Origin of the sequence: Mesorhizobium yinganensis (assembly GCF_040081985.1) — a bacterium.
GTDB lineage: Bacteria > Pseudomonadota > Alphaproteobacteria > Rhizobiales > Rhizobiaceae > Kumtagia > Kumtagia yinganensis.
This window is the reverse complement of record NZ_JBEBMH010000019.1, coordinates 57,672-115,342: the sequence shown is the minus strand read 5'-3', so window position 1 is coordinate 115,342 and position 57,671 is coordinate 57,672. Positions and strand designations below refer to the sequence as shown.

The window sequence follows — 57,671 nt, the reverse complement described above, 5'->3', positions numbered from 1 at the left end:
CCGCCAGGTGCTGGAACGCGAAATGCCCAGTTGCAGTTCAGCCCGACAAAGGGCTGACCCTGCACTCTCAAGACCAGGTGCGTAGACCTCTGCTTCGCCTGCTCGCAGCGGCGTCTGCGCCGCCAGGCAGCGGGTCTGACGGCCCTCTAGACAATCCCGAGATCGCGCCTCCCCACTTCGGGAGGCGCGATCAGCAGCCCGCGTCCTGTTTCATCAAACGATAGCTTGGTCGGCTCTCTCCTCCCGCCGACGGATGCTCCGCACTCTTGCCTCTACGACGCCGCGAACGGAAGCCGCTCGTGCGGCTTTGAGGATCAGACCATTCCGGTCATGCCGAGGCGCTCGCCCGTTCCGCGGGCTCGGCCCTCGTCTCAAGGCGGGGCACAATCACGGCTTCCACTTTGCCGACATCCGCGATCTCGCCTTGCAGTTGGTCGCCGACCACAACCGGCCCCACGCCAGCAGGCGTTCCAGTGAAGATCACATCGCCAGGGCGCAGGTGGTAGTATTGCGAAAGGTTGGAGACGATCTCCTGAACCGACCAGATCATGTCCGCGATCCTGGCGTTCTGCTTGATGTCGCCGTTGACGTGCAGCACAATTTGCCCAGCTGGGTCGCTGTCCAAATCCTCGGCCGGCTTGATTGGTCCTAGTACCGCCGAGCTCTCGAAGGCTTTTCCAAGCTCCCAAGGCCGTCCTTTGTCGCGGGCCGCCAGTTGAAGATCGCGGCGCGTCATATCGAGGCCCGCGGCGTAGCCGAAGATCGCGCGCGAAGCCTCTTCGGGCGCTACGGGCGACGAGATCGCTTCACCCAAGACGACGACCAATTCCATCTCGTATTCATATCTGCTTGTTCCCAAGGGATAAGGAACCTGAGCACCGCTACGTACCAATGCATCCAACGGCTTCATGAAGAAGAATGGGGCTTCGCGTGTTGGATCTACCCCCATTTCGCGGGCATGCTCGGAGTAGTTCCGGCCAACACAGAAGATCCGGTTTACTGCCACGCTTGCTTCGCGGCCGGCGACGGGTACTGTGACCGCGGCGCTGTTGTCGAACAGGATGTCGTCGTCGACTGCCGCCAACGCGCTGCCATAGCCCGCTTCATTGAGGTGGCGCTTGAGGGCGCCGACGCGGTCGGACCCCCAAAACTTCTCGCCATCGACCACAAAGAACGGGACGCCGAGGACGCCACTTTCATCACACCAGGCGGCGTTACCAGCTAACTCGCTTTCAATAGCAGCAGTGGCCGCCTTCGCGGCGGCGATGTCGCCCTCGGCAACACCCACCTCGCGCGCCAAAGCTTCTACAGTGGCAGCTTCGCTGGTGTTCGCGCCGTGTGACCAATACGCGCGGCTGACACGAATGGTATAGGCCTCGAATAGCTCAGGCCTGTTACGGAGCAGCCACAAACCAAGGTGCGTTGCCGCGGACACGTCGGTCAGCCGCCACTCAGGTGGCGCCCAATCCAGCCCACGCCAGCGGGCACGCCGCTCACAATCCCTGCGATTGTAAGGAAACCGCGGGTTCTGCTGCGTAATCGGCAAACTGGAGGGCCGAGGCACCTCTTTGACGAGGCACCAATCAAGTTCGACGCGGTAAAGTCGCTTCAGCGCGAACAGCTCTTCGACGACCAACGCGCAGAACGGGCTGCGATAGTTGAAGACTATTTTCAGTTTTGGCAGTGACATGTACGCGGATCCTAGAGTCCTGGATTGCTTAGGAATTGAATTTCGCGGTTATTTTCTGGTGGCCGTGATCTTGCTCGTAAGGCTGCTCTCGCATCATACCCAGCACTTCCAGCACGGGCTGATCAGTGATCGAGAACAGGAAGGCATCGCTACCTTTGCAGTGGTGCTCGTGCCACGCCCATGTCGGCACGACGAAGACATCGCCACGCCCCCAGTGGAATTCGATTCCATTGATGACGCAAACGCCTTCACCCCCGATCACGAAATAGACCGTGCTTGAGGTCGACCGATGCGCTTTCGACTTGGTGCCGGCCTTCAGGAGTTGCGCGCGACAAGACAGCGTCGGCAAGGTAGGCCCCGAGTTGATCGGGTTTACGTATTCAAGGATCACCCCATCAAAGAGGCTGGCTTCAGCGTTCCTGGCGTCTTGCAGAGCTTGATGCATCTCAACCCATGGATATCGAAGCGCCGGCTGCGCTTCGGGGTACTTCCCCCAACCGGTTGGCCGATACATGCCCAGCTGCTGGCGTGAAAAATTATCAGGCCGGCTTGGACAGACCTCGCCCTCGCCCGGCTCAAAAACGCTTGCCTGCAAGAGATTCACCAGAGGAAAATCCAGAGCATCCAGCCAGATGATGTCATCCCGCGTCTCATTGGCGTGCTCGTGCCAAGCATGGGCCGGAGTAAGGAGAAGATCGTTCTCCTCCATCATAAGCCGCTCGCCCTGCACCTTTGTGTAGACCGCGCCTCCCTGACTGCGCGCAGCAAACCGAATTGCTCCAGCCATATGGCGATGCGCCGGGGCGCGCTCGCCCGCGCGAACCAATTGAAACGCCGTCGCGATCGAATGGGAGGTACTGTAATAGGGCGTCAGATCAGGATTCACATGCTCCATCGAGCGGCGTTCCGCGCCGCGCTCCGGCGTGATTAGATCCCCCGCACGCATCAAGAGCGGAATGATATCGTCCCAACGCCATAACCACGGCCGATAGCTAACCCTCGGCTCGCGCGCGACGAACTCGGACACATACTTCCACGTCGGCGCCATGTTGGCTCGCGCCAAATCCTCATGCAGTTGGTCCAGCGAATCATTCTTAAGCAAAGAGTTCATCATCCTCTTCCCTGCTATCTTACACAACAACGATAATACGATATTTTATCGTCTGTCAATCTTTTTCTCGATAAAATATCGGCATTGCAGGGATGCCAGTGGCGCTGTCGAACAGCGAATTGCCGAGCTTTTCGTGTGCGTCGGGTAGCCGTCTCAGCCCTATGGATGGTACGGATCCGAGGACACCACCGTCGATAGTGCGGCAGGCGACTGGCCTCTAGCGAGTGTCCTGGTAAGTTTGCCGGAGATCCAACCAAACGATTCCGCCGTGGGTTGCTCGGTGGGGCCTAGTGAATCAACACCCGTGATCGGGCGCTTAACGGTGGAAACTCGAGGCTCTTCAGAGCCTCGAGTTTCGACTTCGTGGGCGGGTTTCAGTCGGCTATCCGATAGCCCGTGTCAGGCAACCGCTTTCTGTGGCGTTCGTAGGGCGGCCGACTCCGAACCACGCCCGACCCGAGGGAAGGCCCAATAGAAAACCATCGGCAAGGTACCAGCTATGATCAAGGACGAAGCGAGCAGTGCGATGGCCATTGTGAAGGAACCAGTGAATTGTCGAATGAGGCCCACCATATAGGGCCCCACCAAACCACCGACTTGACCGCAGGAGTTGAAGATCGCGAGGCCTGCAGCGAGCGCTCCATCCCGGAAGGCTGTTGCGGGCACGGGCTGAGCTACCGTCACAAAGGAGTAGGAACAGGCAAGGCCGATAGACAACAGCGCCCAGCTTGCAACAGGCGTGTTGAGATACAAGGAACACAACGCTGCCGTCCCTGCCAACGTCCCCAGAATGAACAGGTGCCAGCGCCGATCTCCCGTACGGTCTGCAGTTCGACCTACTAATAAGCAGATGGTGACGCCGAGAACATAGGGGGCCGTCGAGAGTAAACTTGTCGCCAACGCCGAGTGACCAACGAAGCGCTCTTTTATGAGCTGAGGCATCCAGAACACCAAGCTCCAGAGACCCAAGTTCAAGAAGAAGAACATAATACCGTATATCCAAACGCGCGGCGAACGAAAGATATCAGAGAACCCATGACGCGTCATATGACTGGAGAGGTCTTGCTTCTGTGCAGTGATCGTATTGACGAGAAACGAGCATTCCTTCTCTGTCAGCCAGCGTGCCTGCGCCGGGTCGCGTGGCAGGAAAATGATGAAGACGATGCCTAGCAGGATCGGCGGAATACCCTCAATCAGGAACATCCACTGCCATCCATGCAAGCCGAGATAGTCAATTGGGATCAAAAGTCCCGCAAGCGGACCTGCAAAGATGCCCGCGCATAGGGCGGCAACAATGGTCCCACTGACAGCCGACGTCCGGTTCTCGGCAGGATACCAATGGGAGAGGAAATAGAGGGCACCGGGAACGTAGCCTGCCTCGGCGGCGCCGAGGATGACTCGGGTTATATAGAACGAGTGCTCGCCCACGACAAAGGCCATGCAGCAAGCGACGATTCCCCAGGTGATCATGATCCGACCGAGCCAGCGCGGAGCACCCATCCGATGCAGGGCATAATTGCTCGGGAGTTCGAACAGAATGTATCCGAGGAAAAACAAACTGGCGCCGGCACCGTACACGGCTGGTGAAAGGCCGAGGTCTTCGCTCATATACGGCGCGGCGAAACCGACGTTAATTCGGTCGAGGTGAGCCAGGAATAACCCAGCCGATATCAACGACAGAATTCGAAAATTCAACTTACGTTTGAGTGCTTGATCCATATATTCCTCCCTCGATCAAGTGCCGCGATTTGGCACAGATGTCGTCGCAACGAGTCGCTGTTCGGCGACCAACCGATGGGCCGCCGAGCAGTCGCATGACCGTCCTCCGGGTCGTGCTAGGCTTGCCTTGCCGTCAGAGCCATGGCGCGGATCGGACTGCCGGTGCCGTTCTGGATCTTCAGTGGCGCCACGATCAGGATGGCGCCGCGCGCCGGCAGCCTGTCGAGATTGCAGAGGCAGGCAAGGCCATATTTGTTGGCCTTATGGATCAAGGTGTGCGCGGGATAGGGCGGTTCCATGCTGCCGCCCTGGCCGGCGTCGGTACTAATTGTCTCCGAACCCCAACCGCAGATTCCTTTGTCAATCAGGTACTGAATGGCCTCGGCAGTTGGTCCGGGCGAGTGCGGGCCGCTTTCGTCAGAATTTAGGAACTCGGCTTCCGAGCCGTTGCGCTTATACCAATCGGTACGCATCAGCACCCAGTCGCCGCGGCTGATTTCGCCGTTCATCTTCTCCCAGGCTTTGATGTGGTCCACAGTGAGCAGGAAGTCGTGATCTGCGGTCGCCTCCCTGGAGCAATCGATGACATTTACGGGTCCGACAAACCTACTAACCGGAATCGTATCGGTCGCGCCGTCGGCATGCTCCTTGCCGGAGATCCAGTGGATCGGAGCATCGAAATGGGTACCGGAATGTTCGCCAACCTTCAGCCAGTTCCAGGCCCACCACGGTCCGTTCTTGTCATAGGCCGAGATCGTATGGATCTCGACCTTGGGTGTGCTCACCGCCAGATCCGGCGGCAGCTTGACCACCGGCGTCTTCGGTCCAAGCACTGCGGTCAAATCGATCACTTCGATTTCACCTCCCACAAGCAGGCTGGCGAACTCGCCAAGAAGTCTCTGCGCGATCATCTTCGTATTCTCTCCCGTTTTGGTATTGTCGATAGGCAATGCGTCGACCTGCGCGCGGCGAAAAATCGCCGGCTTCCTCTACAAAATCGACCTGGCCTTTAATGGCTCGCCAGGATGCGAGCGTCCGAAATTCTAGAACGTAATATTGATGTTCTTGATCTGTGTGAACGCCATCAGTTCATCGATACTTTCTTCTCGACCGATGCCAGATTGCTTATAGCCGCCGTAAGGCGCACCAAGGAAATGCGGCCCTGCGCGGTTGATCCAAACGAAGCCTGCCTCAATTCGAGAGGCCGCCCGATGAGCAGTGGCAAGATCCTTGGTAAAGATCGCTCCCGTCAGCCCGTACTCAACATTGTTGACGTCCGCGAAAAGCTTTTCCTCGTCATGCCATTTCAACATTGACAAGACCGGGCCAAATACTTCCTCCCGGGCGATGCGCATTTCGCTCGTAACGTTAGCGAACACGGTGGGCTCGACATAAAACCCGTTCTGCAGCTCAGGTGTCTGCGGAACGCTGCCGCCGGCCACCAACTCAGCCCCTTCGTTCTTGGCGACGTCGATGTAGCCGAGCACTTTGTCGAGATGAGCTCGAGAGACGAGTGCTCCCATCGTGGTTGCCTGATCGGTGGGAATTCCAGGCCTGTATCTCTTGACCTTCTCAAGGATCCCGGCGAGGACCTGATCGTATACGGAGTCGTGCACAAACACGCGCGAAGTCGAGCCGCAGGACTGCCCACACCACGCAAAGTTCATGCCGCGGACCGCCCCGTCGATCGCCTGCTCAAGGTCGGCGTCTGGGTACACGATCAGTGCGTTCTTGCCACCTAGTTCGAGGATGACTTGCTTGAGTTGGTTCGCCGCCTGTCTTGCGATCGCGCGCCCGGTGGGCACACTGCCGATGAGCGTCACCATGGGAACTTCGGGATGTGAAACCAGCGCTTCGCCCGACGGCGTACCTCCGGTGATTACATTGAGTACTCCGGGCGGAAAGACCCCATCCAGCAATTCCATCATACGGATCGCAGACAAGGGCGCTTGAGGTGGCGCCTTCATGACTACGGTATTGCCAGCGGCAATCGGTGCGGCGAATTTCCCAGCGCAGAACATTAGCGGATGATTGAAAGCGACGATCCGGGCACACACGCCCAGCGGTTCGCGCACCGTCATGTTGGTCACACCACCCCCCATGGGAATGGTTTCACCTTTGATCTCGGTGACCAAGCCTGCGAAGAATTCAATCTGGGCCGCGGCATGCAACGCGTCACCCGCCATTTCGGTTACCGGGTTGCCGCAGTTCTGTGCATCGATCAAAGCCAGTTCCTCGGCATTCTCACGCAAGATTGCCGCAGCCTTCCTAAGCATCGCCGCCCGATCCAGAGGCTTGCTGTAGCGCCAGGTCTCGAATGCCTTCCTGGCCGCTGAAACCGCTGCTTTCACGTCGTCAGCATTGGCATCCGCACAATGTCCAAGGCTTTCACCCGTACCCGGATTGAACGTTTCGCTGTAACCGCCCAGCGGCTTATGCCACGCGCCGCCGTAGTAGAGATCTCGCGTCTTGGGCAAACTCCTATTCAAGCGACCCTCAGTCACCTCCCTCATCTTTTCCTCCATCGCTTATGTTGCAGATCTCTTCGAATTGATATCGAGGAAGAGTTCAGATACGTCTGGCTTACGCGCGATGATTTCCTGCTCATGCAGATGACGGACAAAGGTAGAAATACAATGGCTATTCGCCGCAAGACCGAAAGGCCAGTAATCCATGCCCATCAATCGACGCGTATGCTCAATTTCGTGCACAATGAAAGGAACGGCCACGGAAAGGGCGTTTAGGTCGTATAGCTTCGCGACGGCACGATTCTTTGCCTCTTCGAACGCATCAAATAAACTCTGCGCGGCCCACTGGTGCTGATCATAGATCTCGCGCTTCATAACGATCGTGTGCATGATCGGGAAAATGCCGGTTCTGCGAAAGTAATCCTCCTCGACTTCGCGGCAGTTCTCGAACAGGAATCGGACCGTCCCTTCGTTGCGCTCCATCGCCCTGGGACTGTGCACCGATAGCAGCGCATCAATCTCGCCGTTCTCAAGCATGACCTCCAAACGTGGCTTGTCCTGCTTGGTCCCCGCCACCATGTCGCCAGCCTGATGAACCTGATCGGCATTGGCCGCAGCTTTGACATCGGTCCCGGATACCCACTCGATCTCGTGCGGCATGACACCGTAGTCATCCATCAACGCCCCACGACACCACACGGCACCGCTCATTTGATACCAGCCAATTCCGACTCTCTTCCCCCGCAACTGCTCAGGGCTCCTGATGTCGGAGTCTGTGCGCACGTAGAGTGCGGAATGCCTGAAAACGCGGGATGGAAACACGGGAAGCGCGATCAGATCGTCTCGCCCCTTCGCGCGCATCTGCACATATGCTGACGTGGACATTTCGGAAACGTCCCACCGCAAGTCCTTCATCTGTTCGTAGAAGGTCAACTCCGGAGCCTGCGGCGTATAGTTAAGTTCTATGCCTTCAGCCCGGATATCGCCTGTCCGGAAAGGAAGGGTACGATCGTACTCGCCGCACGCAAAATTTAGTTTCAATGGCATCGACAGCTACCCTCCAAAGACGACACGATCATTTTACCGTTTAAATCAGATACTATCGATAAATTGGCCGATTAGCAAGCGAAGACGACCAATTTTGCGAGAGGTTTTCGCGGGCTGCACCACATGAGTAGGTATAGGCGGCCAACCGCGCGCCCAGCGGACAAGCCGAGCGATATCAAGCATTTGCAGATGTTTGAGCCGGCGGGCTCGGAGCCATGGACAGGCGCCAACAGACCCGCCGGTCAGATTACTGTCGACCGTAATTCATGGCACCGGCGTCGGTGCGTCGGCGGCGACTTGCGGCATGATGACCGGCTTTACTTCCCTAAACTCGCTCATCGCCAACAGCGCGTCGGCTACCTGGTCAAGCGAGTATCTGTTTGAGATCAGTTTGTGGAAATCGAAGTGCTTTTGCCGCGTCGAGACGAATTCGATGGCCTCATAGAAATGCCTGGCACTCGCCATCACCGTGGAAAAAATCTGAACACCTCGAAACAGAAGCCGGGGCGAGATCCGCACATCTCCCTCACCTGAGATTCCAACCTGAACCAGGCGGCCACCAGGCCTGGACATTCGCAGGCCCTCCGCCACCGCGTGCGAATTCGCGCAATTCAGCACAACATCCGCTCCGCGCCCAGATGTGAGATCACGAACCCAGCGAACGCGCTCCTCGGGGTCAGCCACTTCGGTCAGGTCAAGTACGTGATCTGCACCCCACTGTTCGGCAACCTCCAGCCTCGCCGCCGGCGCTCCGATGACCAGCACCTTCTTGGCGCCGCGATCCTTGGCGACCGCCAGTGCATAAAGCCCAAGCGGTCCGCATCCCTGAATCAAAACGGTCTCGTGGCTCGAGATCGACCCAAGCTGTTCGAAGCTATGCATGACGGTCCGCAGCGCGCAGGCGGCAGATGCCGCTATTTCGGGCGCCACGTTATCCGGCACTCGAATGAACTGTGCCCCTGGTGGAAGATAATGGTACTGGCTGCATCCTCCCACCAACCGACTGGGATGGGAATGCCCATAGCTCTTGACCTCGTGGCACAACGACGTTTGCGTCGATACGCGACAGTAGTAGCAGTGACCGCAATGCGCATAGGCTGAAATTATGCGATCGCCGGGCTTAAGCGGTACGTTGAGTACATCGACAATGCCCCCCCCTGTGTCAACAATCGTACCGCATGTCTCATGCCCTGGAATGTAGGGCAGCGTCAGAGGCTGTAGAAACGGCTGGTCGCCGCCGCCCTCAGTGAAATGCCCCATCCAGCGATGGGCATCTGTCCCACACAAGGTCGCAGCATCGACCCTGATCAGGGCCGCCGACGGCTCGATTTCCGGCAGAGGAACGCGCCACAGCTCGGCGGGCGCCTTAAATTTCGTGACGACTGCGGCTAGGCTTTCAGTCATAGGGTGCTCCTAAAGTCGGCCAATTGCGGGTTGCCGGGAAAAGGCATTTCGAATTCGTGGGTTCGTCGTCTCGCGGCACGCGAGCGAAAATCACGAAATGGGTTCCGATGTCGTAGGGCCACCGGCGCCGCTAGCAAGACCCGGTCTGAACAAGCTTAGTCGCAAGGCGGGATAGAGTATGACACTGACGCCAAGTGAGGTGAAGAACTGAATTGTTACAATCTTGTTCAGAACGAAGTGAGCCAAGATCGTAGCAACTACCGTTGTAACCACACCAGCCCAATTGACCAACTCCGTGCTGGGCAAACCACGCCCCCCCACTTTGCCGCTGACGATGAAGTAGTCGACGATCATAATCCCGGCGAACGCGGTCGTAATCACTCCCAGGATCTCGATCCAGGCGTTGAACTGGTCCAATATTCCGAACCCGACCATCAAGAGGCCAATAACGTTGGCGATGACGACCATCACGACCCTGTTCATTCGAAGTCCCACGGCGTCAAAAAGATTGGAAAGCGCAAGCGAGCCACTATAGGTGTTCAGCACTTGTGCCTTGCCCTGCGCCAGAACCATGAGCGCGACGCCGATTCCGCCACCGAACAGCAGGAAGGCAGCGGTCACCCCCTCCGGACTCATCGCCAGTTTCTGTGCCGCGTCCGGAGCCATCTGCATCACGGTCGTGTAGTGCGTCACCAGTTCGCCCATGGCAGCGTACATGAAAACGCCGCCGACAAACACCATGCAAATCTGTGCCGAGAAGTTACCTACCGCGGCAGCAGCACCAATATCGACCGAACTTCTTGCATATCGGCCGAGGTCCGCATCCACCAGTGCTAGAGCGCCGGCAGCACCAATGAACACATTCGTACAGAAAATGAACTTGCCGAGGTCGCTGGTAGCGCCAAGGCTGGCGAGCACATCTGGCGGAAATAGCGCAGGAAAGTCGAAAATGTGGCCGTCCGCGTAGGAGCTCACGACTCTCCAAGTGATGAAAAGCAACAGCCCAACAAAAGCCACCAGCGTGTATGTCGATACCTTAGATACGGCCTCGAATCCGTAGGCCGTCAAGAAAATCCAAGCAGCAGTTAAGATTCCATAGACAACAACCTTGCTGGCTAATGTGTCCTGAAATCCGAGCGCAAACCGAAAGCCCGCGTAAAGCAGCGCATTCTCGAGAGCCAAGAATCCAATAATCATAAAGCCGAATATGAGTGATCCGATCAGGCTCCCGCGCTTACCAAAACCGTGATGTCGCGCCATTACGGTACTGGACAGCCCTGTTTTAAAGGCAATATGCCCACATGCCCAACCGATGGCCGTGCCGATGATCGCCACGAAGACGCCCGCTGCCATCGCAATCTTGAAGCCAGCGGCAAAGGTCGTTAGCGCCCCCAAAAACAGTTGAACCAGCGTGGTCACGATACCCGCCGTATTCCAGGATAACTTTAGCCATCCTTGCCGCAGATGCTGCGGCACCGGCTCGAGCGCATGGTCCTCCATCCTCCCGTCTATTTTCATCTCCTCCCACTCCCTTTCGCCTCAAAGGACGTATCCGTTGACTACAAACGATGACGCCAACATCCCCTCCTGGATGCCTTACCGACAAGGAAGTGCACCGACGCGCGGACACTTCCTATGATTCAGGGCGTTACCGTTTTGAGCTTTGGTTCGGCGCCGACAGAACAGTCGACGCGATTATCGATACGAACCGCTTGTTCTCGGCTGGCGGTTTGTTCACGAACCGACAGCTCGATGAGTTTGATTTTACTCAGAAGCGCCAGGCGCGCTTTCCGTCCAGCGGGCCATCAGCGTGTTCGAAGGAAGCGTCTCGTCGAGGAGCTTTCTTGCTGATTCCGCCCCCACCACCGGGAGATTGCCGCGCTCCAACAGACCGATCTGAACAAGGACCGAGGCTTGGTCCCAGTATATGTGCTCGTTGTATAGCTTGTCTCCACGAAAGCGGACGATCGCAACCAACGGAACTTCGACATACTTGCCCGTTGGCGGGACGCCCGGCAGCATCCAATCGATCTCAATGTCGTGCGTGAAGCAGAGCAGACACTCGTCGACAATACGATCTGCGCCAATGGTGCGCGAAACCGGGATCACCTTGGCGTTCTGCGGGTTCTTCGGGATGAAATGGTTCTTGTAGAATCGGTGAAGGTCGCGATACCCAACACCTCCGGTCAAGGTCGGAATGTGATTGACGTAAGGCTGCGGCACCATCGTTGCCATAGTCGCATCAACATCACGGTCGATGAACTCAAGGTCACTGTGGCGTTGCCAAAGGCTGTCAAGGTCATAGTTCGGACCCATCACCTTGCGGAACAAGGCGATCGAGCGCGAGTGGGCCATCAAGCTCGCGGACTTGTTGAAGCTTGTGCGCTCCGGGGACGCAAAGGCGTGATCGCAATCAGCATAAGAATAGATCTCGATGTCGGGACGATGCGCAAACGCCCTTTGAATGCGCGCTCTAGCTTCCTCCGGCACGAAACGATCAAGTTCGGCGAAGTGGAATACGATCGGACACCGCACTGACTGGGCTTCGGCAAGATGCGTATCGATACCGACACCATAATAACTGACAACGCAATCGATGTCAGTTCGCGCAGCCATCAGATAGGCGAGCCGCCCCCCCAGGCAGAAGCCAAGCGCACCGACTGTGCCCGTGCACTCTGGGCGAACACGCAGCGCCGCGAGTGCGGAAGCCGCGTCCTCAACCCCTCGTTCTACGTCAAAGCGTTGATTAAACTCCATTGCCTTGGCGACATCGGCATCTGTGTAGGACAGATCCACGCCAGCTTCGAGCCTCCAGAACAAATCAGGCACCAGAACGACGTAACCCTCCTCAGCATAATAGTCAGCCACGCTACGCATCGAGGCATTTACGCCAAATATCTCCTGCAACAATACAATTCCCGGCCCAGAACCAGATGCCGGGACTGACAAATACCCCCTGAAGGCGCCGTTCGCGCCGGCCGAAATTTCAATCCACTGTCCCGTCAATTTGGTCCTCCCAGAGCATCGGCAACCACATCACTGTCGCGGCGCCGGTTCAATCATAGATTCATAATTGAATTCTTCATATAAGATTCGACGTATGTCAATGGACGAAGTGCCCCCCTGAGACGGCGCCTAGGGAGAAATTCCGGTGGGCCCGCTGTCCCCTGGGGGAAAAAGGCGGTGTCACTCGAGGACGCGATGGAGCTCTGCGCCGTCGGCACAGTCGAGCCGCATTCGACCGCTGATCGACGACGGCCTTCAGCGTCCCGTCGATCTCTCGCTAAAGTGACACTTGGCTCCTCGACACACAACTCAAACCCATCTCCTTGAGCAGGTCGTCGAAAGGGCGACGTTCGTCAACCATTCGGCTGCAAAGCCAATCGCCTCACAAAGTGGCTTCGTGGCCGAGGCCTCTCGCAGAGAGCCGCAGGTTAACTAGATCGACGGTATCTGCAGCCCTTGCAGGAAGGTCGGCTTGGCGGATATCGCCGATGACCACAGCGCTACACCACTTGACAATCGTGGAAATCAATCGCGTTTCGGTTCACTCGCGGACCTTCAAGGCAACGCTCCGCAGGTCCGTCAAGTAGCGCAAGACATCATAGCTATAAGTATCGCCGGAGCGCGACACTCGATAGTCTGCCTTTGCATAAAGGGGTCGGGTCCATTGAGGTGGTGTAGCTCGGACATGGGACACGATCCATGACATCCATGATGGGGCTGCGGAGCCCATGGTGAATCAGCGTGTCGGCGCATATCTTCATTTCGCGAAGTGACAACTCGGCGACGGAACTGACATGCGACTTCAGATAAGGCAGTCCTGAACGGCAAGGATGATGGCCTCGGGCAGCCGAGTGGCATCCAGTTTTTGGCAAGCGCTGGTGAGAGCTTGACCGACGGCAACTCCGGGGATACCGAGAATCGTTGCTATCTCGGAAGCGTTTTTTCCTGTTGCCGCCCATGCCAGGCATTGGACTTCTCGAGGCGAGAGGTCGGAATGCAGACTTTCTACCATGGCGTCATATCCGCATTCCTCAGCCGATGAGCCCTGGGGAGCGACCTGATTCAACCCCTGCAATGGGGTGATCTGACCCAGGTTGGCCTCTACGGGGATAAAGCGTCCATCCCGTTATCTGGGTATGGACACGAGAAAAAGGCAATAGACACGCGCGCGGGCAGGGCCGGTTGAACTGCCACCATGCTGCGGCTGCCGGCTATCAAGATCCCGGCAGCGGGACGCGGTGGCTGCGCCGAACGGCAACAGTTCCATGCAATGGCGGATGCGCGATATGAAAAGTAACCCGGCTTCAGTCCCCGCCTCATCCCGGTCTTCGCCTCGAACCCATCCTCGATCGCCTGCGCCGACAGACGAGCCTCACGCTTTGCCAAGTGCTCCTTCGCCCAAATCTGGCACCCCACAGCCGGGGACTGTTCAACCGAGACCTCCTCCGTGAGTATCCCGATGAGACGACGAAGCCGATCCAGTTCGTCAAGTTCGGAGGGAACCGCGCGCAGTCCGGCGGTACGCCGATCCTCAACATGCTTGATGCGCGCAACCAGTTCGCGACGATGACGTTCCTCCTTGATCCTCCGCTGCTGTGCTTCCCGCTTAAGCCGCTCTTCAGTCTTCGCTGCCCAAGCAACACAAGGTCAACAGCGATGCCACTCGCCATATTCTCAAGCCGCTACACCTTCGCGTCGTGAAAGCTGCGGCGTGGCGCTGAGCCGCGAAACACATAGAACTGTTCGAACTCAACGGGAGTGACGTGCTCCCTGTTTTGTCCGCGCCTATAAGTTAGCCCTGTTGACGTTGTGGTCCGATCTGGACCGGGTTGCAAATTCGTTCGGGGTGAGCCCGTCGAGGCTCGTGTGCGGGCGGTTCACATTGTAGTCGATCCTCCATTCTTCGATGCTGCCTCGGGCGTGCCGATAGCTGGTGAAGAGCCGCTCGTTGAGGCACTCGTCGCGCAGCCGACCGTTGAAGCTCTCCACGAAGCCGTTCTGCATCGGCTTGCCCGGCGCGATGTAGTGCCACTCGACATGCCGGTCTTCCTGCCACGCGAGGATGGCATTCGAGGTCAGCTCGGTGCCGTTATCCGACACGATCATGCAGGGGTAGCCGCGATGCTCGGCGATGATGTCGAGTTCGCGGGCGACACGTTCGCCCGAGATCGAGTTGTCGACGACGGTGGCCAGGCATTCCCGGCTGAAGTCGTCAATGACGCACAGGATCCGGAAGCGGCGGCCGTCGGTGAGCGTGTCCGAGACGAAGTCGAGGCTCCAGCGCTGGTTGGCATCCTGCGGTATCGCCATCGGTGCTCTCGTGCCGAGCGCACGCTTGCGGCCGCCGCGCTTGCGCACCGTCAGCCGCTCCTCGCGATAGAGCCGGTAGAGCTTCTTCCAGTTCACTGCCACGCCTTCGCGCTTCAGCAGCAGGTGCAGCCGGCGATAGCCGAAGCGTCGGCGCTCGGCCGCCAGTTCCCGCAGCCGCTTTCGCAAACCGGCATCATCTGGTCGCGACGGACCGTAGCGGTAAACCCGCGGTTCCATGCCGACGAGCCCGCAGCCCCGACGCTGCGAATAGCCCTTGTTCTCGATCGCCCAGGTCACGGCGGTCCTCCTCGACCCAGGCGTCAGAAGTTTTTTCCGAGCATCTCGCGCAAGGTCGAGACGTCGAGCATGGCGTCGGCCAGCAAGCGCTTCAGCTTGCCGTTCTCCTCCTCAAGGCTCTTCAGCCGCTTCGCCTCCGATACGTCCATGCCGCCATACTTCGAGCGCCACTTGTAAAACGTCGCGTCACTCACACCGTATTTGCGGCAAAGCTCCGTCGCCGAAAGCCCCGCCTGGTGCTCCTTCAAAATGCCGATGATCTGTTCGTCGGAAAATCTCGATCGCTTCATTGCCTGTCTCCTCATCCGGACAACAGGCTAAGCTCAAAGCGAGGACATTTCAGGGGAGCACGTCAGGAGCTGGCCGGTTGGATGAAAGTCCCAATCGGGAAAGCGGGGCCTGTCAAAGAATACATCGTCCCAAGAATTCCGCTTTTCCGCGCGATCCCTCTTCCGTTTCCAGGCTTCTTCCTTGGCCCGCTCAGTCTTAGTCAGAACGCGCTTCTCCCGCCTGATTGATTCTGCAATCGAGAACCCGGCGGTCTCAGCTTCCAATTTAAACATCGCCAAGCCTCCGCCGGCGACGAGCTCAAAGCCCTGGAGCGAGGCCGCCCGGACAATCCGCGGCAGGGCTACAGCAAGACGGTCGATCGAAGACACCGCCACTTCGCACTTGATAAGCCCGGTACCGTCAGCGGCAACGATCCCTATATCGGATGGCTTTGCCTTTCCGAGCTTCGCGATTGTCCGCTCAACAACCGGGTGCGCTGCGGCAGCTTCGCTGCCATCGCTTTCGGATGCCAGGATACGGGCCTGTTCACGCACACTCGCTAGCGCAGCGGATTCACGGCTGAGGTCCGCATTGGCAATGCCAACGTATTGACAGCCGCCGCGAAAGAAATCAAAAGTAGATGGCAGTTGTTAACTTTACAACCTAGCCGGCGTTCTTCTTGCATTCACTGTACACATGCATCGCGAACGGGCCATTCGAGCGCGCGCTTGGCACGAAGGAGGCATCGGTGAGACGAAGCGCCATGGTCATTATTGATGGCGTTCTGGGGTCCCTCTCGCTGTCTGCGTGCGATGGCACAAGTCTTTTTACTCCACCAGTGCGCGGAGGGCAGAATGCTCCGGTGCCGGCTGTGGCCGACAGCCTGATGACGCTTAGCGCTACAGTCACATACGATGTCTTGTCCAAGCTCGGCGCCACCAAGATCCCCAACACATTTGGTTTCGACGGCAATGGACAGATTTGCGCTCCGATCCCGGGCATTCAGACGCATCAGCAGTGCGCGAATGTTCCCTATTGCGATTTTCGAGGGTGTGGGACGCAACGTCAATGCATCAATCTACCCAGCTCAATTGGAATGTCGAACGTTTGTTCAGGCTATTCTTGGCATGTCGACGTAACGAAACAGGGCCCTCTCGCTGTATCGCAATCGGGTTCCGCGCTCCACGTGTCTCAGGGCGCACACGTATCTGGAAAAGCCGGACTTGGGGGCACTCTAGCGCAGATGCTCTCGCTTAATGGCAAAGGTTTCGCGGTGGACGTCAACCCGGCATTCGATTTGCAAGCGACTTTAGGGCCAGATTGGTGTCCAGTCATTTCGCTGCAAGCCTCAGGAAAATGGGTCAACAACGCGTCGGTGGAGATTATCGGCAAGAATTGCATCGGTCTCGATCTGGGCATTCTTGGCCATCCGCAAGCCTGCGCGGGGCCTGTGAACCTTGGCTTAGCGGACGAACTCAATCGAGAACTCGACAAACACCGCGCAGAGATCCCGAAGGCAGCGCAAACAGCGATCCCTTGCGATACGATAAAGCCGAAGATTGCGAGCCAGTGGCGGCCCTATGCCATAAAGATCGAAAGAGACAAGCTACCCGCAGTCTACCTGAATGTAATTCCCAAATCGGCGGCTTTCTCAGGGGTTGTGCCGGAGCAGCACCGCCTTCGCATTGCTGTCGGTGTGGGCGCGCAGACGGTGCTCGCCGCCAGCCCAGTCGACACCGCAACGATCCCCCTACCGTCGCTCGGCCAAAATAACGCTGAAAGTGGCAATATTCAGATTAATATCCAGGCCGTCGCCTCTTACGATTTGCTAAAACAGCAGTTGGCTCAAGCCATCCGTAATCAACACTTCGAAAAAGATGTACCTGGCGGGAAAGTCGAGGTTCGTGTCACGGATGTGGACGTCTATCCAAGCTCGGATTCCATCGCCTTGGGCTTGGAGGTTGACGCGAGGACGCCCGGCCGTTGGTTCGATACGACCGGTTGGGTCTATTTGTCAGGAAAGCCGGTCGTTGCGAAGAATGGAAAAGCCGTCGCCATTCAGGATATTCGCTTTGCCAGCGTCATCGACAATTCCTTCTGGTCAGTCGCCTCCTCCTTGTTTCAAGATCAGATTCTGAAAGCTCTCAATGAGCACGCAACATTTGACCTGACCAAAGAGATTGACAAGGCGTCAGCAGAAATCACTGAGGGCATTGCCAAAACCAACCTACCTGGCCTGAAACTCGAGGCTGGCACGCCTAACGTGTCGCTCGACGGCATCTATCCGACCGCGGATAACCTCGTCGTGGTGGCCAAACTTTTGATGCCTCTTGCCGCGGAAGTTACGGAGGAACTGTTCAAGTGATTATTAGGTCGCCTCTTCCGTTACCGGACATTGCGAGCCGTCTCCACTTGGCCGTCGAAGGAATATCAAACTAAGCGCTGCCAAGGCCATACAGCCGCCTAGCAGGCTGTTGAAGAAGTATCCCGTTTGGCTTTGAGGATGGCTTCGTCGCCGTTGTGATAGGTGAAGGTGACCTCGATCGAGCCGTCGTCGAGCAATTCGGCAGAACCGTCCCCATTGATTTCGTTCCCCTCGTCGGAGCCGGCCCAGGTGAAGAAGACCATGGACGGGCCGTATCCGAGATCGAGACTGGCCTCCAAGGCGCCAAAGGCGATCTCGCCATGATTGTCGGCGCCGATAGTGATCGCGGCGGGCCCAACGAGGTTGAGATAGCCACGATCCCACAGGTCGGCCTCGACGATCCGCCAGCGGCCGATCAGTTGGCAGCCTGCTGGCGCGGTCATGGCGACACTGCCAACAGCTTCGGCAACCGCACCAGATTGTAGGTGGCAGCGCTGAAGGTGAAGGCCCATCCGACACGGTCACATCCCCTGAACTTGGTCTTCTGCTGCCCGGCGACCGTCTTGATCCAGCCGAACGCCTCTTCGATCCGCTTGCGGATGCGCTGGCTGATGACATAGCCGCTATGTCGCGTCGTGCGCCTGTCGATCGCCGAACGGCGGCCGTTTGTGTTCTGCGCTATGTGCGGCGTTACCTTCATCGAACGCAGCTCGTTGACGAAGTCCTCCGCGTCGTAGGCCTTGTCGCCGCCGAGCGTTATCGCCTGCGGCCGGTCGGCGTGCGGCTCGATCATGTGAAGTGCCGCCACCCGTTCGGCATGCCCGTCGGCCACAGTCAGGCAGGCATCGACCAGCAAGCCATGCCGGTTCTCCATCAGCCCGTGTCCCATGAAGCACAGCTTCGCCTCCTTGCCTTGCCCCTTGCGGTAGAGCCTGGCATCGGGATCGGTGGTCGAAGCATGCGTATCGTTCGACCGCTTCTGGCCGCGGAAATCCACTTCAGTGTTACGCCCGCCGCTCTCTGCCGGCGGTTCGCTGGGGCCATTCCCTGAGTTGTCGCCCGAAGACGAGTTCTTCGGCTTGACGCTCTTCATCGAGGCCCAAGCCTCGATCAACGTGCCGTCGACCGAGAAGTGATCCGTGGACAGAAGCTTCTTCACTTTGGGTTGTGCCAACACCGCAGCCAGGAACATCGCCGCGATATTACCCGCAAGCAGCCGGTCGCGGTTCTTCGAGAACACCGAATGGTCCCACGCCGCATCATCGACACCGATGCCGACGAACCAGCGGAACAGAAGGTCGTATTCCAGCCGTTCCATCAAAAGCCGCTCCGAACGGACCGAATAGAACGCCTGCAGCAACATAGCCCTCAGCAGCTTCTCCGGCGGAATCGACGGCCGTCCGATCGGCGAGTACAACGCAGCGAACTCCCGCTCCAACGTCGAAAGTGCCTCGTTCACGATCGTCCGGATCGCCCGGAGCGGATGATCGCGCCGAACCCGCGCCTCGAGATCGACATAGCTGAACAGTTCGCCACTTCGTTCGTCTTCGCCGCGCACCCATCACCTCCGAATCCCTTCGGAACCAATGAATCACCCTTGCGGTCCGGTGACGAGCGCGTTTTTCAACGGCCTGCTAGACGCATAAACCTGCCTTGTGTGGTTTCATCATAAAAACTTCCCGGATGTTAGCCACATGGAAAGAATTGTCACGAAGAACAGGGGCAAACCAGATACTGAAAGAAAGTTGTTTTGGACGATCGTCTTTTTGGTGGGGTGGTTTGAGCGACGTACTGCCGAAGAAGGGGTCAGAACAAGAGCTGTTCCCACAGACACGCTAAGGCCGAACGAAGCGTGAACTCGCTTCACAGATCTGTAGAAGAACGCTTCGGCCGGTTGCAACCTTCCGATTGATCTCCGACCACTCGTGCCCTTGGGAAGTCTGTCCCTTATTGGCGGGCAACGGGAGAGCGTGAGTGGGCAGAAGAAAGCTGATCAGTCCGACGGAGGCAAGAACGCTTCTCGGGCTGGCGACGGACGAGGACGATATCATCCGACACTACACGCTCGATCCTGTTGATCGCTTGGAATGTGAGATACGTCGGCGGCCACACAACAAACTGGGTTTCGCCGTTCAGCTCTGCGTCATGCGGCAGACGGGACGGCTCTTGGGGCAAGATGAGCAACCGCCCACTGCGACCGTGAACTACGTGGCGGATCAGCTTGGCATCGACGCGCGCGGTTATGCCATCTATGCCCAGCGAACGCAGACCCGCTTTGACCACAGTCGGTTCCTGACGGAATATCTTGGTCTGCATGTTGCCGACAAGGATGATCGGCGCGCCGCTCTTGTTGCAGCGGTCGAGACCGCAGCTGCTGGCGACCAAGGGAACCCGATTGCGGCGGCAATTATTGCCGAGTTCCGGAAGCGAAAGGCCCTCCTTCCTTCGCTACATTCGATTGAGAAGATCGGGCTTGCTGGCCGCGCCATAGCTCGCCGGCGCGCGGAGACGGCGCTGATCAAGGATATCGCGCCCGAGACGCTGGATGCACTCGATAGGCTGCTTGAAGTTGATCCGGCGATCGCACAGACACGCTTCCATTGGCTGCGCTCGGCGGCTGAGGCGCCGGGAGCCTCGAACCTGGTCGGGTTGACTGATCGGATTGCCTTCCTGCGAACACTCGGCATCGATCCCGGTTTGCAGTCTCGCGTTCCTTCCGGGCGGTGGGATCAGATGATCCGAGAGGGCGATGCTACTCCCGCCTGGCTCGCCAACGACTTCAATGCCAGCCGCCGGCACGCGCTGATCGTTGCGCAAATCATCAAGCTCGGCCAGAAGCTCACCGACGATGCGGTCACGGTGTTCATCAAGCTGATCGGCCGGCTGTTCGCCCAGGCCCATAGCCGGAAGAAACAACGACATGTGGACTCCCGGGCAGAAACCTCCAAAGCTTTGCGGCTATTCCTCGATACGATATCTGCCTTGCAGTCGGCAAACGACTGCGGCCAAGACGCACTCGAGGTACTCGACCGCGAGGTTGGCTGGCATCGCCTGCTGCGCATAAAGCCCGAGCTCGCCGCAATGGTCGATGATAGTGAAGCCTCGCCGTTGATCCTCGCGGCCGAGCAGTATGGGACGGTCAATAAGTACGCGGGTGCGTTCCTGCAGACATTCACATTCCACTCGGCGCGCCGGCACGATCCACTGTTGGCCGCGATTGCAATGCTGAAAAGACTCTACTCGGAGGGGCGTCGTGCACTCCCAGAGCGCGTCCCAATAACCCATCTCGGCCAGGCTGAGCGAAAGCTGATCTTCGGAAAGGAGAAGTCCGATCGCCGGCTGTACGAGATTGCGACCCTCGGCGTCCTCCGCGAGCGCCTTCGTTCAGGCGATGTCTGGGTTGAAGGCAGCCGTTCATTCCGACCGATCGCTGACCATCTCATGCCTCGGCCAGCGTTTATTGCCATGAAGGAGCAGGACAGGCTTGGGCTGGGCGTCCATAGCGATGGCGCTGCTTGGTTGAACGAAGCGAGCCAGGTCCTGGACTTCAATCTCAAGCGACTCTCTTATCGCGCCCGCGCCGGAAAGCTGGAAGGTGTTCGCCTTGAAGCTGGAACGCTGATCGTTACACACGCTGCCAACGATGTTCCTGCCGCTGCCGAGGATCTGAACGCTGAGATCAGCGAGATGTATCCGCTGGTAGAGGTTCCGGATTTGCTCAGGGAAGCGCACGAGTGGACCGGCTTCGCCGATCAGTTCACCCATGTCCGCACGGGAGATACGCCGTCGAACGTCTCTGTGATGCTTGCAGGTGTACTCGCGGATGCGACCAATCTCGGTCCGAAGCGCATGGCCAGCGCATCGAAAGGCATCAGCGCCCACCAGATCGGTTGGATACGCACATTCCACGCCCGATCCGAAACCTATCGAGCGGCACAGGCATGCATTACTGACGCGCACACGCTTCATCCCCATTCCCGCGTCTGGGGAAATGGAACGACCTCGTCATCCGACGGGCAGTTCTTTCGCGCAAGCGATCGGGCCGCAAAGCGCAGCGACATCAATCTGCACTATGGCAGCAAGCCGGGCTCAAAATTCTACAGCCACCTTTCCGACCAGTATGGTTACTTCAGCATCCTGCCGATCAGCCCGACCGAGAGTGAAGCGGCGTATGTACTCGATGGTCTTTTCGACCAGGACACGATTCTTGAGATCGAAGAGCATTTTACCGATACCGGTGGCGCCAGTGATCATGTCTTCGGATTGTTCGCCCTGATCGGCAAGCGCTTCGCGCCGCGACTGCGCAACCTCAAGGATCGAAAGTTCCACACATTCGAGAAAGGCGATACCTACCCAGCTCTGAGGAACCATGTTGGTGCGCCGATCAATGCGGCCCTCATCCTCGATCATTGGGACGATTTGCTCCATTTGGCAGCGTCGATAACAACGCGCTCCGTCGTCCCTTCGACGATTCTCAAGAAGCTCGCGGCATCTCCCAGGGCAAGTCAGTTGGCCAAGGCGCTGCGCGAACTCGGCCGGATCGAGCGATCCTTGTTCATGATCGAATGGTATTCGAGCCCGGCTCTGCGTCGGCGCTGCCAGGCTGGCCTGAACAAGGGCGAGGCAGCGCATAAGCTGAAGCGTGCCGTGTTCTTCCACGAGCGCGGCGAAATCCGCGACCGCTCCTTTGAGAGCCAGGCATTCCGCGCGTCCGGTCTCAACCTCGTCGTCAGCGCCATCGTCTACTGGAACACCATCTATCTCAGCCGCGCTGTCAGCCATTTGCAGCGGCAGGGCCGAAATATCCCTGACATGTTGCTCAAACACGTCTCGCCGCTCAGCTGGGAGCACATCAACCTCACCGGTATCTATTCCTGGGATACGGAGCACCAGATGCCGGAAGGCTTCAGGTCGCTCCGATTTCCAAGACACATCCGAAGAGCGGCGTGACGTTCCCGCTCCGTTCGACCTTAGCGTGTCTGTGGGAACAGCTATCGCGGTAGGGATGCCCATTGCTGAGCACCCCCCGCACAGATCCGGACGGGCGGAATTCCCGCATCCGGCTCCTACCTTAGGTGTTTGACGGCAAAGCGTACACGCGGCCAGGGGTGAAGGATGCGCGGTCGGGGGAGCCAGTCATTGGCCAGCTGTATCATTCGCTCCCAAATCAAGCGATGTCTCTGGCTCCGTCGCCGAAGCGTCTGGGCCCAGAGGCGGATGATGTGGTCGCGAAAGGCACCGAGCGACCGGAAGTTGGTCGGTACGGCGTGATACGCATAATAGCCAGCAAGCACCTGCTTCAGCCATCGTCCCTGCTGGGGGATGGGCCAATGCATGCGCCGTCGCAGCTCGTTCTTGATTTCCTTCAGCTTCGCCGTCCTGCGGTCCCTCCGGCTTTTCCGGAGGATCTGGAACCGGCCCTGCCGGGTCCTCCCACAGATGTGGGTGAAGCCAAGGAAGTTGAACGTCTCCGGCTTGCCAAGTCCTTTCCTGCGGCGGGCCTGTGCCGCATAGCGGCCAAACTCGATCAGTCGGGTCTTGTCCGGGTGGAGCTGCAACGCGAACTCCTGCAACCGGTCACGCATCATGTTCAGGAAGAGTCGGGCATCGGCCTCGTGTTGGAAGCCAACCACGATGTCGTCCGCGTAGCGTACGATGATCGTGTCGCCGGTAGCCTCGCGCCGTCGCCAGCGGTCGGCCCACAGATCGAAGACGTAGTGTAGGTAGATATTGGCAAGCAGCGGCGAAATCACCGAACCTTGCCCGGTTCCCCTTTCACTAACCGTGACGATCCCGTCCTCCAGAACCCCCGCCTTGAGCCATTTGCGGATCAGACGGATGATGCGCTTGTCGCCGATGCGATGCTCCACAAAACGGATCAGCCAATCTTGGCTGACGCCGTCGAAAAAGCTCGCAATGTCGGCGTCTAGAATGTAGCTCACCTTCCGCGTTTCGATCCCGACAAAGAGGGCGTCCAGCGCATCATGCTGGCCGCGCTCCGGCCGGAACCCGTAGCTGAACCCGAGGAAGTCCTCCTCGTAGATTTGGTTCAGCACCGCCGCCGTCGCCCTCTGGACGATCTTGTCTTCAAGGGCGGCAATAGCAAGCGGTCGCTGCCGTCCGTCTGGCTTCGGAATATACGTCCGCCGTGACGGCAGGGCACGATATCCTCCCCGTTGAACCCGACCGTGCAGGTCCGCGATCCGCTGATCGAGGTCTGCTTCGTAGGTTCGCCACGTCTGCCCGTCCACGCCGGGGGCCGCGTCACGCTTGAGTGCGTAGAACGCCGTCCTCAGCATCTCTGGATTGATGTGGTGGAAGAGCGTGGTGAACTTCTCCTTCTTCCTTTGCCTTGCAGCTTGCCGTATGCGATCCAGCGCATGGGACACACTTTCCCGGTCCTGTGCCCGGCGCGTGCTTTGCTGATCCGCATTCCCCTCGGTTCCGGCCCTTCGCTCCTCCTGCTCCGCCACCGGCAGGCCGGCTTTGTTCGCAGGGTTCTTCGCTACTATGGCAGGATCTGACTCCTCGGGATCGTTCATCACCGGCTTCGGCTCCTCGCCTTCCCGATGCGGACCAGTCGTGACACGCCACGCTGGCCGATCCCGAGGCCTCCCGGTTCCCGTGCAAGGAGCGTCCGTACATGCCAGGGTCTCAGACCACGTCGGGTTGAGCCGGCCCTCGCGATGTCGCGCCGGTTCATGTTGCCTTCCGCATACAAGATGAGCGTCGGCACCCGAGAAGCGTCAATTTCGTGATTCAATGGCTGGCCTACACGCTCCCCTGTCAACGCTTCACGAGCGGCCTCACGGCCGACCGCGCATGACTCGGGGCCAATGTGGATCGCTACTCCTTCATTGCGATGGACTTGCACCATCTACTCCTTACCGGTCTCCCGGCGCACCTTGTTCCGACCCCTAAGCCGCACCACCTTCAGCCCGACTGACCGTAGCAGGCCGCGGATCAGGTGAGCTCCATCTGGTCGTGCAGGCGGGCTGAGCGTTCAGAACTCTGACGATGCAACGCCCACTGAAGCCGTCAGATCCTGATGGGCGATCAGCGCCGCATCATCCGATGCCTTGGCCCTGGCGACCGTCAGTTCGGCCTCGACCAGGATAGCGCGTGGGGCCTCGTCTTTTCCGCGCCCGCCCGCACTCGACGCGAAAATGCTCCAATGGGAAGGCCGGTCCAGGACGCGCATTCCCATCGGATCGATGAACGCCACCGCTACTGCTTTCGACGGCCGAGATGTAGAATCCATGTTCAGCTTCGACTGCACGTCCGCAATCGGCGATGCCCGCATCGACGCCCTCGATCGCCGCGGCATTGGTGCAGTTCTTGAGGATTTCGAACCGAAGCCCGCAACGAGCCGACCCCTTTTTGATGATCGCCCAGCCAGAGCCGTCCTTCTTCCGCCCGGCTCCACCAACAGTGCGCTCCCGCCGTTGCGCATGACGCCCCGGGGCCTGCGAACTAGCCGGAAGCTTGCTCGGCCGTCTCCCTCCCACTAACGGCGTTCCTGTAAGCGATGTCCAGCTTGTCGCGGATGATGAAGTTATCCTTCGTCACCTCATAAACCTCGGCAATGAGGCCGAACGCCACTACATCTCTTTGATCAGGTTCCTCTCTGAGCTTTGCCTCCAACTGGAACTTCAAATTGCCAAGATATTGGCAAAGCTTATCAGGAGAGCCGATCAGCATCCATCGCAGTACCTGCTCCACGAAGGCTTGTGTCATATTGAATTCGATGCTGCCATACAAGATTCGGCGTACCGTGTTTGATAGTTTTTCCGCCGGTAGCATCGACTCTTTACGGAAAAGGTCGCCGATTCTTGCAAGTTGCAGGGTCATCGAGGTGAAGACGTACTTGACTTCGCGCGACGTGTCGTGGGTAGCCAACGCCTCCAGAAGTTGATCGAGCCGAGCGGATGCGGAAGGATGTGTGATTGCGTCCTCGGCCTCGCCCAGCTCTTCCAGGCGAACCGCAACATAGAGGAAGAAAAATGCACCGACTAAACCTGCCATCTTTTCGATCTCGCCGATCGGGGCGTTAAGGATGGTGTTGATGGCGAACCGATCGGCCTGGAACTCGCTTGATATCGATTGCGCGGGATCGTTCACCAAGCGAGGGTCGTGATCGTGATTAACATGACCAAGTTCGTGCAGAACAAGGAAGTTGGTTGCAAACAGCGAAAGATGGGAGCCCACTTCAAGTGGATGTCCAAACATCCCGGCGCTCAGCGGCATCGGACCGCACTTTTCGCGAAACCAGGAGATCTCGGCGGCCCCAATATCAGTGTAGCTGCGGAAGGTTCGCTCGGCGTCGTATGCGAGATCGGACACTTCATCCTTGACGCGCTTGTTGATAGCTGCCTTGACGCGAACGGAGCGAATTTTCCGGATGAGCCACCAATTCGGCAAGCCCGTGGATTCCGAGAAGCCCCTCGCCATCGTTTCTCGAAAGACAAGATCCGTCATAGCTCCGAACATTTCTGCGAGTGATCGCAAGAACGTGTGAGCACCGAGCGGAAAGGTGAGGACGTAGCCCGTGCGCAGTTTGTAATAGTCGCCGTTAAAACGGGCCTCGCTGGTGGTTCCGATAGCCAACTGATTTTCGGATCGAACCAAACACTTCAGGTTTGGGTATCGTCGCTTGAGGGCTTCATATTGCTGCTTCGGCCAGTTGAGGCGTTTTAACGATTCGAAAATAGCACCGGGATCGTCAGTTCTGATTCCCATCCGTCCGAGTTGCTTTTTCAGTACCCAAGGCATTTCCTGTCCGAGCGGCCGCGCGGGGCCGCGGTTCGCGATGATACGGAGAATGTCCGAGTTGAAGCCTCCCCTGTGAGACAGGAGTTTCAAAACCTCTTCTGGGGTCTTGTCGATCAAGCCGGGGATCCGGTCGATGGAGGAGGGTTCGATTTGCAGATCGAATCGATACCGGATTTGAAGACAATGTACGCGACCGCAGCGGCAACCGCCGGGATAGCGGAGATCGTGCCAGCCACAACCATAGGGAACATGATTGGTATGATTGCGGCCGCGATCTCCTGTGTGTTCTGTGCCACGCCGCGCAAGAACGGACAGAGCTTGTCTTTGAACGAAGGGTCTTCGAGTAGTCTCGTCCCCTCGTTCAGCGCGTTTCTCTCGACGGTGGGGATGCGGGTTTCTGGAAGCCCCTGATATGAGGAAAACTCAGCTGCTTCGATGAGTGGAATGTAACTGATCGCCTGCTTCTGATATGTCTCAAAGTCCATGGCGAGCCTCCCGTTTCATGTAAGGGTCGAGCGTAGATCGAACTGCGATCGCCTGTCTAGATTGATACGTGCGACAGGTTGCATTAATTACTCTAGCCTATGCCAGAATAACATTTAACGCTGCGATCAACGACCAGGCTATTATCTCCAGACATAACTTGTATCCCCGTTTCGACGGTAGGCCAAAGCCCATCCCTATCAAGGTGCGGCGCGAGATTTATTCGCCGCTATCCCCTTACAACTGAGGAGCGCTCGATTTGGGCGACTCTCTTTGCGATGTGCATCAAGGGAGCCGGATGTGGTGCGTGCAGTCGTCAATCCCATCGACCATGACGCTCCCTGTGCATTATTCGGACAGGATTCACGACAGCCGCTAACGATCATGGGCGAGCGGTCAATTGGAACGGCATGATGCCATCGGCGTCGAGTTCAATGCTATCTGACAAGAAAGGGGAAGCTGCGAAAGCAACTCGGGATCGAACGTCATTCCGCGCCTCAGCGGCCGAGGCCTGCCGTATCGCCGGCGAGATCGTAGCGCGGCTCGCGGTGGTCGCGCGGATAAGGGCACGGCTGGCTCAGGCTCGCGACTGAAGGTCGAGTTGGTGGGCGGCGCGCAAGCTCCGTGACAAAGAAGGGCGAGAGATGCCGAGTCCGGCGAGATAGCGGACGTCGTGACGCTCCGCGTGACCAAGGGCGTCGTGCAGGTGATCCTCCACCATTGCAAGTACTCCAGCGCCGAGACGGCTGGGCGCGCGTCAAGGATCTTTACGAAGTCTGCGGTCAGGCCCAGAAGTCCGCCCTGTGGCGAGATCGTCCCGATCGCATGTTTACGCATATGCTGAGGCGGGAGGTGTTACGTCTCGAGAAGGGCAAGAGTTCCCGTTTAAACTGGGAACCGCAGCCTTCCTCAAGAAGCTGAAAGCGAGTTGGCAGGACTACCGTTACGAATTCGATGTGCGGATCATTCAGCCTGGTTTGTCGCATGCGGCCGTAACGGAAGAAGGGCTAAATCTCCTGGCGAGCATGGAGACCTAACGCGCGCTATGCGACTGAAGGTGATCGCCAGCTCCTGACTGATAGACGAAAGGAGCCTTCTCTGCGAGCATAGCGGCGGTCGGGAGTTGATGAAGCTCGCCGCGCAAGCCGGAAACACCCACCATTACGCTCCGTGCGGCTGGTGCTAGCATCGTCATCCTTTCCGCAAGCAGCTCCGCTACGCACGATTCCGCGCAATTTCTGGGCAGTACGGCGTTGGAGGGGGATTCGCGCAAGATACACAAGCTCCGAGCATGACACTTATTGTCCGAGGATTTGGATCACCCGGCTTCCTCGGGAAGACGTGACAGCGACGCCCCCTGGCAGTCCGACGCCGCCAGTTCGGATGCCTGACGTAGCCCCATAGCGGAGAGATCCAGCACAAGCGGACTCAGCAATGAGCGGGTCGCCTCGCCGCCGCGCGCAAGAATTTCAATGAAGTCCTCCTGATTGGGCTGGCCCAACGTCAGCCGGTAGATCATTCGTTGCTCGCGAAGTTGGGCGAAGCGGCTCATGTCTTGGCCAAATGGGCGCTCGAAGACGTGGCGCCTGATATCGGCATTCTCAAGCACCCACCAAGGTCGAAGGCCGCTCGCATCAACCAGCTTCTCCGCCTGGCGCTGCAGGCGATGCCAAGGGGAGCCGCCCGACACAACCGCGTGTCTAAGTGCTTCTACGCGCAACATGGTCGAAAGTCGCCGTCTCACCGCCAGCCCGGCATAGCGCTGAACGCGGCCTTCGCGCTGCTCAAGGTCGAGCGGGTTGGAGGACAGATCCCAATGTACGACATGCGAACACCAGGGATGGAAATCCAGACCCTCCTGTCCGACCGAGGTCGTTGCCAGGACGTGCGGCCAGAACGGCGTGTTGAAGCTCCGGCGGACTTCGTCCGGCCGTGCTGGCGCGGATGGCGCGAGTGCTCCATGTACCTTGCCCGCCGGCTCTGCCTCGGCGTCGCCGAACGGAACAGCGACATGGGAACGGACCGGGATCTTGTGCGCTGGCCCGCCAACGCTGTGAAAGCTGAAGCTACCCGCCCGCAGGCCCAGCGAAGATTGCAAATCCTTGGCGAGGCCTGAGGCACCCTCTGGAAGATTCTGCGCGCGAAGCCAGAAATGCTCGTCGAGCGCACTTTCGAAACCGCCATCGATAACGGCGCCCATCACCTGATCGACAGCGTTCTTGCCCGGCAGCGACGACAAGATCACCGGATTATCGAGATAGGCGCGCAAGCCGTGCCAGCTCAAATGGACGAGCTCGCCATAGCGCGCCGGATCAAGGATCGTCGGGTCATGCCGCAGCAGCGCCCGGCCGAGGGCCACGCCGGGCGCACCAATGGCATAGTCGACGAGGTCATCGAGTTCGGCCGGCGAGAGGCGCTCGATCGCTAGCGTCTGTCGCCACCTACGGATAGCGGACCGGGCTGCGCGATCCTCACCGACGGCGCTGCTCCACGCGGAGGCAGACTGTTCCGAAAGCCCGGCCGCCCGTTCGATCGCGGCCAAGGTCCGGCCGATGGATCGGTGCCGTCGACGGGCCTTCACCGTGTCCTTCTCGATGATCCCCTTGGGAAGGGCCGCCAGAATCTGCCGCCTGACCTGCTTACGGATGCCACCGAGCGTCTCTCCCGCTTTCATCAGAGGATCCGTATATCGGACCAGCCATGGCGACGGATGAAAGGCGACCATGACGGGCCCGGGAACGGCTGCGAGTTTGAAGCGACGCCGCCGATAGGCTTTCTCATAGCCGCCGCGCTCTCGGGGAAGGCATGATGCTTCGACGCCGAAACTCAGGAGCGCTGCCACGCTCGGCGGAGTCGCCCGAAAGCGGCTGAACATCAGCAGTTTCGGGTCTGCCGCCACGCTCTTCCAGCCACCGGCAAGCGGCCACCACGGCAGGGATGGCGCGACCCAAGGCAGGGATAAAAGTTTCGCCGGCGCTACGGCGCAGAGCGCCCTGAGTTTCGCGTCAGGCCACATCGCTGGCGCATCCAGCTTGTTGCGGCGCTCCCGTGTCATCTTCGTGAGCTTCGGCGCGGCCTTGATGGTCGCGCGCTTCCATGCCGCGTACCGAGGCCCCAGGGATTGGGCCGGCAGCGGGACCGACGACCAATAGGGCAGCGCTTCGTATCGCACATCCTCGGGAAAGCTGTCCGCCAGATGTCGATAGACTTGAAAGTCCTCGGCTATCGGCTCTGCTGCGAGGAATTGCGTTCCGGCCAGCGGATCGCCCGAGGCGACGCTGTCCCGCTCGGTCCTGGATATGACCGGTGTCAGCAGTGCACGGAGAGCATCCCTGAGTCCGGCAGCCTCGGAGATCTCGATTTCCAGGCTGGGATCGGTCGTCTCCGCATGCACCGCAATGTTCCGCAACTTGTCGCCGAAATCAGAAAACAAAGTCTTTGCGCGGTCACGGACATCGCGGCCGGCGAGGAACCCGATCAACTCAAGCAACTCGGCGTGCGCCAGTACGCCCTGGGCTTCCTCCCATCGCGTACTGAGCAGCCGGTAGGGTGTCGCGCTGAGCAGCAGGATCGCTGGCCGAGCCACTGACCCGTGCGGCTCCAGCAGCGCCTCGAGCAGCGGATCCGCGTCCTTCTCGTCCAACAGCTTCCTGTAGCGTTGAAACTCATCAAGGATGACCAAGTCGGGTGGTTGGTGGCGCAGCGTCGCCAGCGCCAGGGCGCGACGCAGGTGGCCGACAAAGGTGGTCGGCTTGAGCGGCTTTATCTTCCGTTCCTCGTCTCCCCGCAGGGCTTGCTCGAGCCCTTCGCGCACGGGGTCTCCGAATTCAGCCGCCAGCGCCTCCCGAAACCTCCGTGTCAGATGTGGCGGCGCCTCCTCGAGTTTCCTCTCGGCATCCTCAACCAGCCAATCCCAGGAACCTCCGACGCTCAGGCGCAATATGGTCGGATCGAGGTCGCGGGCGAACGCGGGGTAAGCCCGATCCAGCAGCACCTTTATGAAAGCCCGTTCCTCTTTTCTTCCGCCGGTCAGGCGAGCACGCGCACCGGGGAAGGACGTCGCCGGCGTCAATGCGTAGATCCGAACCGGCTTATCGGGCCGTTTCGAGACCGCGATCAGGGAAAGCCGATCCGGAGTCGCAACAGCGGCCTCGCGTTCCGGCTCGTTCAGGAAACTGACGACGCGCCTCTTATTCTGATGGGAGACCGAATGGCCATTGGCGATGTAGTAGATAACGAGAGGCCGTTGGCCGCCCTCCGACATTCGACGCGCAACTTCCTTCGCGACGACCGTCTTTCCCAGACCGACTTCATCGGCCACCAGAAAGCGTCGGCGCCCGCCCAGATCGGCAAAGGCCGAGAGCGCGGCATCGACGGCTGCTTCTTGGAAAGGCTTGGGGGCGCTCACCGACGCTTCCCCTTGCGTTCTTCGCCGAGGCCGATCCGGAGCTTGCCCCACAGCTCCTCGAAGCGCCGCAGCATCGCAGCGGTTTGCGGGTCTTCCTGGCCGGCCTGTTCCAGCACAGCCGGCAGGTATTTGGAAACGCGGCGTTCGATTTCGCGAAACTTGTTCCGATCGCGCGACCAGGCCGCGAGCATCTCCTCCAGCGTCGGCAACGCGGAATCCAACGCTGGATTTGCACCGGGAGCTGCACGATCCTGTTGCTTCTCAATCGCCCAATCATCCTCCCCGTCGCGGCCGTCACCAGCCAGCAGTCCGGCCAGCCAGAGAAGAAAGCCCCTCGCTCCCAGAAATCGCACGAAGGCCGCACGATCGCGCTCTTCGCCGAAAGGCGGATCGGCCGGCGCGCGCTGCAGCCAGGAGAGTCCCTTCTCGCCAAGGCTGACACGCAAGCGCACGAACTCGCTTCGTTCGGCAGGAAGCGTCGGCCCAAGCGGCACCGTCGTCTGTCGCCGCGGCCATGCTTTGAGCTCGCCGTGCAAGGCGCCGACTTCGAGCAGGATGTCTGCTTCCTCAGGATGCGATCCATCGGGATATAGATCGGAACGATGGACAAGACGGATCTCATTCCCGTCGATGCTGAGCGTGCTCGCCCATCGCGCTGCGACCTGCGCCCGAGCTCGCTCGAGCGCTTCTTCTTCCAGCGCCGCCGCGTCCGGTTGATATTCGGTGTCCGGCGCCTCGACGATCCGCGCCGAGTCGAGCAACGCCTTCAGACCTTTCTCCAGAGCTTCAGTGACATGCAGCTCGGCTGTGACCTCGGCGTTGCGGCCCGTCCACGCCCGCATGGTGGCGTTGGCGCTTCCGAGCCATAAGGTCCGCTTCCGTCCCGCGCGCACGAGCAGCAATTTGGCATGGAGGCCTCGGCCGATCTCTTCCTCCTCATCATTCGCAGTATCTGCCTCGGATGCCGAGACAGCGTGCGCCTGCTTCGGCTCCGGATCGCCGATAGGATAGTCCGGCGCATCCAGCGCCAGCAAATCGTCGAACGAGGAGAGCGACGGGCCGATCCGCTCGATCTCGCGCATGGTCGTTAGCAGCACACGCTTTGCCGGCGTCGGCCCCTTCGATACTTGTCCGGCCAGGAAGTTCTTGTCGATGAACGGGCTCACGACGACGATTTCATCGACCCCCGCCGGTGGGACTGGAGCTTGCAGGCCTCCTATCCCAGTGGACCAGCGAATCCGCTCGACGCGCACGCCGGCGGGCGCGCGCCACGGGATCTTCGTAACCGCGGTAGCGAGGGAAGCAGGCCGGACTCCCTTCAGCTCGGCACGCTCAGCCAGCGCGCGCGCCAGATCACCTGCCCCTGAGATCAGGCCTCCGCCACTCTCTCCCGAAACAAGCAGGAGTCCGATGTCACGGTTGACGCACTCGGTAAGATTTCGGCTTCCGATCCAGAGCCGCCAGCCGATTTCGCCGCCTTCGCTCCGAGTCCGTACCAGCGCCGCCTTGGGATGCCAGCTATGGGTGGCTTCGTCGAAATCGACTTCCCGCACGAATTGGTCCAGCACCGCCGCGATACGTGGCGTTCGCCGCATCTTCGCAAGCCGGCCACGCTGGATGATGATCCGCACCTTGCCGCGCAGGCGTTCAACGGCATCGGCGAAATCGGACGGGCTGCCTCGCCCTCCATCATTGTCCTTGCCCGCGAGGGCGAGCAAGGCCGCGCCGATCGATCCAAGGTCCGCCGAATAAGACGCTAGCAACGCCAATTCGACGTTCTCGTCAAGACCGGGACGCAGGCCTTCCAGAAACGAAAGAGCTGGCCAACTGTCGACCGCGCCGCTCATTCGGCATCCGCCAGATCATCGAGAAGCGTACTGACCTGCTGCCACCGGTAATGCAGGAGCCCGGCCAAGCCATGCTCGTCGCTCGACCATTCGAGTCGCCGAGCCCGCCCATTGGGGGTCGGTGCAAGCCGCGCGCGCGGTCCCTTGCGCGCCTCGGCTGCGGAATAGACGTCGGAAAGCGCGACAGGATTCCCCGATCCCGCAGCGATCCAGTCCCGCGTCGCCGTCACTACTGCAAGCAATTTCGCCGGCAGAGACCCAATGTCCGCTTCGAGCGCTGCTATGTCGAGCCCGGCTGCGATTGGACCCTTTTCCGCGAGGATAACCTCCAGATGCTCGCGGTGACGAGCCGAGATTTCCCGCTTGTCGTTGATCTCGATGATCCGCTCCAGCAGCGCGTCGTAGACGGCGCGGCCGATGCCCGCGAGACTAGCGGCCTGCCGCGCACGGACGAGCGGGCCCTCATCGGCACCGGCGATGGCGTATGTTTCGTCGGCCCACATCTCGGCAGGAGCTGCAGCCTCGGTTCTGACCAGCCTTGCCAGCAGTGACAGTTCACGGCCGCCATTGCCACGGAGCTGCGCCAGCCGCTCACGCAAAAACTCGGCCTCCGTCTCCTTCAGGCGAAGCGTGATGTGTCCGCTCTGCCAATTGCTCGGACGATCGGGAAGCGGTACGAAAGGTGGCTCGAAGCTCAGGAGAGGCTGACCATCATCGTCGGTGGGCGAGTCGACGGTCTTCAGCAAACGGTGCACCTGTCCTCGGGAAATCGTCCGACCGTCCAGTCGCGGACGCAAGATCCCCCAAACTGCAAGCGCGTTCCAATAGACGGTGGACGGCGGTTGACTTGAGGGATTTGGAAAGACACGGCCGCCGATCACCTGGGCTTCGCCCGCGTCTTTCAGCCGTCCTGCGAGCAGTCTCTCGCGTTCACGCAAGGCGCGCTGCGCGGCCGGTCCGATCATGCCCGCGAGATCCTCGAACAGCCAGGGCACGAACAGCGCGTAGCGCGCGCGGGTATGCAAGACCGACGTACCGGGAAAGAAGTGGTCGGCGTATCGCTGGTGTATCGTCAGGAAGCCGATCTCGTCGCGCACGCCCATGGACTCTTCGTCCATCTGCGCCTTCGCGCGAGCGAGCGATTCACGCGAGAGATAGGTCCAGCCAAGCGCAGGTTCGATAGCCGGTGCGCGACTTGTTCGGGATCGTTTCGCCTCCTGTCGCAACGCCTCAGCTCCGGAACCAGGACAGCGGCGCCGCGGTCAACTTGTCGCCGAAAGGCACGAGATCCGCGAACTCAATCCCGGCGAGCTGGAAAGCATCAGCCATGCGCAACCTTCCCGACGCTGCGCGCCAGCCATGTCGGAAGCTGCGGTGCCGCTGCGACCAACTCGTTGAATGCAGCGGGTGCAAGCTTCCGCTTTAAGGACTGCAGGGCTGTCTCGGCCCCGTCGGGTCCTAACCACGCAAGGGCTCGTATCGGCTCGCCCACGGGCCGCTGAGCCAGCGCGAGTTGCCATCGTGGCGCGTGGCGAAGCTCGACGATCTGCTTTCCAAGTCTCATCTTCCTGGAGCGCCCCGACGTCAGATAGACCGACCGGGCCGGCACCTGAGTGGTAAGCCCAAGACGGTTAGCGGCGGCCGCACCGCTCGAGACGATGACCTCACCGCGCTGGGCAGCGATCGCCTCCACCGCTAGCTCCACGGACGGAGCTCTCGCACCGAACCGAATCGTAACGGACAGCAGGTACACACCCCGTCCAGCCCGAAGCAGTTGCCCCGCTCGGCAAAGGCGCAACAGAGCCTGATCCACCGCCGCCCGGTTTCCCAGATGGAGCACGCTCTTGGCCGCGACCGGCGTGCCTTCAGGCAGCCCTTTCGCGTGCGCAAGAATCTGTTCGGTCAAGCGTTGCATGGCCATCCCCCTGTCAGAAATAAGCGCAGATTTCTGACAGTTTGCAACGAGCAGCGTTGTGGCCCAATTGCGCGGAGACCGCCCCTTTTGACGAACGAGGTTGGCGCCGATTGGAAGGGGAAAGCCTTCCCCTACGTCCGAGCCTTTGGTCTCGGCCGACCCCTTCTGCTACCCCGCAACGCCCCCGGAGAGTGAGAGTGCGGAACGGGTTTTCCGTGACGGGTTGAGGGCTGGGAGAGAGGCTCCCGGCACCCGTCGCGGAGATCCGCGATGTCCAGAAGAACCGCTCCCGCTCGCGCCGGCCAGGACCGGCGAGCCTCTAAGACGAAATCACCGGCAAGATCATCGCCGAGCTGGAGGCAGGCCGCGTGCCCTGGGTCCAGTCCTAGGGGACGGCGGCGACGAAGGCGCCGCTCGCCATGCCGAAGAACGCCGCCACTGGCCGGCACTATTCGGACGCCCTGATCCTCTGGGGCGCCGTCGTCGAACACGGCTTCCCCGGCCAGAGCTGGCTCACCTTTCGCCAGGCGCTGGCGCTCGGCGGCAATGTCCGCAAGGGCGAGCGCGGCACGACCGTCGTCTATGCAGACCGCTTCGTGCCGGGCGACGAGAAGCGCCGGGCTCGCGAAACTGGCAAGGACGCCCAGGCAATCCCGTTCCTAAAGCGCTTCACGGTGTTCAACGCCACGCAGTGCGAGAACCTGCCGGACGGCATCGTTATCGTCGCGCCGCCACCGCCGTAAGGTCTGATCGAACCCCCAAGGTCGAGGCGCTGATCCGCGCCACCGGCATCGACTTTCGCGTCGGCGGCAACCGGGCCTTCTACGACCCGGCGCTGGACTATGTGCAGGTCGCCCGCCCCAGGCCTATTTCGAGCCGATCAACTGGCACCGCACGGCGCTTCACGAGCTCGGCCACGCCACGGGCCATCCGTCCCGTCTCGGCCGCGACATGACCGGCGGCTTCGGCACCAAGAAATATGCGTTCGAGGAGCTGGTCGCCGAGATGAACGCAGCCTTCTGCTGCGCCTCGCTCGGTATCATGCCGACCGTTCGCCACGCCGACTATATCGGCTCCTGGCTAGACGTCCTGCGCGAGGACAATCGCGCCATCGTACAAGAATGGTCTCAAGGCATCACCACCTGAGAGCCAGATGGGTTGATTGTATAAAAGAATCGAACCTCGTCCCGATCCGAGCCGCGGGTGTCGTCTTGAATACCTGAGATACGTCCAGCCAGAACGGCTCCGGCGTCATTCTCGACCAGAAAGCCGTCGTTCAATTGGATCGTATAGTGGCTCGACGTGGTGTCGATAGCGTCGATCGTCAAGATCTGGCCGAGTTCGGCATTTTTGACCCGACCAATCCGTCGGGTGGCACCGCGTTTGAGCAGGTATATGGACGTATCGCTGCTTTTGGAGAAAGCGACATCGAAAGCTTGCCCAGCGTGTTCGATGCGCGCACGCCCGTCATAGGTCGAGTAGTCGAAGACCTTCTCGCCTGCTGGAACGGCTGGCCCGCCACCATAAAAACGGAGCTCGCTCGATCGCCGCGAAGTGTGCCTCGTATCGGCGAAGCGCAGGTTTCCTGCGGCGGCTGCCTGGATTGCATTATTGGCGCTGGCCTCCGCGATCTCCACGTCATTCACGAGACTTTCAGGAGCTTCCATGTCGCGTAGCAAGTCGTGCAGGCTCGATAGTCTCAGCGATCGACCGCCAGAGGCGCGGCGGTAGGCGTCGACCAGCTCGGGCCGCGGATAGAGCGGCTGCTTGCCGGCCCGGACAAACCAATCACCCTTCTGCTCGCCAGTGACAAAGACCAGATCCTTACTCGAGGTTTTGCCGAGACCGAGCAGGGACAGCCATATAATGACGTCCCCTATGCCCTGATCGTCCTTCGACGCGTCCTTATAACCCGGGGGCACCTGGTGGAGCAGCCCGTATTGCAGTTCCTCGATGATCTTCTCATTCGGCACCCCCGGCGCCGATCAGCTGCTCCTTGCCGAAGGTTGCGGCATAGAGGGCGGAAACTGGATCGTCTCCGCGCCAAGCCTTCATCTGTTTCGCCAAGGCCCGGAGCTGGCTGAGGTAGGCTTTGGTGGCTTCCTCATGATCGGAGGCAGCCTTCGTCAGGGCCTCTCGGTCCGCAAACCCTTCGAGCAGCAAGGGGCTGACATTTACGTCCCAGCCAGAGAGCCGGGAGGTGCGATCCTCGAGAGCCTGGACCATGTCGGCGAGCTTGCGGTCCCGGTTCTTGATGAACTCTCGCGCGACCTGCTCGGGCAGGAATAGGCGGCTCTCGCCAGCGAGTTTGGCGTATACGGTCGCCAAACCGGCAAGGTCGCTCTTGCCGAGCTGATAGGGCAGCAGCAGCGCGTTGGTGTCCAACGCCACGATAACGTCGGCGGCCGATGGGTCGACCGCAGCGGTGGATTTGAAGACGTTGTGGGGCTCCGGGTATAGCCGGCCTAGAAGAAAGTGATCGATCTCACCTGAGGGGGATTTGGCCAGAGCCTTCTTTCGATCCTTCCCGTTCTCGAGCGGATTGCGGGGCTCAGGGGGTGAAGGCGCTTCTACCACGTTCTCGTCCAAGGGCGGTCCCCATTTCATGGATCACTTCGTGCACGATAGGGCCATATGAGATACCGCGCTAGCGCCGCCGCCGGGGCCGACCCACCCTTTGGCGAGAGCGACAACTACGGTCTCGGTCTCTATGGCGGCCAACGAAGGTCCGCTTCGTGGACACGCCAATGTCTGAAAGTAACGCCAAGCAGACGTTAGCAGCTCGATATCCGCTTGACCGATTTCCACTCCAAAATAGTCAGTCAGACGCCTCTGGCCTGATGTCCGCTTTGGGGAGAAAGCGGGAGGTGTCGAAATGACCGATTGGAGGGGCGCAGTCCGGACGGTCGCACTTGCGACGCACTGAGTTGGGGATTGCCGACAATCGCGGATATGTCGATACATCTCAATTTCGACGACATGTTTGAGCATCACGTCGATGCGACGATATGTGCTGGGAATGTGTCGATCGAAATGCAGGTGAATGCGCGCGTGCTGATCGCCTACATCGGGGTCGGAACAAGAGCAGTTCGAAATCGTACGCTAAGGTCGAACGGAGCAGGAACGTTATGCGGCACGCCGTAGCCAAGCCGGGAGGCGGAGCGACCTGAAGCCTTCCGGGAGGTGTTGCTCGCTGTCCCAGGTGTAGATGCCCGTCAGGTTGATATGCTCCCAACTTAGCGGCGAGATATGCTTCAACAGCGGATCTGGAATGTTCCTTCCCGCTTGTTTGAGCTGTGTGACCGCGCGGTCGAGATAGACCGTGTTCCAGTGGACGATCGCGCTGACGACAAGATTGAGGCCCGATGCGCGGAATGCCTGACTTTCGAACGACCGGTCGCGGAGTTCGCCACGCTCATGGAAGAAGACTGCCCGCTTGAGTTTGTGTGCTGCCTCGCCCTTGTTGAGGCCGGCTTGGCAGCGCCGGCGCAACGTCGAGCTCGAGTACCATTCGATCATGAAGAGCGACCGCTCGATGCGGCCGAGTTCCCGAAGAGCCTTCGCCAGTTGGCTTTCCTTCGGAGATGCCGAGAGCTTCTTCAAGATCGTCGAGGGCACAACGGCACGGGTGGTGATCGATGCCGCCAGATGAAGCAGATCATCCCAGTGATCGAGGATCAGGGTGGTGTTGATCGGCGCCCCGATATGGTTTGACAGCGCCGGGTATGCATCGCCTTTCTCGAACGTGTGGAACTTCCGATCTTTGAGATTGCGCAGTCGCGGTGCGAACCGCTTGCCGATCAGAGCGAATAGCCCAAAGACGTGATCGCTCGCGCCGCCGGTGTCGGTGAAGTGTTCCTGTATTTCGAGGATCGTGTCCTGATCAAATAGTCCGTCGAGCACGTAGGCAGCCTCGCTTTCGGTCGGGCTGATGGGCAAGATGCTGAAGTAGCCGTAACGATCTGACAGATGGCTGTAGAACTTCGATCCGGGCTCGCTGCCGTAATGTAGATTGATATCTCCGCGCTTTGCGGCTCGGTCGCTTGCTCGGAAGAATTGGCCATCAGATGATGACGTCGTACCATTGCCCCAAAGGCGAGAATGCGGATGGCGGGTGTGTGCGTCCGTCACGCAGGCCTGGGCCGCGCGGTAGGTCTCTGACCGAGCATGGAAGGTGCGCATCCAACTAATCTGGTGTGCACCGATGCCTTTGGACGCGCTGGCCATCCGTTTCGGACCAAGGTTGGTCGCATCGGCCAGTACGCCAGCCAGCATGGCCGAGACATTCCTCGGAGTGTCACCCGTGCGAACATGCGTGAAGCAATCCGCAAAGCCGGTCCAGTCGTGAACTTCCCGCAGGAGGTCCGGCACCTCGACCAACGGATAAAGCTCGCTGATCTCGGCATTCAGTTCCTCGGCTGCAGCGGGAACCTCGCCGGCGGTCGGCGTGACGATCAAGGTACCAGCTTCAAGGCGAACACCTTCGAGCTTCCCAGATCGTGCCCTGTGCGCAAGGCGCTTCAGGTTGAAGTCGAGCATCTGCCGCGCTTCGGCAAGCCACTGCGCGCCGTCACTTTGGACGCCCAGTCCGAGGCGATTCTCCTCCCTCATTGTGGTGAAAGTTGACTGCGGCATCAGGTGCTCGTCGATCGGTCGGAAGGATCGGCTGCCGTCGACCCAAATGTCCGCAGATCTAAGCCGGTCTCGCAAAGCCGCGAGCGTTGCAATCTCATAGAGACGACGATCGGGCTTCTCCTGCCCGAGGATGAGCCGTCGATCAGCTTGGCTGAGGTGGGTGACCGGGACGCGATCCGGAAGTGTCCGCCGCTTCTCGGCATAGAACCGTTTCAGCAGCGAAATCGCCGCAAGAAGGGAATCGTGGCGGCGCGCTGAGCGGAACGTGAGCGCCTGCAGGAACGCACCGGCATACTTGTTGACGGTCGAATATTGCTCGGCCGCTAAGGTCAATGGCGACGCCTCGTTGTCCTGGACCATCGACTCAAGCTCAGGCTTAATCCGAAGCAACCGGTGCCATCCAACTTCCTGATCGAGAACCTCCAATGCGTTCCGGCCATGATTGTTGGCGGACTGCAGGGCTGTGATCGTGTCGAGGAACATGCGTAGCGCTTTGGTGGTATCCGGCCTGCAGTCCATGTGCCGCTGCTTCTTGCGGTTATTGGCTTGCGAAAATAGCCGACCCATCAACTTGATGAACATCGACACTGCTTCGTCGGTGAGCTTCTGGCCGAGCTTGATAATCTGCGCCACGATCAGCGCGTGCCGACGGCTGGCATTAAAGTCATTGGCCAGCCATGCCGGCGTGGCGTTGCCCTCACGGATCATCTGATCCCACCGTCCAGACGAGATGCGCATCCGCAATTTCGGAGCGATTTCTAGCTTGCCCAGGAAAGCAATCCGTTCGGTTAGCCCGACCAGGTTTGACGCGCCTGGAGCTTCTGGCGCGGATCGCAGCCAATGGAAGCGCGTCTGGCCGATCGCCGGATCAACCTCCAGTAGCCTGTCCAATGATTGAAGCTTATCGAGCGGAACTTCTTCGATCAGCGCTCTCTCTGCCCGTCGACGAACAATGGCGCGAGCGGCAAGGCCGATCCGTTCGATCGTATCGATCGCTGGCAGAAGAGACCCGCGTTCACGAAACGTGGTGACAATAGAACTCGCTATCGCAGCACCGTCGTCGGACATCTGGGCCGCCTGAATTGCAGCCAATAGCGCGGCTCGCCGGTCTTGCGCCGTCGCGCTTCTTGTACCCAGATACACCATCAAGCGCGCCGTGTGGTCGCGCCTCGTTTCCCCACGGCGAGCATACAGCGCAAATGTTTCTAGGTCGGCGCCGATCTGGTCGGCAACATACCTGAGCATGGCGCGAGGCGGAGTCTCGTCTGCTGCCAGTACTCGGCCCGGGTATCGCATCAGACATAGCTGAACGGCGTAGCCGAGCCGATTATGCTCACGCCTACGTAGTTCAATCTCCAGACGATCCGCCGATGACAGCGAATAGTGTCGGATCAGGCTGTCCTCGTCAGCTGGTATATCGAAAAGCTTTCGTCGATCCTGAACCCTGAGAAGCTTCCGTTTAGCCATTGGCCAACTCCATCCACGACAAACCTGCCGGGAGCGTTGTCGAGTCGGACGGACGAAGAAATCAAAACAGGTGCATTCCGATGGCAATCCACAGGGATCACATACGGGACATCCGGGCTACGCACAGTTCATGCTCCGTTCGTCCTTAGCGTACGATTTCGGACTGCTCTTGTTCCGACCCCACTCTGGCCATCGGGCTAAGAGCTTTCAGCCAGACGCGGAACTGCAGGATTGTCGGAGCCTCATCCGGAGTACGGGCGCTATCGGGATTTGACGGTGAACGGCGGCTCGATCGGCGCGGTGGTTTCATAAAATGGCAGACCTCGACGAAAACTACTGTCCAGCCTTATCGCATTCTCCCCGATTTCGGCTCTGCCACACAGATCCTTATGCTCCCCAAAAATAAGCGATCCACATCAGCACCAGCACCTCGGATTGCGTCAGCTCGGCCGCCTTCTCACTACTTCCGACAGCGGCACGGATGGCGTCGGCATAGGCCGGGCGGGTCAAGTGCTTCCAGCCGCCCGCGATTGCGACCAGGTCGTAAGGCCGGCCGCGTAGTTCTTCACGAATGTCGTCTATCAGAAGATCAATGCGACAGCTTCTCCCGACGATCCGCGCCAGCGTCTCGCGGCCGACCGGCTCGCTACCGACGCACCAATATACAAGACAGTTGACACAGCAGTCTTCTTACATCTATACTCGTACTGTCTGCCAGTTTAACTTTAGACTGAGGCCTTTCACTATGTCGACGAAACTCACAATATTGCTTCTTGTGTCCACAACGAACCTTGCCTTCGCCTGCGACTGCACTCAGTTGCAGGGAACCTGCACGGGAAGTGCAAAACTGGTTGGCGAAAATACTATCCACATCACTGCACCAAGTGGACAATGCGCGATTGTGGGGTACACGGCTAATGGCGATCCCTCGACAGCTACCGTTACCGATAAGGACAAGGGATCTACCGATGTACGCTGGGAGGGAAATAAGAATCCAAAGATAAGTTATGTCGATTGCAACATTTGCAAGAAATAAGTCTTGATAGTGCTGGCCGGATGCAGACCGGGTAGGCTTTGCCGCCCTCGCGCTCGAGCTTTGCCTCGACCCGGATCTCGTGCTCCCACAGATCGCCGAAATCGTATTCGTAGAGGATGCGCTGGCGCACCCGCAGCTGGTGATCGGCGAGCATGATCTCGCGGCCCGACGCGTCACGGTGGCGCTCGCCCGTCCACATCCTACGTAGCGGCCGCCGTGCAGCTTGAAGGCATGGAGATGGTAGTCCTCCCATCCGAACGCAATCTGAACGACGCGGTGTGGTCCATACAGCGTTAGGTCCGCAGGCACGAGCAGCCGGCGCCAGATCATCGGCGTGATGCCGCGCAAGCTCACCTTGAGTTGATACACGATGGACGTTGCAACGTCGGACATGGCGGCCAGGCTAACGTAAAGCCAGCGGCGCCCCCAGCTTTTTCATACTCCCGTTCTATCCCCCCATTCGCTTCGCCTCTCGGTGCGGGCGAACCCTTATCTCAAACAGCTTGAGCATCTAGGCTTCCTGCATTCGGCGCGATCAGAGATATGGCGGCCGACATACTCGATGCCGCGTAAGCGTCCAGCTTGGGCCCTTCAGCCGGCCGGGCGGCGCGGCGGGCCTCGGTGTCCTTGCCGCGGATTTCTTCCTCGACCGCCCAAAGTGTCGCCATCCGCTCGACGGTTTCGCTCGCCACAGGCGAGAGGCCGGCGACGTGCAGCTCATAGAACTTGCGCCTCAGATGCGCCCAGCAGGCGGCAAGCGTCAGCGGACCGCCGGCGCGCGTGGCTTCGGCGAGCCGGTTGTAGGCGCCCCATCCGTCGACCTACAGTAATCCGCTGTAGCCGGCGAGATGACGCTCCACGCAGTCGCCGCCGCGGCTGTCCTCGAAGCGGTAGGCGACCATCGGCGGCGCTGTGCCGCCAAAGGGTCGATCGGTCCGGGCATAGGTCCACAGCCAGGCGGTCTTGGTCTTGCCGAAGCTCGGCGCCAAGGTCGGCGGCGTGGTCTCGTCGGCATAGACCCGCTCGCCTTGCTTGATCATGTCCAGGATGCGCTCGGCCAGCGGCGCCAGATGGAAGCCGACATGCTGACAGCTTCTTCAGGATTGTAGACGGCACCACTGATCGCGTCGTGATCGACGCCGCCAAATGGAGCAAATCATCCCAATGATCGAGAATCAGAGTTGCATTGATCGGTGCCCCGATATGGTTCGATAGCGCCGGGTATGTATCGCCTTTCTCGAAGGTGTGGAACTTCCGATCCTTGAGGTTGCGTAGCCGTGGCGCAAAGCGCTTGCCGATCAAAGCGAACAGTCCGAAGACATGGTCGCTTGCACCGCCTGTATCGGTGAAGTGTTCCTGAATGTCGAGGATCGTGTCCTGATCGAACAGCCCATCAAGCACATAGGCCGCCTCGCTTTCGGTCGGACTGATGGGCAAGATGCTGAAGTAACCATATTGATCTGACAGATGGCTGTAGAATTTCGATCCGGGTTCGCTGCCATAGTGCAAGTTGATGTCGCCGCGCTTTGCGGCTCGATCACTCGCGCGAAAGAACTGCCCGTCGGATGACGCGGTCGTTCCGTTGCCCCAAAGTCGAGAATGCGGATGCCGGGTATGCGCATCGGTGATGCACGCTTGCGCCGCGCGGTACGTTTCCGACCGAGCATGGAATGTACGCATCCAGCCGATCTGGTGAGCGCTGATACCCTTGGATGCGCTCGCCATTCTTTTCGGCCCCAGATTGGTCGCATCCGCCAAAACTCCGGCCAGCATGGCTGAGATATTCCGCGGAGAGTCACCCGTGCGGACATGCGTGAAGTGATCCGCAAAGACGGTCCAATCGTGCACCTCCCTCAGGAGGTCAGGAACCTCGACCAGCGGATACATGTCGCTGATCTCGGCGTTCAGTTCCTCGGCTGCAGCGGGAGCGGAATGTGAACACCGGCAGAAACGCACCGGTATATTTGTTGACGGTCGCATATTGCTCGGCTGCCAAGGTCAATGGCGATGCCTCGTTGTCCTCGACCATCGACTCAAGTTCAGGCTTCATTCGGAGCAACCGGTGCCAGCCAACTTCTTGATCGAGAACCTCCAATGCATTCTGGCCGTAGTCGTTCGCCGATTGCAGGGCAGTGATCGTGTCGAGGAACATGCGCATCGCCTTGGCGGTATCGGGCCTGCAATCCATGTGCCGTTGTTTCTTGCGGTTGCTGGCTTGAGAGAACAGCCTTCCCATCAGCTTGATGAACATCGTCACAGCATCGTCGGTGAGCTTCTGGCTGAGTTTGATGACCTGCGCCACGATCAGCGCGTGTCGACGACTGGCATTGAAGTCGTTAGCCAGCCAGGCCGGCGTAGCATTGCCTTCACGGATCATCTGGTCCCAGCGACCCGATGATATGCGGACCTGCAGTTTCGGATCGATCTCCAACGTCCGCAGATAGGCGATACGTTCGGTCAGCCCGACCAGGTTTGAGGCACTTGGCGCATCTGGCGCTGATCGCAGCCAATGAAAGCGCGTCTGCCCGATCGTTTGGCCAACCACCAGAAGACGGTCGAGGTCTTGCAGACTATCAGACGAAAGGCCTTCGATCAGCGTCTTTTCCGCACGCCGACGAGCGATAGCGCGAGCCGCGATCCCCATCCGCTCGATAATGTTGGCTGCCGGGAGCAGCGAATTTCGATTGCGGAACTCCGCCACGATGGCGCCAGCAATCGAAGCACCGGCGTCTGTTGTTGAGGCCCTCTCGATTGCCGTCAGCAATGCGGCACGCCGATCTTCGGCAGTTGCGTTTCGCTTCCGTAGATACCCTAGGAGATGAGCAATGTGATTGCTGCGGGTCTCCTCACGACGGGCATACAACCTGAATGCGGTCGAGCTTGCTATTTGCCCAGCAACATAGTCAAGCATAGCTTTCGGAGGAACCTCGTTAGCCAACAGTGGCCGGCCGGGATAACGCATCAAGCAGAGTTGGATCGCAAAGCCGAGCTGATTGTGTTCGCGCCGCCGTAGCTGGATTTCCAGCAAATCGGGAGGCGCAAGAGAATAGTGGCGGATCAGACTGTCTTCGTCGATCGGAATGTCGAGTAGCGTCTTTCGTTCGTGTTCTTTGAGAAGCGCACGTCGGGCCACTTTCCACTCCATGCTAGAACGGTAGTGGCCAAGCCTCTGTCCAAAGCAGCCTAGCGGTACAGGAGGCAAATGGCGTATCCACAGCGAACATCCGGGCGTTCACTTTCCGTTCGGCCTTAGCGCAAGATTCTGAACAGCTCTTGTTCCGGCCCCTATTCACCTCGATCGCTCCCGATTGCGGTGATCGAGTTCTTACATGCAGTAATGTAAACTGATCGGACCATAGGAAGGAGGAGAAGCAATGAAGGGCAGCGATGCTGGCAGGTTCTCAGACCGCTTCGGATACCGCGCGCCTGACGCTGAGATTCAGCTTCGCGAAGACGCCCCGCCTGCAATTCGAGATGCGGTGCTTGTACTAGCCTACGACGTTGGTTTTGGCCCTGGCTCGATGCGCGACATAGTTTGCGGCGTGATGCTACGGCGCCCGGACTTAGGCAATTGGTCACCTGGCAATATCGAGGGCGAGGTCCAAGCGCTCATTGATGAAGCGCCATGGTTCCGCATCTATGACCTAGCAGAAAAGATCCATCAGACTGTTCATGACCGTGGTGACTGGGAAGCCGCCTCTCGATTCCAGACCCGGGTGAACGATGTTTTTCGTGAGCATGGGATCGGCTGGAAGATGGAGGACGGCCGAATTATGGTCCGAGGGTCAGAGGCGTTCGAGCTATCGACGGCCCATGCAGTCGAGACGATGCGTTCAGCAGGTGCTCCTACGGCGGCCAATGAAGTTCACGAGGCTCTCAAGGATATTTCTAGGCGGCCCGAGCCAGATGTGTCGGGCTCGATCCAACATGCTTTGGCGGCGCTGGAATGTGTAGCCCGCGAATACACCGCGACGACCAGCACCTTGGGACCGATCATAGCTAAGCTAAATTTCCCAAAACCCCTGGATGAAGCCGTTCATAAGTTATGGGGCTTTGCCTCCGAACAAGGAAGGCATTTGCGAGAGGGAAGGGAGCCCCAGTTCGAGGAAGCTGAGCTGGTCGTAACGGTGGCGTCGGCTTTGAGCGTGTACCTGCTTCGGGCAAAAACTCGCTCGGAAGGTCAGTAGCGACATGGAGGCAGAGTCCGAGTCTTGGGTTCTCGCGACGGAAATTCCATTCGACGACCTCAAGGGTTACCGCCTCGAGGAGTGCGTCTATTGGATTTTGGACGGGCTGGGAGCCAAGGACCTGGAATGGCGGGTTGGTGGCGTCGGCGGCGGTGCGGCAGACGGCGGACGCGATATCGAGGCAGCATTCTATTTACCCGATGATGCAGGCCGCATGGAGAGGCACCAATGGTGGGTTGAATGCAAGGGCCGGGGCGCTACCGTCGAGAAGGAAGCGGTCGTCAACGCCTGCAACAACGTCACCGCATACCCTGAGGTCGAGCGACTGATCATCGCGACGAACTCTCGCTTTTCCAGCCCTACGATCCAGTGGGTACGGGATTGGCAGGCCAGTCACCCTCAACAAGTGATCGTCCTTTGGGACCGAGCAGAACTTGAACGGATGCTATCGCGCCAGCCCTCGACTGTTCTGCGGCTCTTCCAAGGCGGACTGTCATTAGCCGGAAAGCTCGAGGCGATCAGAGAGCGCTACTTCAATCTAATGGAATACAGCTCCATAGAACAGCTTCGAGCAATTTGGGCTGTCAGGGACACCTTGAACATCGGTCCAATGGAACGCATCGCGCTGGTCGCCAACGAATTCGCCCATGGTGATATCGACGAACGCCCGTGGTGTGGAGGCGACGACGTGCATGACGCGTCTGGTGCCCTGACCATGGTATTGTTCAATTTTATCTACCTATTCTCTAAGTGGACCAAGACTGGCGGCGATGAGGAACCTTTTGTTGCGATGGTCGCATACCTCCTGTCGGCTTCTCTTCGACATCTCGATGCCACGGAGGTGGTGAACCTGATTGAAGTTGCCTTGCGCGCTGCTCCGGACCAGCCGATGTCGCAAGAGAATATGGACTACTTTTTGGGACCGATACTCGACCGATTGCACACGGACTTGACCCTGGTCTGCTCGGCTGATTGTCCGCGGTTCTCTCGCGACGACAGTCTTAAGGGTTGGCAGAAGGACGATCCATTCCGCCGCTATTGGAGCAGGTACGGCCGGCGCGGAGCTGCGAGACCCAACCAGGTCATCGATGCCAGGCTTGAACGAACCAACCAACCCTGTGTCATCGGCATCGGACTATCGGCCGACGAAAGATGCCGGATATACGCAACTGATCCTACCGTGGAAAATCTTCTTGCTTACCTCGACGTGGTGGCCGCAGTCGTCCGCGCCCGATCACCTCTTCCACGGCGGAAAAAATAGCGACATCATGGTGACGCTGCGGGGAAGCCGGGAGCCGATCAGGTGAAGACACGGGATTTCAAGTGAGCCCGTAGTGTCTTGAGAACGCGCATGAAGACCCAGATGCCAGCGTTTGGGCCATTGTGATGCAGCACGACTTCTTGACGCTTATGCGCCGTAGAGAACGAAGCCGCCCCAATAATAGGGGTGGCTGAATATCTTCAAAGAGGAAGGTTGAGTGGCGAGCGTCCGATCGAACTCCTGCAGCGCGGAGCGCGTCGCTGGCGGAATGTTGTCGGCAATGAGTCGTGCCACTATCGGCCGCAGTCGCTCGACAGTTGCCTCACGCACCCAATGTTGACCGTCCTGAAGCGCGAACGCGGGACGATTCCGATTCAATATGTGACTCGTCGTGAAAGCGGACACGAACAATGCCGTTGCTACGTCGCTGACGGGCCAGCGCGTGGCCAGAACGCCCCCCGCGCCCAATTGCAGGAATCCTAGCGGCAGACCAATAAACTCGTCCGAGGCCGATCCCACCAAATGGTGGCCCGTGTCGCATGAGGAGAGCATTACCAACCGCGGCTGCGCGAGATGGACGAGTGTAAATAGATCGTCGAGAGACAGAAACTCGCCTCCGGCCAACTGCAATCCTGATCTGCGCACGTCGACAGGGTCAAAGGACCCGTGCGCCGAAAAGAGCCAATGGCTTCGCGATTGCAGAGCGTTCAGAACGGTATTCTTCGAGCAATCGACGCCGAATAAATAAGTACTCGCTGTCTCATGGGAGCCGAACACAGCCCGGCAATTGATCGCCTCGACGGGTGAAAAGGGCAAATCCTCGGTAGGATTGATGATCGCGGCGAGGGTTGGGATCTCCGGATCTGAAACGGAACTATCGAGAGCAGCTATACTGGGAGCGACCGAAAACTCGAACATGTCGCCCAACACCGAGCCGCTCTCCTGATGGCGCGCAAGCGTCAGTGGCAATTGACCAAACTCACCTTGTGGGACAATCGCCACCCGCGACCCAAAGGGGACCTCGCGCCGCATCAGCCCCTGCACGGCAAAGACCCCAAATGTGTTCCAGACATCCGTCATCAGGGCATCGATCGTGGTCTTTCGTGCCACCGGATCCCCCCAGTCCGCGGCATTCCAGCGTTCAAGAGCCGGTTGGAGATCGTCGTCTCCGAAAACAACGGAAGCGCGGAGGTCTTTTCCCTCTAGAGCCAGAACCGCGATCGCATGGCGGCCGTTGTCAAATACCGGGATGATCAGCGCGCGGTAGGTCTGCATCAACCGCTCAGCGACGCGCCACGTGCGCAAAAAGAGGTTGTCGCCGATCTCTGGTGCCGTCGGGCCGCCGATCTGGCCGAGCGCGGTGAGCTCCTCGCGTGCCTTGACAAACGCCTCCAAGAGTTCGCTCGGAGGATTGTCAGATCGCGTGACTTCACGCTCGATCGCGATGAGTTTCGCCCGCGCCTGAGCCGCACGTGCCTGGACATCTGTATTCGAGGTCCTCAGACGAAGCGCCGAGCGCAGGAACCGCGCCCTCCCAAACTCGAGCGCATCCAATGCCGCTGCTGTTTCTCCAGCCGACAGAAACAACATGGCCACACGCGCATCCAGCCCTTTGAGACTGCGCGAAATCTCGCGGACGCGTTCGACACCGCCCTCTTCCAAATCCGCGGAGAGCGCGAGGGCCTGCCATCCATGGAAAGCTGCGGCGCTTAGGTCTTCAAGCCTGAGATCGGCCCAATGTAGGAGGTGCACGGCGTCGACCATTTCTGATACGGCGCCCCGCTCCCCAAATGTCGCGTACGCGCTCGTGATCAGTTCGCGCCCGCGTTCAAACCGAGCGTTGTCCCGCCGGGAACCGAAGACCAGATTTCTCGCTAGGCCGAGCTGCTCGTCGGCGACAAGCAGGGGCCTACCTTGCTTCTCAAGGTCGGAAATCCGTTGCTCTCGGTGCACCAGGTATTCGTCATCTGCATGTTCCAGGCCGACATCTGAGAACTCCCGCGCATATGCGCGCTTAATCGACAGCAGGTTGGAATTGGTCAGGCTCCAGTCGTCAGGCACTTCCTCCTTGGGTCGCAGCTCGAGGCTTGCCTCGAGGCATTTTATGGCGCGTTCCAGATTGCTCCGGCGATCGCCGTATTGGCGCTTTTCATAAAGTGCAGCGAGCGTGTTCAAGGCAGCCGACTGGAGACGCCGGTCCTTCATGTCTGCGGTCGCCGCAACCACCTCGTTGAGATAGACGATAGCTTCCTCGACGAGAGTCGCGCCCTCACCAACTTCGGCGAAACGCCCGGCGAAGCTTGCGAAGTTCAACCTGGCATACAGGCCCAGCAACCCACCGGCAGACGGTGCGGTCTCTGTGATGGCTTCGCGCAGATAGCTCAGCGCCAGCCTGCCATCGCTGCGGTCGTCAGACCAAACGCCGGCAGCATACGCATCCGCCATATTGTATTTGGTTTTGGTGACATTGGGACCGTCATCGTGATCGATAAAGTGCTGCAAGGCACGACGATAGTAGTCGATGGCGTCCCGGCGGTTCTGCTCCGGATTTCCCTCGCGCCGCGCCATCAGTGTTCCCGCCAACGAACCAAGCACCATTCCCTTTTGATCGGCGATGGTAGCGGCAGCGTTTTGATCGTCCTTGACGGCCTCCATTAGCTCCACGGCCGCTTGGAGCGAGGTCAGCCGCCGCTCCACATCGGATTCGTACATGGCGTTTCCGGACGTAACCAGAACGCGCATGGCGTTTTCGGAACCTTCCTCAACGCCGCTAATACCTGAGACGAAAAACGGCATACCGTCACCATTGCCTCCGTGACGGTTCAAACCCGGCCGATCGAACTGCGAGTTGAGCGCTAGAAAATGGCGGTCGTCCGACGTCTTCGGCGGAACCTCGGCCTTGAAAAACAGCGGCTCGTCCTGATCGGCCGGTAGGTGAAGCTCATCCGGTTTCTTCGTCATTTCCGTCCCTGACTTAGTCTCCGGTCTCCCGTCGCTCGCCTTGACGCGCCACCTTGTGGTGTGGACCGAGCAGTAGCTGAGGACTCCACTCGGCCGGGAAGCCACCAAAGGTGCAGAAGAGGCCCGCATCGCGGAAGAACGGCGCTACTTGATCCAGCCGACCTGCGAGTGCTTTGGCGGACCGCCGCGTGCGCTCATCAGACTGCAGACGACCGCGCACGATGTCGCTCACAATGTCGGACGCGCGGTCAAACGCATCCGAGGTGAACGGCAGACTGCGCTTTGACATCTCGCGGAAGCACGACGGCAGCCACCGTTGCCGCAAGGGGCGCGCGCATTTTCTGTCGAAGCGTCTCCTCTCCATCGCGGAACGTCTGGTTCAGAAACTCTTCGGTACCATTCGCCCGGAGGCCGTCGGCGGCCGAGAGCGGGTCTCGCGCCCGCAATTGCTCCCAGGCACCCGCGATGGTCCCAGTGGGCCCGTCGTTCTCGGACGCCAGGTAGGCTGCAAAGTTAATGTAGTTGCGACCTTCGGCGTCGATCTCAATATGGAAGGTGCGTTTGTCGATATCGCTGGGAAGCACGCAACAGAAGCGCCGGCCGTTCTGATCATCTATCGTCAATACATGTCCGATCGGGTCATTAGGATCGACACGGAGGGCAATCTTTACACGGTGTAGGGGTGAGGTCCTTAAAGCCTGTGCTGTCGATAGAAGCGTAACGCCGCGGTGATCAAAGGACTGGCCCGTTGACAGCCCCACGACCCGTAGCGTGTCCAGCCAGGGGAACGTCACGGCTTCCGCTCCAAACATCGTGTGAAAGCGGTTGATCTGTGTGACGCGATCGGCGTCAGCGGGCGGCACGCGGGCCGGGCGGGCAGCTTGATAGCGCTCGCGAAACCAATCGGCAGGTTGACTCGCAGCAGGGACCGGCGGTCGCCGCGTTGAATCCAACGTGAACCTGTCCTCCAGTAGCACTGGCGCTTCGGGTGGGAACTGTGCAAGCTCTATCGGGCTGCCCGGATCCGAGGAGGCGACCTCGGATCGCACGATCTGAATGACGCTTTCATTTGCCGCTTTGATAAGGGCGGCCACGCGCCCCTTCATATAACTCCCGAGCCGGTTGATTTCGATGGTAGCGACGGCACCTCGACGGGTGAGCTCGATCGGGGTCTCGTCGAGCAGAGGCTCTGGTTGGTTCTTCAGTCCGTCCAGCAGAGCCTGTCCGAAGAGCGATAGACCGCCGGCCTTCGGCGAATAAGCTCTTAGGCCTGACGCAGTCGCGTAAAGTGCCCCCTTTTCGTAAAGGGGGTTGATCGCAACGGCTTGCTCGTCGTTGAGGATCTTCGCACCGCTCGCACCACGCAATTTGTCGATGTCATTGCGACAGCCATCCAGCAGCAGCACGTGGGAAGAAACCCGCGGCAGATAAGAGAGAGCATCAGAGACGTTCGGGGTACTGATCGCCTCGTTGACGGGCCGGCCCGGCGGCCGCAGATAGTCACTCGGCAGTAGGACTTGGTAATTCTGCCGACGCTCCATTCCATGTCCGCTGAATATGAAGAGGCTGCGCCCAGTCGCTGGCGCCCTCAAAGCCTCCATATCCGCGTACCAGTTCTCCAGAGCGCTTTTGCAGTTGGCGAAGGTCGCCTCCGGCGAATGCCGACACACGCCAGGATCACAGTTGTCCAGTTCGTCGCTCGTGGCCTTTCCGACGCCCTTGCGCTGCGGCGACAGAACCAGTCGCACCCTCGCAATGGGCCAACCATCCAAGATGTAGACGTCCCGCAACCACATGAAGAAGCGGTACGCCGTCAGCGCCGAAGCGCTCAGTTGTCCCAACCCATAGGTCTCCGGAGCCGGGCTTCTCCCATCGACCAGATGGTCGTAGCGACTGGTTCCGATGATTAGTGCATGTACCCCCGCACCATCGGTAGGAACATCTCCGTTGACCCAGAGTCCCGGTTCGGTCTGGCTCGCTTCGAGCGGCACCTCAGTTGCCCCCTGGCGAAAGCGCCGCTCTTAGTTTGTCGGAGAAGCGCCGGTAGAAGCTAGGCCGTTCGAGGTAACCACCATGTGCCGCCGCGAGCGACATGCCGCTCCAGTATTCCTCGTCATCGATGCCGCCCGCGAAAATTCCTTTGGTGGTAAAGCTTATGATGTCGTTGCGATCCCACACGTTCCACCAGTGAGCGAGGTTCGTGCTGGCAACGGGAGTGGTCTTCCCACTCGCCTGCGAAAATGACGAAGAGCTTGCAAGGAACATGTTTATTTCCTCGAAAAAGCCGACTTGGCTCGCCGTCGCGCACCAGAAATCTACCTTTGTTCGGCTTTGAGCAGCAGGCAGGAACGACGTCAGGGCGTCATATGCAATTTGGCCCCCCATGCTGTGGGTCAGAAGGACGATTGGCTCTCCACCGCGCGCCTCCTTGTTCTTCTGAGCAAGAGCAAGCTCATCCATAAGCACGCTCGGGATCGGTCCGGGCGCGGCAGCGGTGCCACGCCGCGTCATGTAAAACAGGACATCCCCGAGAAAACGGGTTACAAAGTCATTGAGCTTCGGCCGCAGTTCACCAGCGGCCAGACTCACCGCTGCACCGGGGTTGTCGGCCGCACGCGAGAAGCTTTCGCTCAACCGGTCCCGCATGTCGCGAAGGAAATTCAGCGCCCCCTGGGCTTCCAGCGCAGATTGCTTTTCCACATCCGCTTGAACGGCGTCGGAAAGAATTTTCAGTTGGCCTTCGAGGCTCGATGCGGCTTGAAGCTGTGCCCGTATTGCTGGATCGTGCGCCACGAGATCCGCGGCAATGCCGATGCGTGCTCTTTGCAGCCGTAGACACTGTTGCTCGTCACCGAGACCGTGATGAGATCGGCAAGATCGTCGTCACCCAGTTGATCGAGGCGCGCCCCTTGCGAGCTTGAACTGGCCTGACCACTGGTGAGCCCCGAACTTGGTGCAACCCCTTGCGGAACCTTTGCCACTATTGCATCGAGCAACTCGCTGCGTTCGATCTCTGCACCCTGTCCGAGCAGTGTAGCCGGCCGAGAGATGCCTCCCCATTTGGGTGGATCGCAAAGTGGAAACCAATCGGCCGAGCGGATGGACACATTGGCCGGGTCAGCGGCGATTGCCGGCGCAACAATTCGGCGGAGATACTCGTGGACTGGCTGGAAGTGCTTGGGGTCACGGGTGTTGACACCGTGCACGTAGACGATCGGCATGCCTCCGCTCCCCCCAGAACCGCTGACACATCCACTAGAGCAATTCCAGCAAAAGTGCGCAGCGGTTTTGCGTCCGGAATTGCGTGAAAACAAGGAAATAGAGCATTTCCGCGATTCGGAGAAAAGCGGAACTGCTCTAGAAAGGATAGCCCCGGCCGATGTCGCGATCGCTATCCTTTCGTCAAAGCGAATAGTCGATCATCCAATGCTGGCTGGCAAGCACCTAATCTCCAATCCCGATCCTGAACTCCGATTTTTACTGCAGCTGGATGCGAAAATGTTCCATGCCCGGCATCCCGTTGCCTAGATTTGCGTGAGCGTCGTATTCGCAATCTATCACCAACTCGATAGGGGGGGCCGCCTCCCTCCGCCTACACGTGGCGCCCGCAATGTTCCTCCCTTGCGCGGTCATCTGAGGACTGTGGACCACGGGCAACTCGAGGCGATAAAGATTGCCCAGCGGCCCTTGCGCCGACAGTCCTCGCTAGGAGGGTCCCTTTCTTGACCTTGATACTAGTCAGCTCGCACCGCGGCGAACTCCACGTGATCGCCGATACCGAGTTCGGCCAAAGTGGGGCGACCGGCTCACAGGTCGGACCGAAGGTCTTTCCGGTGCCGATTCAAGCGATCGACCTGGATGCGGCTAACAAGCGGGCCTTTCCGAGCATGGGTTTTGCGTTCGCGGGAAATGTTTTGTCGGGTCAGTTTACGCATTCCGTCGCTTCGACCTGCCTGCAGAATCTGGTGGGAGCCACAACGAAAGCCGATGTCCAGGTCGGCGAGGTTGCCCATGTCTACGCTAAAGCGGCCGAACAGATCGTTCTGGAACGTTGGCGCCAAGCAAAGCTTTCAGGCTACGGTTTTGAAGGTGTTGTATTCGGACGCCCCGCCAGTGGTGCGACAGCCGCGTTTCGATTGAACGTCGGTGTTGATGATGGCACCGCCAGTGTCTTCGTCGAGGAGTTGGATTTCACCAAAACAAGCGTCCACGCAATCGGCAGCGGTGCGTCCTCCGCTCGCGCATACATCGACAGCGCTCGCAGCGCCGGTAAGCCGTTCCGTCCGATAGAGATCATGGACAGCGTTATCGGCGACCCGAGCGTACCGTCGGTTGCTGGGACCGTGCAGTTAGCGGTCACCACGAAAACCGGCGTCGAACTCCGGCCCATAATTCGGCATCGCGGCGATCGCGCCGGCGAATTCACCTTGTCGGGCGTCAACGTTCTGACATTAGGGATGGCCGGCGCGTATGTCCCAATCGGGACACCCATCAGCGTCGACTTACCCTTCGAAGACGTTCTGGATTTCGAAGTTCGTGATTAAGTCCGCTAGGACTACGCGGTCGCGCTGATGGGCTATGCGGCGGTGGTCCTGATCGCGATGGCGCTACCTCGCCTTCTGATCGCTGCTGTGCTCGTTTTCTTACCTAGTTGGCTCTTTGGCTGATGCGATTCGATAAAGTGCTAGATCGTGACAGGCCAGCGTAGCGTCATCTGATCGAGCTGGCTCGTCGCGTAACGAAGGGGAGCGTTACCCGCCACTCAATACGCGCAGCCCCGGCAACAGGAGCTTGTCATCACCCTGTTACCATGCCGACCATTCCGATGCTGGCGGAAAGCTGCCGCAGCTCGCCTGCCAGGTCGCTGACCGCCTCGTCGTCGCGGGCGTGGCGCCGGCGGCGAGCGCTACATCCTCGAGGTTTTTCGCCGCAAGGCTTTGCGCATCGGGGACGGGGTCAGAACCAGAACTGTTCCCAGCGACACGCGTAGGTCGAACGGATCAAGCACTTATGTGGCCTGTCGCGACCCAACTGGAAGGCGGAGCGACCGGAACCCTTCAGGCGGATGCTGATCGCTATCCCATGTGTACATGCCGGTCAGATTGATGCTCCCGGCCCAGCGGCGAGATGTGCAGATGATCCGGAATCTCGCGACGCATGCTGCGCAAGTGGGTCATGGCCCGTTCGATGTAGACCGTGTTCCAATGGACGATGGCGCTGACGACGAGGTTGAGGCCGGATGCGCTGAAGGCTTGGCTTTCGAACGATCGGTTGTCACCGTGGTTCAAGGCTTGCTTTTAGACTCTACAACGATGTGCTGATCGTAGCGGAAGGGATCGCATCGGAGCTCGCCGGGCTGTCTGCTAGCAAGCCGGGTAAGTAAAATTTCTCAAAGTGTGGATGGACATTAAGATTAAAGCGCGTAGCATAGATTAGGATCTAGGTTTTATAGCATCGTCGGCCTTCGAATTCGATTGGGCGTAGATACCCAGCCTTCGAAGACGTATAGCCTATTGCAAAAAAGCATCGTTCATGATGCGGATTAAAAGTACCAAAGAATAGCTGTCATCTTTCCCGGGGGGACAGAGATGGGACGCGCTTTTAGGTTCTACGGCCTCTTTCACTGGCCGCCGGTTTCAGGTCGTCCAACTACTGACGCGAAGCATATCCCGGGGGTCGTAGAGATCCACTTTCTCCCGAGACAGGGAGAGGGCGACACCCCCCGCGCCCTGCTCAACTGGATTCCTGGGACGCCGATCGACTTTAAGGCTCCGAAAACCGACGGGGCTCCGCTTCTGTTCGACAAGACGCCGACCGAAGCCGCGGACTGGTTCAAGGAGAGCGGCGAGCCGCAGGCGATCTGGATCGACGGTGGAACGCATGCGGGCGACATCGCCCAGGACTGGATCGTCTTTCGGGGTGCGTTTCTGATCGAGCAGTACCGGACGGACGAACAGCCCGACATTCGCTGGCCCCTGGTCGAGGAGTGCAGCTACTACAAGGACAAGCTGATCCACTCGGCGCTGGTTATCAACAATAAGGGCGAAGACGCAGCCAGATCCCGCTTCCGTTTCAACCTTCATCTGCCATTGCCTTTGCCCCGCGGCGACAAACCAGCAGGCGACTGGCGCAATCCGTCGGCATTTCCCTTCTGCGTTGTGTATCATTGCATCCCGCAGAAGGATGCCGCGCTGAACGCCGAAGCTCTGGTGGCCGGTTGGATCGAGGAGGATTCAAGCGGCGCCGGCATTCCAGGTTCCGCAAAGGACGGCTGGACGTCCTATGTCGTAGCGGGTGCGGACAAACCGAAGAGCCCGGTTCTCGGCCAATTCGGTTTCGCGCGATCGCGCAACAACATGGACGGGTTCGCCGGCTTAACCGGCGAACCGAAGGATACCAAGAAATACACAGCGCATCCGGAGCGTTTCTGGCCGACGGCGCTTGGCTCGACGGCGGCGGCAATTCTGTCGGGATATGGATTTTCGGCATCTATCGATGCAAGCGGGTCGCCGACCGGTCCCGGCGATCTCAGCATCCGTCTTCCGACATGGACGCCGGATGCCGGGGGAGGCCTGATCTATCGAGTCAGGCTCGACGCGGCATGGGTGAATCCGACAGAAGACCTACCGAAGAAAGGCGCACTGATCCTCAATCTCGCCGACGAACTCGCCGGCCGCACCGCCGATGACATCCACTATGGCATTGGCGACATTCCGGAAACGGAGACGGGCTGCGACGTGCCTGGATTGTTCGCCGCAGGCGGGAGCGAAGACAAGCTGTATATCGACCTCGAGCGCTCGTGGGATGTTCCCGACGACGAAAGCATATGGCTCGGCCCGGATCGGTGGTCGCCGCACAACCGGCTTACGCTGCAATGGAAGGAGGCCCTCCCCGCCATCACGGACAAGACGTCGGCGCCGGTGTTGGCCAAGCAAACCTTCCACGGTGGCCTGGTCGATCGTGCCGCCTACACGTTTGGTCAAATGAGATCGGCGCTGCCGACCGGCGAGGC

The 57,671-nt window shown here is 59.4% G+C and carries 36 protein-coding genes and 7 pseudogenes (1 of these 43 only partly in view); 8 read left to right on the top strand and 35 right to left on the bottom strand.

What is annotated here, in order from left to right; genetic code table 11:
• Positions 1-328 precede the first annotated feature (328 nt).
• The 12 genes from ABMA59_RS26430 to ABMA59_RS26375 form a co-directional block, all read right to left on the bottom strand.
• A complete protein-coding gene (locus tag ABMA59_RS26430) occupies positions 329-1,690 on the bottom strand; it encodes a fumarylacetoacetate hydrolase family protein (protein WP_349008367.1) in 1,362 nt (453 codons plus the stop codon).
• Between the two features lie 28 nt (positions 1,691-1,718).
• Positions 1,719-2,801, bottom strand: a complete 1,083-nt coding sequence (mabB, locus tag ABMA59_RS26425) for a 5-aminosalicylate 1,2-dioxygenase (RefSeq protein WP_349008366.1) — start codon at positions 2,799-2,801, stop codon at positions 1,719-1,721.
• Between the two features lie 399 nt (positions 2,802-3,200).
• Entirely contained in the window at positions 3,201-4,520 is a 1,320-nt protein-coding gene (locus ABMA59_RS26420; protein WP_349008365.1) for an MFS transporter, read from the bottom strand.
• 116 nt (positions 4,521-4,636) lie between these two features.
• The gene (locus ABMA59_RS26415; protein WP_349008364.1) at positions 4,637-5,431 is read right to left on the bottom strand and encodes a cyclase family protein; all 795 of its coding nucleotides are present in this window, start codon (positions 5,429-5,431) and stop codon (positions 4,637-4,639) included.
• A gap of 132 nt (positions 5,432-5,563) precedes the next feature.
• Positions 5,564-7,033, bottom strand: a complete 1,470-nt coding sequence (locus ABMA59_RS26410) for an aldehyde dehydrogenase family protein (protein ID WP_349008363.1) — start codon at positions 7,031-7,033, stop codon at positions 5,564-5,566.
• Between the two features lie 15 nt (positions 7,034-7,048).
• A complete protein-coding gene (locus ABMA59_RS26405) occupies positions 7,049-8,035 on the bottom strand; it encodes a PhnD/SsuA/transferrin family substrate-binding protein (protein WP_349008362.1) in 987 nt (328 codons plus the stop codon).
• 264 nt (positions 8,036-8,299) lie between these two features.
• A complete protein-coding gene (locus ABMA59_RS26400; RefSeq protein WP_349008361.1) occupies positions 8,300-9,439 on the bottom strand; it encodes a zinc-binding dehydrogenase in 1,140 nt (379 codons plus the stop codon).
• 90 nt (positions 9,440-9,529) lie between these two features.
• A complete protein-coding gene (locus ABMA59_RS26395) occupies positions 9,530-10,957 on the bottom strand; it encodes a purine-cytosine permease family protein (RefSeq protein WP_349008360.1) in 1,428 nt (475 codons plus the stop codon).
• 246 nt (positions 10,958-11,203) lie between these two features.
• Positions 11,204-12,445, bottom strand: coding sequence for a dienelactone hydrolase family protein (locus ABMA59_RS26390; protein ID WP_349008359.1), 1,242 nt, complete (start codon positions 12,443-12,445; stop codon positions 11,204-11,206).
• An 802-nt stretch (positions 12,446-13,247) separates the two neighbouring features.
• Positions 13,248-13,457 (bottom strand): helix-turn-helix domain-containing protein, encoded by a 210-nt coding sequence (locus ABMA59_RS26385; protein WP_349008358.1) that lies wholly within the window; start codon positions 13,455-13,457, stop codon positions 13,248-13,250.
• A gap of 773 nt (positions 13,458-14,230) precedes the next feature.
• Positions 14,231-15,342 (bottom strand): IS3 family transposase gene (locus tag ABMA59_RS26380; protein WP_349008357.1). Its coding sequence is split into 2 segments (ribosomal slippage): positions 14,231-15,087 and positions 15,087-15,342, totalling 1,113 coding nucleotides; the frame shifts between segments, so codons are not numbered across the junction.
• A 33-nt stretch (positions 15,343-15,375) separates the two neighbouring features.
• The gene (locus ABMA59_RS26375) at positions 15,376-15,876 is read right to left on the bottom strand and encodes a hypothetical protein (RefSeq protein ID WP_349008356.1); all 501 of its coding nucleotides are present in this window, start codon (positions 15,874-15,876) and stop codon (positions 15,376-15,378) included.
• 194 nt (positions 15,877-16,070) lie between these two features.
• On the opposite strand from ABMA59_RS26375, the gene ABMA59_RS26370 reads away from it, so the two are divergent.
• A complete protein-coding gene (locus tag ABMA59_RS26370) occupies positions 16,071-17,687 on the top strand; it encodes a DUF4403 family protein (protein ID WP_349008355.1) in 1,617 nt (538 codons plus the stop codon).
• Between the two features lie 98 nt (positions 17,688-17,785).
• Here ABMA59_RS26370 and ABMA59_RS26365 read toward each other — a convergent pair whose 3' ends face one another.
• Both ABMA59_RS26365 and ABMA59_RS26360 read right to left on the bottom strand, forming a co-directional pair.
• Positions 17,786-18,130: a hypothetical protein gene (locus tag ABMA59_RS26365; RefSeq protein WP_349008354.1), complete on the bottom strand. Its 345-nt coding sequence runs from the start codon at positions 18,128-18,130 to the stop codon at positions 17,786-17,788.
• Complete coding sequence (locus ABMA59_RS26360; protein WP_349008353.1) at positions 18,127-19,245, bottom strand: IS5 family transposase; 1,119 nt, start codon at positions 19,243-19,245, stop codon at positions 18,127-18,129. The genes ABMA59_RS26365 and ABMA59_RS26360 overlap by 4 nt, the downstream gene beginning before the upstream one ends.
• Positions 19,246-19,661: 416 nt before the next feature.
• Here ABMA59_RS26360 and ABMA59_RS26355 point away from each other — a divergent pair, with 416 nt between their 5' ends.
• Positions 19,662-22,637: a Tn3 family transposase gene (locus ABMA59_RS26355; RefSeq protein WP_349008352.1), complete on the top strand. Its 2,976-nt coding sequence runs from the start codon at positions 19,662-19,664 to the stop codon at positions 22,635-22,637.
• Between the two features lie 116 nt (positions 22,638-22,753).
• Here ABMA59_RS26355 and ltrA read toward each other — a convergent pair whose 3' ends face one another.
• From ltrA to ABMA59_RS26315, 8 genes and pseudogenes are all read right to left on the bottom strand, one after another.
• Positions 22,754-24,229: a group II intron reverse transcriptase/maturase gene (gene ltrA, locus ABMA59_RS26350; RefSeq protein WP_349008351.1), complete on the bottom strand. Its 1,476-nt coding sequence runs from the start codon at positions 24,227-24,229 to the stop codon at positions 22,754-22,756.
• Between the two features lie 424 nt (positions 24,230-24,653).
• Positions 24,654-24,831: pseudogene (locus ABMA59_RS26345) on the bottom strand (IS66 family transposase); the annotation flags it as partial.
• Positions 24,832-25,160: 329 nt separating this feature from the next.
• Positions 25,161-26,576, bottom strand: a complete 1,416-nt coding sequence (locus ABMA59_RS26340) for a hypothetical protein (protein WP_349008350.1) — start codon at positions 26,574-26,576, stop codon at positions 25,161-25,163.
• Positions 26,573-26,944, bottom strand: coding sequence for a hypothetical protein (locus ABMA59_RS26335; protein ID WP_349008349.1), 372 nt, complete (start codon positions 26,942-26,944; stop codon positions 26,573-26,575). The genes ABMA59_RS26340 and ABMA59_RS26335 overlap by 4 nt, the downstream gene beginning before the upstream one ends.
• Positions 26,945-28,260: 1,316 nt before the next feature.
• Positions 28,261-31,350: a helicase-related protein gene (locus tag ABMA59_RS26330; protein ID WP_349008348.1), complete on the bottom strand. Its 3,090-nt coding sequence runs from the start codon at positions 31,348-31,350 to the stop codon at positions 28,261-28,263.
• Positions 31,347-33,197 (bottom strand): phospholipase D family protein, encoded by a 1,851-nt coding sequence (locus ABMA59_RS26325; protein ID WP_349008347.1) that lies wholly within the window; start codon positions 33,195-33,197, stop codon positions 31,347-31,349. Before ABMA59_RS26325 ends, ABMA59_RS26330 begins: the two co-directional genes overlap by 4 nt.
• Positions 33,194-34,423, bottom strand: coding sequence for a DUF6361 family protein (locus ABMA59_RS26320; RefSeq protein ID WP_349008346.1), 1,230 nt, complete (start codon positions 34,421-34,423; stop codon positions 33,194-33,196). The genes ABMA59_RS26325 and ABMA59_RS26320 overlap by 4 nt, the downstream gene beginning before the upstream one ends.
• A gap of 95 nt (positions 34,424-34,518) precedes the next feature.
• On the bottom strand, positions 34,519-35,112 hold the full coding sequence (locus ABMA59_RS26315) for a DUF6088 family protein (protein ID WP_349008345.1): 594 nt from the start codon (positions 35,110-35,112) through the stop codon (positions 34,519-34,521).
• Positions 35,113-35,382: 270 nt separating this feature from the next.
• On the opposite strand from ABMA59_RS26315, the pseudogene ABMA59_RS26310 reads away from it, so the two are divergent.
• Positions 35,383-36,243 (top strand): annotated as a pseudogene (locus tag ABMA59_RS26310) (ArdC family protein); the annotation flags it as partial.
• Here ABMA59_RS26310 and ABMA59_RS26305 read toward each other — a convergent pair.
• The 8 genes and pseudogenes from ABMA59_RS26305 to ABMA59_RS26275 form a co-directional block, all read right to left on the bottom strand.
• Entirely contained in the window at positions 36,240-37,085 is an 846-nt protein-coding gene (locus tag ABMA59_RS26305) for a PIN-like domain-containing protein (protein ID WP_349008344.1), read from the bottom strand. The pseudogene ABMA59_RS26310 and the gene ABMA59_RS26305 overlap by 4 nt on opposite strands.
• The gene (locus ABMA59_RS26300) at positions 37,075-37,701 is read right to left on the bottom strand and encodes a PIN-like domain-containing protein (protein ID WP_349008343.1); all 627 of its coding nucleotides are present in this window, start codon (positions 37,699-37,701) and stop codon (positions 37,075-37,077) included. Before ABMA59_RS26300 ends, ABMA59_RS26305 begins: the two co-directional genes overlap by 11 nt.
• Positions 37,702-38,238: 537 nt before the next feature.
• Positions 38,239-41,214 carry a Tn3 family transposase gene (locus ABMA59_RS26295; RefSeq protein WP_349008342.1) on the bottom strand — a complete coding sequence of 992 codons (2,976 nt, stop codon included), beginning with the start codon at positions 41,212-41,214 and terminating at the stop codon, positions 38,239-38,241.
• A gap of 399 nt (positions 41,215-41,613) precedes the next feature.
• Positions 41,614-41,862, bottom strand: a pseudogene (locus ABMA59_RS26290) (SMC-Scp complex subunit ScpB); the annotation flags it as partial.
• Between the two features lie 314 nt (positions 41,863-42,176).
• Positions 42,177-42,449: an IS1096 element passenger TnpR family protein gene (locus ABMA59_RS26285; protein WP_349008341.1), complete on the bottom strand. Its 273-nt coding sequence runs from the start codon at positions 42,447-42,449 to the stop codon at positions 42,177-42,179.
• A gap of 14 nt (positions 42,450-42,463) precedes the next feature.
• A pseudogene (locus tag ABMA59_RS37540) lies at positions 42,464-42,643 on the bottom strand (plasmid pRiA4b ORF-3 family protein); the annotation flags it as partial.
• Between the two features lie 206 nt (positions 42,644-42,849).
• Positions 42,850-43,332, bottom strand: a pseudogene (locus ABMA59_RS26280) (IS66 family transposase); the annotation flags it as partial.
• A gap of 1 nt (position 43,333) precedes the next feature.
• A pseudogene (locus ABMA59_RS26275) lies at positions 43,334-45,383 on the bottom strand (Tn3 family transposase); the annotation flags it as partial.
• Between the two features lie 241 nt (positions 45,384-45,624).
• Between ABMA59_RS26275 and ABMA59_RS26270 the strand changes: the two are divergent.
• Both ABMA59_RS26270 and ABMA59_RS26265 read left to right on the top strand, forming a co-directional pair.
• A complete protein-coding gene (locus ABMA59_RS26270; RefSeq protein WP_349008340.1) occupies positions 45,625-46,437 on the top strand; it encodes an AbiJ-NTD4 domain-containing protein in 813 nt (270 codons plus the stop codon).
• Between the two features lie 4 nt (positions 46,438-46,441).
• Positions 46,442-47,698, top strand: coding sequence for a restriction endonuclease (locus tag ABMA59_RS26265; RefSeq protein ID WP_349008339.1), 1,257 nt, complete (start codon positions 46,442-46,444; stop codon positions 47,696-47,698).
• 147 nt (positions 47,699-47,845) lie between these two features.
• On the opposite strand, the gene ABMA59_RS26260 is transcribed toward ABMA59_RS26265, so the two are convergent.
• The 4 genes from ABMA59_RS26260 to ABMA59_RS26245 form a co-directional block, all read right to left on the bottom strand.
• Entirely contained in the window at positions 47,846-50,659 is a 2,814-nt protein-coding gene (locus ABMA59_RS26260; protein ID WP_349008338.1) for a CHAT domain-containing protein, read from the bottom strand.
• 248 nt (positions 50,660-50,907) lie between these two features.
• A complete protein-coding gene (locus ABMA59_RS26255; RefSeq protein ID WP_349008337.1) occupies positions 50,908-52,650 on the bottom strand; it encodes a caspase family protein in 1,743 nt (580 codons plus the stop codon).
• 1 nt (position 52,651) lies between these two features.
• Complete coding sequence (locus ABMA59_RS26250; RefSeq protein WP_349008336.1) at positions 52,652-53,452, bottom strand: hypothetical protein; 801 nt, start codon at positions 53,450-53,452, stop codon at positions 52,652-52,654.
• On the bottom strand, positions 53,389-53,880 hold the full coding sequence (locus ABMA59_RS26245) for a hypothetical protein (protein WP_349008335.1): 492 nt from the start codon (positions 53,878-53,880) through the stop codon (positions 53,389-53,391). Before ABMA59_RS26245 ends, ABMA59_RS26250 begins: the two co-directional genes overlap by 64 nt.
• Between ABMA59_RS26245 and ABMA59_RS26240 the strand changes: the two genes are divergently transcribed.
• On the top strand, positions 53,879-54,187 hold the full coding sequence (locus ABMA59_RS26240; RefSeq protein WP_349008334.1) for a hypothetical protein: 309 nt from the start codon (positions 53,879-53,881) through the stop codon (positions 54,185-54,187). The two genes, ABMA59_RS26245 and ABMA59_RS26240, sit on opposite strands and share 2 nt — an antisense overlap.
• A gap of 236 nt (positions 54,188-54,423) precedes the next feature.
• Positions 54,424-55,203, top strand: a complete 780-nt coding sequence (locus tag ABMA59_RS26235) for a hypothetical protein (RefSeq protein WP_349008333.1) — start codon at positions 54,424-54,426, stop codon at positions 55,201-55,203.
• A gap of 464 nt (positions 55,204-55,667) precedes the next feature.
• On the opposite strand, the pseudogene ABMA59_RS26230 reads toward ABMA59_RS26235, so the two are convergent.
• A pseudogene (locus ABMA59_RS26230) lies at positions 55,668-55,932 on the bottom strand (Tn3 family transposase); the annotation flags it as partial.
• A 315-nt stretch (positions 55,933-56,247) separates the two neighbouring features.
• On the opposite strand from ABMA59_RS26230, the gene ABMA59_RS26225 reads away from it, so the two are divergent.
• Positions 56,248-57,671: the 5' end (the start) of a hypothetical protein gene (locus tag ABMA59_RS26225; RefSeq protein ID WP_349008331.1), read on the top strand. Its footprint extends 6,112 nt past the window's final position; the window shows 1,424 of its 7,536 coding nt (coding positions 1-1,424); its start codon is at positions 56,248-56,250; its stop codon lies beyond the right edge, outside the window.

Excerpts from the sequence above, each read along its gene's own strand:
- ABMA59_RS26430 (WP_349008367.1), bottom strand. The coding sequence starts at position 1,690 with ATGTCACTGCCAAAACTGAAAATAGTCTTCAACTATCGCAGCCCGTTC.
- mabB (WP_349008366.1), bottom strand. The coding sequence starts at position 2,801 with ATGAACTCTTTGCTTAAGAATGATTCGCTGGACCAACTGCATGAGGAT.
- ABMA59_RS26420 (WP_349008365.1), bottom strand. The coding sequence starts at position 4,520 with ATGGATCAAGCACTCAAACGTAAGTTGAATTTTCGAATTCTGTCGTTG.
- ABMA59_RS26415 (WP_349008364.1), bottom strand. The coding sequence starts at position 5,431 with ATGATCGCGCAGAGACTTCTTGGCGAGTTCGCCAGCCTGCTTGTGGGA.
- ABMA59_RS26410 (WP_349008363.1), bottom strand. The coding sequence starts at position 7,033 with ATGAGGGAGGTGACTGAGGGTCGCTTGAATAGGAGTTTGCCCAAGACG.
- ABMA59_RS26405 (WP_349008362.1), bottom strand. The coding sequence starts at position 8,035 with ATGCCATTGAAACTAAATTTTGCGTGCGGCGAGTACGATCGTACCCTT.
- ABMA59_RS26400 (WP_349008361.1), bottom strand. The coding sequence starts at position 9,439 with ATGACTGAAAGCCTAGCCGCAGTCGTCACGAAATTTAAGGCGCCCGCC.
- ABMA59_RS26395 (WP_349008360.1), bottom strand. The coding sequence starts at position 10,957 with ATGAAAATAGACGGGAGGATGGAGGACCATGCGCTCGAGCCGGTGCCG.
- ABMA59_RS26385 (WP_349008358.1), bottom strand. The coding sequence starts at position 13,457 with ATGGTAGAAAGTCTGCATTCCGACCTCTCGCCTCGAGAAGTCCAATGC.
- ABMA59_RS26365 (WP_349008354.1), bottom strand. The coding sequence starts at position 18,130 with ATGACCGCGCCAGCAGGCTGCCAACTGATCGGCCGCTGGCGGATCGTC.
- ltrA (WP_349008351.1), bottom strand. The coding sequence starts at position 24,229 with ATGAACGATCCCGAGGAGTCAGATCCTGCCATAGTAGCGAAGAACCCT.
- ABMA59_RS26335 (WP_349008349.1), bottom strand. The coding sequence starts at position 26,944 with ATGGACTTTGAGACATATCAGAAGCAGGCGATCAGTTACATTCCACTC.
- ABMA59_RS26325 (WP_349008347.1), bottom strand. The coding sequence starts at position 33,197 with ATGAGCGGCGCGGTCGACAGTTGGCCAGCTCTTTCGTTTCTGGAAGGC.
- ABMA59_RS26315 (WP_349008345.1), bottom strand. The coding sequence starts at position 35,112 with ATGCAACGCTTGACCGAACAGATTCTTGCGCACGCGAAAGGGCTGCCT.
- ABMA59_RS26295 (WP_349008342.1), bottom strand. The coding sequence starts at position 41,214 with ATGGCTAAACGGAAGCTTCTCAGGGTTCAGGATCGACGAAAGCTTTTC.
- ABMA59_RS26285 (WP_349008341.1), bottom strand. The coding sequence starts at position 42,449 with ATGTGGACGGGCGAGCGCCACCGTGACGCGTCGGGCCGCGAGATCATG.
- ABMA59_RS26270 (WP_349008340.1), top strand. The coding sequence starts at position 45,625 with ATGAAGGGCAGCGATGCTGGCAGGTTCTCAGACCGCTTCGGATACCGC.
- ABMA59_RS26265 (WP_349008339.1), top strand. The coding sequence starts at position 46,442 with ATGGAGGCAGAGTCCGAGTCTTGGGTTCTCGCGACGGAAATTCCATTC.
- ABMA59_RS26260 (WP_349008338.1), bottom strand. The coding sequence starts at position 50,659 with ATGACGAAGAAACCGGATGAGCTTCACCTACCGGCCGATCAGGACGAG.
- ABMA59_RS26240 (WP_349008334.1), top strand. The coding sequence starts at position 53,879 with ATGCCTCCGCTCCCCCCAGAACCGCTGACACATCCACTAGAGCAATTC.
- ABMA59_RS26245 (WP_349008335.1), bottom strand. The coding sequence starts at position 53,880 with ATGCCGATCGTCTACGTGCACGGTGTCAACACCCGTGACCCCAAGCAC.